The organism is Sphingomonas cavernae (assembly GCF_003590775.1).
Taxonomy (GTDB): domain Bacteria; phylum Pseudomonadota; class Alphaproteobacteria; order Sphingomonadales; family Sphingomonadaceae; genus Sphingobium_A; species Sphingobium_A cavernae.
This window is the reverse complement of sequence record NZ_QYUM01000004.1, coordinates 792439-850109: the sequence shown is the minus strand read 5'-3', so window position 1 is coordinate 850109 and position 57671 is coordinate 792439. Positions and strand designations below refer to the sequence as shown.

The 57671-nt window shown below is 64.7% G+C and carries 46 protein-coding genes and 1 pseudogene (2 of these 47 only partly in view); 14 read left to right on the top strand and 33 right to left on the bottom strand.

Features of this window, described 5'->3' with window-relative positions:
* The 3 genes in view from obgE to D3876_RS19300 are tightly spaced (at most 52 nt apart) and all read right to left on the bottom strand, a layout consistent with a single transcriptional unit that may run on beyond the window.
* Positions 1–744: the 5' portion of a GTPase ObgE gene (gene obgE / locus D3876_RS19310; RefSeq protein WP_119765271.1), read on the bottom strand. 309 nt of this gene lie to the left of the window's left edge; the window shows 744 of its 1053 coding nt (coding positions 1–744); its start codon is at positions 742–744; the stop codon falls past the left edge of the window.
* Between the two features lie 37 nt (positions 745–781).
* Entirely contained in the window at positions 782–2071 is a 1290-nt protein-coding gene (locus D3876_RS19305; RefSeq protein WP_182912077.1) for an alpha/beta hydrolase family protein, read from the bottom strand.
* 52 nt (positions 2072–2123) lie between these two features.
* Complete coding sequence (locus D3876_RS19300) at positions 2124–2714, bottom strand: TetR/AcrR family transcriptional regulator (protein WP_119765267.1); 591 nt, start codon at positions 2712–2714, stop codon at positions 2124–2126.
* A gap of 42 nt (positions 2715–2756) precedes the next feature.
* Here D3876_RS19300 and D3876_RS19295 point away from each other — a divergent pair, with 42 nt between their 5' ends.
* Both D3876_RS19295 and D3876_RS19290 read left to right on the top strand, forming a co-directional pair.
* Positions 2757–3617 (top strand): metal-dependent hydrolase, encoded by an 861-nt coding sequence (locus D3876_RS19295; RefSeq protein ID WP_119765265.1) that lies wholly within the window; start codon positions 2757–2759, stop codon positions 3615–3617.
* A 106-nt stretch (positions 3618–3723) separates the two neighbouring features.
* Positions 3724–4260, top strand: coding sequence for a GNAT family N-acetyltransferase (locus tag D3876_RS19290; RefSeq protein WP_119765743.1), 537 nt, complete (start codon positions 3724–3726; stop codon positions 4258–4260).
* Positions 4261–4299: 39 nt separating this feature from the next.
* Here D3876_RS19290 and D3876_RS19285 read toward each other — a convergent pair whose 3' ends face one another.
* The 6 genes from D3876_RS19285 to D3876_RS19260 all read right to left on the bottom strand — a co-directional run bounded on the left by D3876_RS19285 (position 4300) and on the right by D3876_RS19260 (position 8902).
* On the bottom strand, positions 4300–4860 hold the full coding sequence (locus tag D3876_RS19285; protein WP_119765263.1) for a GNAT family N-acetyltransferase: 561 nt from the start codon (positions 4858–4860) through the stop codon (positions 4300–4302).
* A 225-nt stretch (positions 4861–5085) separates the two neighbouring features.
* Positions 5086–5355, bottom strand: coding sequence for a 50S ribosomal protein L27 (gene rpmA / locus D3876_RS19280; RefSeq protein WP_119765261.1), 270 nt, complete (start codon positions 5353–5355; stop codon positions 5086–5088).
* Between the two features lie 29 nt (positions 5356–5384).
* Complete coding sequence (rplU, locus tag D3876_RS19275; RefSeq protein WP_119765259.1) at positions 5385–5810, bottom strand: 50S ribosomal protein L21; 426 nt, start codon at positions 5808–5810, stop codon at positions 5385–5387.
* 175 nt (positions 5811–5985) lie between these two features.
* On the bottom strand, positions 5986–7128 hold the full coding sequence (gene nagA, locus D3876_RS19270) for an N-acetylglucosamine-6-phosphate deacetylase (protein WP_119765257.1): 1143 nt from the start codon (positions 7126–7128) through the stop codon (positions 5986–5988).
* Positions 7128–8165: an SIS domain-containing protein gene (locus D3876_RS19265; protein WP_220475491.1), complete on the bottom strand. Its 1038-nt coding sequence runs from the start codon at positions 8163–8165 to the stop codon at positions 7128–7130. The genes nagA and D3876_RS19265 overlap by 1 nt, the downstream gene beginning before the upstream one ends.
* A complete protein-coding gene (locus tag D3876_RS19260) occupies positions 8162–8902 on the bottom strand; it encodes a GntR family transcriptional regulator (protein WP_119765255.1) in 741 nt (246 codons plus the stop codon). Before D3876_RS19260 ends, D3876_RS19265 begins: the two co-directional genes overlap by 4 nt.
* Positions 8903–9135: 233 nt before the next feature.
* Here D3876_RS19260 and D3876_RS19255 point away from each other — a divergent pair, with 233 nt between their 5' ends.
* Genes D3876_RS19255 through nagE form a run of 4 tightly spaced genes read left to right on the top strand, consistent with a single transcriptional unit; the run spans position 9136 to position 18333 of the window.
* Positions 9136–11802 (top strand): TonB-dependent receptor, encoded by a 2667-nt coding sequence (locus tag D3876_RS19255; protein WP_119765253.1) that lies wholly within the window; start codon positions 9136–9138, stop codon positions 11800–11802.
* Positions 11803–11858: 56 nt separating this feature from the next.
* Positions 11859–14147, top strand: coding sequence for a family 20 glycosylhydrolase (locus D3876_RS19250; RefSeq protein ID WP_238475455.1), 2289 nt, complete (start codon positions 11859–11861; stop codon positions 14145–14147).
* Positions 14144–16621 carry a phosphoenolpyruvate--protein phosphotransferase gene (gene ptsP, locus D3876_RS19245; protein ID WP_119765251.1) on the top strand — a complete coding sequence of 826 codons (2478 nt, stop codon included), beginning with the start codon at positions 14144–14146 and terminating at the stop codon, positions 16619–16621. Before D3876_RS19250 ends, ptsP begins: the two co-directional genes overlap by 4 nt.
* On the top strand, positions 16621–18333 hold the full coding sequence (nagE, locus tag D3876_RS19240) for an N-acetylglucosamine-specific PTS transporter subunit IIBC (RefSeq protein WP_119765249.1): 1713 nt from the start codon (positions 16621–16623) through the stop codon (positions 18331–18333). Before ptsP ends, nagE begins: the two co-directional genes overlap by 1 nt.
* A 33-nt stretch (positions 18334–18366) precedes the next feature.
* On the opposite strand, the gene D3876_RS20965 is transcribed toward nagE, so the two are convergent.
* Positions 18367–18606: a hypothetical protein gene (locus D3876_RS20965; RefSeq protein WP_238475454.1), complete on the bottom strand. Its 240-nt coding sequence runs from the start codon at positions 18604–18606 to the stop codon at positions 18367–18369.
* Between the two features lie 58 nt (positions 18607–18664).
* Between D3876_RS20965 and D3876_RS19235 the strand changes: the two genes are divergently transcribed.
* On the top strand, positions 18665–19618 hold the full coding sequence (locus tag D3876_RS19235; protein WP_238475453.1) for a serine hydrolase: 954 nt from the start codon (positions 18665–18667) through the stop codon (positions 19616–19618).
* Between the two features lie 127 nt (positions 19619–19745).
* Here the strand turns inward: D3876_RS19235 and hutU are convergent, their stop codons facing one another.
* The 4 genes from hutU to hutI all read right to left on the bottom strand — a co-directional run bounded on the left by hutU (position 19746) and on the right by hutI (position 25255).
* A complete protein-coding gene (gene hutU / locus D3876_RS19230; protein ID WP_119765245.1) occupies positions 19746–21410 on the bottom strand; it encodes a urocanate hydratase in 1665 nt (554 codons plus the stop codon).
* 182 nt (positions 21411–21592) lie between these two features.
* On the bottom strand, positions 21593–22405 hold the full coding sequence (hutG, locus tag D3876_RS19225) for an N-formylglutamate deformylase (RefSeq protein ID WP_119765243.1): 813 nt from the start codon (positions 22403–22405) through the stop codon (positions 21593–21595).
* 121 nt (positions 22406–22526) lie between these two features.
* Positions 22527–24053 (bottom strand): histidine ammonia-lyase, encoded by a 1527-nt coding sequence (gene hutH / locus D3876_RS19220; RefSeq protein WP_119765241.1) that lies wholly within the window; start codon positions 24051–24053, stop codon positions 22527–22529.
* Complete coding sequence (gene hutI, locus D3876_RS19215; protein ID WP_119765738.1) at positions 24050–25255, bottom strand: imidazolonepropionase; 1206 nt, start codon at positions 25253–25255, stop codon at positions 24050–24052. The genes hutH and hutI overlap by 4 nt, the downstream gene beginning before the upstream one ends.
* Positions 25256–25322: 67 nt before the next feature.
* Between hutI and D3876_RS19210 the strand changes: the two genes are divergently transcribed.
* The 3 genes from D3876_RS19210 (at position 25323) to D3876_RS19200 (ending at position 28660) form a co-directional block, all read left to right on the top strand.
* A complete protein-coding gene (locus tag D3876_RS19210; RefSeq protein ID WP_119765736.1) occupies positions 25323–26678 on the top strand; it encodes a formimidoylglutamate deiminase in 1356 nt (451 codons plus the stop codon).
* Positions 26675–27379, top strand: a complete 705-nt coding sequence (gene hutC / locus D3876_RS19205; protein ID WP_119765239.1) for a histidine utilization repressor — start codon at positions 26675–26677, stop codon at positions 27377–27379. The genes D3876_RS19210 and hutC overlap by 4 nt, the downstream gene beginning before the upstream one ends.
* 117 nt (positions 27380–27496) lie before the next feature.
* Positions 27497–28660 carry an aminotransferase gene (locus tag D3876_RS19200; RefSeq protein ID WP_119765237.1) on the top strand — a complete coding sequence of 388 codons (1164 nt, stop codon included), beginning with the start codon at positions 27497–27499 and terminating at the stop codon, positions 28658–28660.
* 490 nt (positions 28661–29150) lie between these two features.
* Here D3876_RS19200 and D3876_RS19195 read toward each other — a convergent pair whose 3' ends face one another.
* The 12 genes from D3876_RS19195 to D3876_RS19135 all read right to left on the bottom strand — a co-directional run bounded on the left by D3876_RS19195 (position 29151) and on the right by D3876_RS19135 (position 43795).
* A complete protein-coding gene (locus D3876_RS19195) occupies positions 29151–29945 on the bottom strand; it encodes a MetQ/NlpA family ABC transporter substrate-binding protein (protein ID WP_119765235.1) in 795 nt (264 codons plus the stop codon).
* A 130-nt stretch (positions 29946–30075) separates the two neighbouring features.
* On the bottom strand, positions 30076–30735 hold the full coding sequence (locus D3876_RS19185) for a methionine ABC transporter permease (RefSeq protein WP_119765233.1): 660 nt from the start codon (positions 30733–30735) through the stop codon (positions 30076–30078).
* Positions 30732–31490, bottom strand: coding sequence for a methionine ABC transporter ATP-binding protein (locus D3876_RS19180; RefSeq protein ID WP_119765231.1), 759 nt, complete (start codon positions 31488–31490; stop codon positions 30732–30734). Before D3876_RS19180 ends, D3876_RS19185 begins: the two co-directional genes overlap by 4 nt.
* Before the next feature lie 82 nt (positions 31491–31572).
* On the bottom strand, positions 31573–32583 hold the full coding sequence (locus tag D3876_RS19175; protein WP_119765229.1) for a LacI family DNA-binding transcriptional regulator: 1011 nt from the start codon (positions 32581–32583) through the stop codon (positions 31573–31575).
* Between the two features lie 47 nt (positions 32584–32630).
* Positions 32631–33482 (bottom strand): formyltetrahydrofolate deformylase, encoded by an 852-nt coding sequence (gene purU / locus D3876_RS19170; protein WP_338014353.1) that lies wholly within the window; start codon positions 33480–33482, stop codon positions 32631–32633.
* A gap of 11 nt (positions 33483–33493) precedes the next feature.
* On the bottom strand, positions 33494–35500 hold the full coding sequence (locus D3876_RS19165) for a GMC family oxidoreductase N-terminal domain-containing protein (RefSeq protein ID WP_119765227.1): 2007 nt from the start codon (positions 35498–35500) through the stop codon (positions 33494–33496).
* A gap of 117 nt (positions 35501–35617) precedes the next feature.
* Positions 35618–37600, bottom strand: a complete 1983-nt coding sequence (locus tag D3876_RS19160; RefSeq protein ID WP_119765225.1) for a S9 family peptidase — start codon at positions 37598–37600, stop codon at positions 35618–35620.
* Positions 37601–37686: 86 nt separating this feature from the next.
* Positions 37687–38133, bottom strand: a complete 447-nt coding sequence (locus tag D3876_RS21320; RefSeq protein WP_476661963.1) for a hypothetical protein — start codon at positions 38131–38133, stop codon at positions 37687–37689.
* A 70-nt stretch (positions 38134–38203) separates the two neighbouring features.
* Complete coding sequence (locus D3876_RS19150) at positions 38204–38830, bottom strand: DNA-3-methyladenine glycosylase family protein (protein ID WP_119765221.1); 627 nt, start codon at positions 38828–38830, stop codon at positions 38204–38206.
* Positions 38831–39007: 177 nt separating this feature from the next.
* Positions 39008–41002, bottom strand: coding sequence for a serine hydrolase domain-containing protein (locus tag D3876_RS19145; protein ID WP_119765732.1), 1995 nt, complete (start codon positions 41000–41002; stop codon positions 39008–39010).
* A gap of 170 nt (positions 41003–41172) precedes the next feature.
* The gene (locus tag D3876_RS19140; protein WP_182912075.1) at positions 41173–42594 is read right to left on the bottom strand and encodes a serine hydrolase domain-containing protein; all 1422 of its coding nucleotides are present in this window, start codon (positions 42592–42594) and stop codon (positions 41173–41175) included.
* Between the two features lie 109 nt (positions 42595–42703).
* Complete coding sequence (locus D3876_RS19135) at positions 42704–43795, bottom strand: alpha/beta fold hydrolase (RefSeq protein ID WP_182912074.1); 1092 nt, start codon at positions 43793–43795, stop codon at positions 42704–42706.
* Between the two features lie 210 nt (positions 43796–44005).
* On the opposite strand from D3876_RS19135, the gene D3876_RS19130 reads away from it, so the two are divergent.
* Complete coding sequence (locus tag D3876_RS19130) at positions 44006–46723, top strand: TonB-dependent receptor plug domain-containing protein (protein WP_119765216.1); 2718 nt, start codon at positions 44006–44008, stop codon at positions 46721–46723.
* A gap of 362 nt (positions 46724–47085) precedes the next feature.
* Here the strand turns inward: D3876_RS19130 and D3876_RS19125 are convergent, their stop codons facing one another.
* The 4 genes and pseudogenes from D3876_RS19125 to D3876_RS19115 all read right to left on the bottom strand — a co-directional run bounded on the left by D3876_RS19125 (position 47086) and on the right by D3876_RS19115 (position 49960).
* On the bottom strand, positions 47086–47658 hold the full coding sequence (locus D3876_RS19125; protein WP_238475452.1) for an IS5 family transposase: 573 nt from the start codon (positions 47656–47658) through the stop codon (positions 47086–47088).
* Between the two features lie 29 nt (positions 47659–47687).
* A pseudogene (locus D3876_RS20960) lies at positions 47688–47867 on the bottom strand (transposase); the annotation flags it as partial.
* Positions 47868–47980: 113 nt separating this feature from the next.
* Positions 47981–49273, bottom strand: a complete 1293-nt coding sequence (locus tag D3876_RS19120; protein ID WP_119765214.1) for a type III PLP-dependent enzyme domain-containing protein — start codon at positions 49271–49273, stop codon at positions 47981–47983.
* Between the two features lie 90 nt (positions 49274–49363).
* Complete coding sequence (locus D3876_RS19115; protein ID WP_238475451.1) at positions 49364–49960, bottom strand: helix-turn-helix domain-containing protein; 597 nt, start codon at positions 49958–49960, stop codon at positions 49364–49366.
* Between the two features lie 338 nt (positions 49961–50298).
* On the opposite strand from D3876_RS19115, the gene D3876_RS19110 reads away from it, so the two are divergent.
* Together D3876_RS19110 and D3876_RS19105 are read left to right on the top strand one after the other, a co-directional pair.
* Positions 50299–52623, top strand: coding sequence for a serine hydrolase (locus D3876_RS19110; protein WP_182912073.1), 2325 nt, complete (start codon positions 50299–50301; stop codon positions 52621–52623).
* A 71-nt stretch (positions 52624–52694) separates the two neighbouring features.
* A complete protein-coding gene (locus D3876_RS19105) occupies positions 52695–54062 on the top strand; it encodes a serine hydrolase domain-containing protein (protein ID WP_119765210.1) in 1368 nt (455 codons plus the stop codon).
* 152 nt (positions 54063–54214) lie between these two features.
* Here D3876_RS19105 and D3876_RS19100 read toward each other — a convergent pair whose 3' ends face one another.
* Together D3876_RS19100 and D3876_RS19095 are read right to left on the bottom strand one after the other, a co-directional pair.
* The gene (locus D3876_RS19100; protein WP_220475490.1) at positions 54215–54964 is read right to left on the bottom strand and encodes an SDR family NAD(P)-dependent oxidoreductase; all 750 of its coding nucleotides are present in this window, start codon (positions 54962–54964) and stop codon (positions 54215–54217) included.
* 72 nt (positions 54965–55036) lie between these two features.
* Positions 55037–56308, bottom strand: a complete 1272-nt coding sequence (locus tag D3876_RS19095; RefSeq protein ID WP_119765208.1) for a cytochrome P450 — start codon at positions 56306–56308, stop codon at positions 55037–55039.
* Between the two features lie 331 nt (positions 56309–56639).
* Between D3876_RS19095 and D3876_RS19090 the strand changes: the two genes are divergently transcribed.
* Entirely contained in the window at positions 56640–56915 is a 276-nt protein-coding gene (locus D3876_RS19090; protein WP_119765206.1) for an HU family DNA-binding protein, read from the top strand.
* A gap of 86 nt (positions 56916–57001) precedes the next feature.
* Here D3876_RS19090 and D3876_RS19085 read toward each other — a convergent pair whose 3' ends face one another.
* Positions 57002–57671, bottom strand: the 3' portion of a protein-coding gene (locus D3876_RS19085) for a hypothetical protein (protein WP_238475450.1). Its footprint extends 497 nt past the window's final position; the window shows 670 of its 1167 coding nt (coding positions 498–1167); its start codon lies beyond the right edge, outside the window — the gene reads right to left on this strand; it ends in the stop codon at positions 57002–57004.

Sequence of the window (57671 nt, the reverse complement as noted above, 5' to 3'; positions counted from 1 at the left end):
GCCATTGGCGTCGACGAGGTGGAGCAGCACCTTGCAGCGCTCGATATGGCCGAGGAAGCGGTCGCCGATGCCCGCGCCCTCCGCCGCGCCCTCGATCAGTCCGGGAATGTCTGCGACCACGAATTCGCGGTCGCGGTGGCGCACGACACCGAGCTGGGGCCGCGTGGTGGTGAAGGGATAGTCGCCCACCTTGGCCTTGGCGTTGGTGACGGCGTTGATGAAGGTCGACTTTCCCGCATTGGGCAGGCCGACGAGCCCGGCATCGGCGAGCAGCTTGAGGCGCAGCCACACCCACATTTCCTCGCCCGGCCAACCCGTGCCGTGCTGGCGCGGCGCGCGGTTGGTCGACGTCTTGTAGCTGGCATTGCCGCGCCCGCCATCGCCGCCGCGCAGGAACATGACCTGCTCGCCCGGCCTGGTGAAGTCGGCGAGGACGTGCTCCTTGTCCTCGGAGAGCACCTGGGTGCCGATGGGAACACGGATGACGAGGTTCTTGCCGCCAGCGCCTGTGCGGTTGGAACCAGCCCCGCCCTTGCCGCGCGGCGCCTTGAAATGCTGGGTATAGCGGAAGTCGATGAGCGTATTGAGGCCGGGTATGGCCTCGAACACGATATCGCCGCCCTTGCCGCCGTCGCCGCCGTCGGGTCCGCCATATTCGATGTATTTTTCACGCCGGAAGCTGACGGCCCCAGGGCCGCCGGTGCCCGAACGTACGTAAATCTTGGCTTGATCGAGAAAATGCATCCGCGCCGCTTAGTGCAAAGCCGCGCGAATTTGAACCTTATTCGGGCGTCAGCATCTCGGCAGTGCCATAGGGCGAATGCGTCTCGCGCTTGATCCAGTCGGCGAGCAGCCGGAAATAGCCATCGGTGATGCGCGTGTCGCGTCGCGTTCCGTCCGCGGCCTGCTCGAATTCGTACATGCCATGATCGGTGCGCGGGAAGCGGACGATGCTGATGGGCTTGCCCTCGCGGCGCAACGCCTGAAGCCGCTCGATCGTCACGATAGGCGGCGCCTCGCGGTCTTCGCCCGCAACGATCCATAGCTGGGGCGCCCTTACGCGGCGCAGATGGCCGATCGCGTCATAGCGCCAGTCAAGGTCGAGATTGTCGTATTTGGCGGGTCCCTCGCGCCTGAGCGTGGGCTCGTCGGACGCGAGCAGCGCACCCGTGAATTCGCCCGTTATCGCGGTGAACCACGGCTGGGCGCCGTATCTTGCCTTGACCGCTGCCAACTGGTCAAAGCCGCTTGTGAAGTGGCTGGCGATCACCGCGCCGGTCGCGTCGGTGATCTCGCGAGCCTCGGCAATCACCGTGTCGCCATAGCCCTTTTCCCGCAACTCGGAGAAGACCTGCTCCGAATCTTCCTCGAGGGGATTGATGAGCAAGCCGAAGCCGATCGCGACGAACTCAGCCCCCGCGTCATTGGCGGCGCGGGGCGCGACCCAGCCGCCCTGGCTGCCACCGAACAGCCCGAAGCGCGAGAAGCGCCCCTTGGCAAGGCGTTTCGCTTCGGTTGAGGCGGCAACGACATCGGCCGCCAGCCGGTGGAAATTCTGGTGATAGCGCCCTTCGGACGCGCCGGCGCCATGTTTGTCATAGACAAAGGCGGCGATGCCCTGCGCCGCGAAAACGAAGGGATAGGGATTGCGGTTGATCGAGGCGCTGCTTTCCGACCCATGCACCATGACGGCCAGCGGCGGCTTCTTGCCCGCTTTCACGTCAGGTTCGACGAGCATGCCGGCAAGCATCGCGTCGCCGCTTTTGAAGCGCGTCGGCGTCATGCGCAGCGCCATGCGCGGCCAGCGTTCGACCGCGCCGGACGGTCCGGTCACCATGAGCGCATCAGCCGAGCACTGGACAGCCCCCCCTTTGGTGCTGCCATAGCGACCGTCGCGAAAGGTGTAGCGCCATTCGCCGTCCTCGGCCGATTTGGCCCGTTCGGTGATGACGATGAAATCACCGTCGGCGCCGCGATACGCGCCTGGCGTGCATTGGGGAGCAGCGGGCGCAGCAGCCGATGATGTGGAAACGGCGAATATGCCGAGCAGAAGCGGAACTGAAAATCTCATCATACCAATGAGATATAGAAGAATCGCATTCCTGCGCAACGTTACTTTTGGCTTATTCGCCCTCAGCGCGGCGGTGTGCGACCGAGTGGCGGAGCTGTTCCGCGGCGATCTCGCGCGCCGTGTCGCGCGGCAGGCCGAGCGCGCTCGCCATCGGTCCGCCAAGCAGCGAATCGCCCAATGCGGCGAGCACGAGTGAAAGCGTTTCCTGCCGGATCAGCCCGTCCTCGTTATCAACCGCGAGGTCCTCGACCAGATCGTGGATCGCGTTGAGGATCGGGTCGAGCGCGTCATCATTGCCCGACAGGATCATCCAGCTCGCGAGCGCGCCCGCGCCCTCGGTGTCGAAAGCGTCGAAGGTGAGATCGACCACCACGCGCGGATCGCCGTGTTCGGCGCGCGTCTTCATCACCGCCGCCCCGATCTTGGCGGTAATCGTTTCCGCCATCAGCTCCGCGAGCGCCTTTTGCAGCCCCAAGGCCGAACCGAAATGATGCAGCAGATTGGCATGCGTCCGGCCGATTCGTCCCGCCACCGCCTTGAGCGTCACGGCTTGCGGCCCGGCCTCGATCAGAAGCTCGCGCGCGGCCTGCAATGCGGCTGCCCGGCTCAGTTCCGGGCTCAATCTCTTCTTCACTATTGACATCTATGTAAGCAACATTCATTCCTGATGTGGAGGAGCAATGGCATGACCCAGGACAAGACCCCCACCAACCTTACCATTACCCCGCGCGACCGCCGCTTCGGCAGGGGCAGCGCGCAGACACGGTGGTGGCTTGGCGGCGATCCCATTGCAACGGCTTTTTACAATGCGCTTTCGGTGACGTTTCCGCGCGGCGAGGCGTTCTTCGTCGAGAGCGTACGCGCGCACCGCGACGGCGTGCCCCCCAAGCTGGAGAAGGAGATCAACGCCTTCATCAAGCAGGAGGTGAACCACAGCCGCGAGCACGTGTCGTTCAACAAGCGCGTGACGGAGGCGGGCTACCAGATCAAGCATCTCGAGCAGGTGGTGATCGATTCGCTCGAGATGACCAAGGGTCGCCCACAGATTCTGAACCTCGCTGTGACAATGGCGCTCGAGCACTACACCGCGATCATGGCGCAGCAGATGCTTGCGGACGATCGTGTCTTCAAGGGCGCCGATCCCGAACTGGTGCGCATGTGGCGCTGGCATGCGATGGAAGAGATCGAACATAAGGGCGTCGCCTATGACACCTGGCTCCACGCGACCAAGGGCTGGTCGCGCTGGAAGCGGTGGAAGGTGAAAAGCCTGATGATGCTGCTGGTCAGCAAAAACTTCTGGATCAACAGGTTAAAGGGCATGGCCTATCTGCTCAAGCAGGACGGCATCGAGGGTACAGGCATGTGGCTGCGCATCGCCTGGTTCTTGCTTGGCAAGCCCGGTGCGCTTCGCCGGCTGCTGCCGGCATGGTCGGCATTTTTCCTGCCGGGCTTCCATCCGTGGAACCATGACGACCGCAAGCTGATCGCGCTCGCCGAAAGCGACTATCAGGCGGCGATCATGCCCAAGGCAGCGGTGGCGGCCTGAACCTAGCGTCATTCCGGCGAAAGCTGAAATCTCTCTTTTCTTTCAGCGCATAAGGCCGAAAAGATTCCAGCTTTCGCTGGCATGACGAATGTGGTTGGTGTGGCGGATGCCCTACCCCTTTCCCGCCGCGCCCGTCATCGAAACGCCCCGCGTGATCCTGCGCGCCGATCGCGCCGAGGATTTCGACGCCTTCGCGCATCTCTGGGCTGATTCCGGCGTGACGCAATTCATCGGCGGCAAGCCCTTTACGCGCGCCGAGAGCTGGACGCGATTCCTGCGCAATGCGGGACTGTGGCCCGTGCTTGGCTATGGCTATTGGGCGATCGAGGACAAGGCGACAGGCGCCTATTGGGGCAATACCGGCTTTGCCGATTTCGGGCGCGGCATCGAGTCGATCCGCGGCCTGCCCGAGGCGGGGTGGGTGCTTGCTCCGGAGGCGCATGGTCAGGGGCTCGCCACCGAGATCGTTGCCGCGATCACGCGCTGGGCCGACGCCATGCTACCCCACGCCGAGACCGCATGCATCATCGATCCGGACAACACGCCGTCGATCCGCGTGGCCGAGAAAAATGGCTATGTCGCCGAAGGGCTGGTCGATTTCGCGGGCAGCCAGACGCGCGTATTCAAGCGCGCGCGGCGCTGACGCCGCCCCGGCGCGTGACCGGAGCGGCGGTTCAGAGGCTTACGCCGCGAGCGGTACGGGCGGGGTAGGGCAGGGCATCGAGCCGTCCTCGGCGTCGCGGACATAGAGCGCGCACGGCGCCTCCTCGCCGCGCCCCTCGCTGCCGCGAGGCACGACGCGCCCCGTCGGACGGAAGCCGAGCTTGCGGAGCACGCGGCCCGAAGCGGGATTGTCGACGAAATGGCCTGCCGTCAGCGTGCGGATGCCGAGCGCATGGGCGAGTTCGACCAGCGCGCGGCCGGCCTCGGTCGCGTAACCCAGCCCCCAGTGCGGACGGCCGATCCAATAGCCCAGCTCGACGGCCTTGCCGTCGGGCGTGTGGCCAAGACCGCAGCCGCCGACCAGTCGCGGCGCGCCGTGGGTGCGCGCGAAGATCAGAAAGCTCGGCAGCCTGGCATCGCGCTCCTGCGACAGGAAGGCGCGCGCCTTGGCGACATCATAGGGCCAGGGCGCAGTGGCCAGGTTGCGCACGATCGCCTCCTCGCCGATCGCGCGGGCAAGCGCGGGCGCGTCTTCGACCCAGCCGGGCCGCAGCAGCAATCTTTCGGTACGCACGAACATCGGTCTCTCCTCTTTTTTCGCGTGCCCATTGCCGCATCAAAATTACGGCACCGAGACAAAACGATTGAAAATCCGTTGCCATGCGTCAGGCCGCGAAGGGCCTGCGACGGGACGGTTTGAGGGAGACAACAAAAAAGGGAGCGGGGGCTATCCCGTCTCCCTCTGTGCCTGCCGCAGCAGGACTTCGGGTCGCCCCCAGGGCGACCCGTTAACAGGTTCGCCCGATTATTCGGCCGCTTCCGCCATAATATCTACCGAGCAGAATTTTCGGCCGAGCTTGCCATCGTGGAAGGTCACGCGGCCCGCGACGAGCGCGAAAAGCGTGTGATCCTTGCCGATGCCGACATTGCGGCCCGGGTAGAATTTGGTGCCGCGCTGACGCACGAGAATGTTGCCGGGAATGACTTCCTGGCCACCGAACTTCTTCACACCGAGGCGGCGACCGGCTGAGTCGCGACCGTTGCGGGAGGAACCGCCTGCTTTCTTATGTGCCATCTCTCAAACTCCTTGGGCGCTCAGGCGACTTATTCGGCGGACTTGGCGGCGGCCTTCTTGGCCGGTGCCTTCTTCTCGGCGGCGGGCTTTTCAGCCGCGGCGGCTTCGGCCTTGGGGGCCTCGGCTTCCGCCTTCTTGGGAGCGGCCTTCGCCTTCTCGGCGCCGATCGCGGTGATCTTCAGGATCGTGTGCTGCTGGCGGTGACCGTTCTTGCGACGGTAGTTGTGCCGGCGGCGCTTCTTGAAGACGATAACCTTCTCGCCCTTCGCCTGCGCGATGATCTCTGCCGAGACGGTCAGGCCCTTGGTGGCCTTGAGTTCGCTGCCCTCGCCGGCCAGCAGGACGTCGTCCAGCGCGATGCTGTCACCGGCGTTGCCCGCCAGCTTCTCGACTACGATCTTGTCTCCTGCGGCAACGCGATACTGCTTGCCGCCCGTGCGCACGATAGCGAACATGGCTTTATCTCTTCATCTATTCGGTTCACGCGAGCAATCGACCACGGTCAAGCCCCCGCGCGGGAAAGTGGCCCGTTACCCGTCGAACGCTGCGCTGTCAACGCAAAAACCCCGCGGATAGCCGCCGATTTCGAACATTCCTGCGGTTGGCGGGCCCGTCGTTCGGCGACTCGGCTCACCTAGCCGATACGACGCCTGCAATCCAGCTTTGTGTCACATTGCCCGCGGCGTCGAGCGCGACGAGATCGGCGCGCAGTCCAGGCGCAATGCGGCCGGTCATGTCGCCAAGCCCCAGGAACTCGGCGGGATTGCGGCTCGCCATGCGCACGGCCGCCTCGAGCGATATGCCCAGCATCGCGACCGAATTGCGCACCGCGCCCGCCATGTCGAGGTCGGAGCCGGCCAGCGTGCCATCGGCATTGACGCAGACGCCGTCGACGACCTTCACTCTCTGCCCCTGGAGCATGAATGTCTTGTCGATCATGCCGACGCTGGGCATCGCATCGGTCACGAGCATGAAACGGTCAGCCGGCTTGCAGCGCAGGGCGAGGCGCATCGTCACGGGATCGAGATGCCGCCCGTCGACGATCAGCCCGCACCAGCTTCCCAGATCCTCCAGCGCTGCGCCGACAGCGCCCGGCTCGCGCGAGGTGAGCGGGGACATGGCGTTGAACAGGTGCGTGAACCCGCGCAGACCGTTGTCGAGCGCCGAGCGGATCTCGGTGTAGCTGCCATTGGTATGGCCCGCGGCGACGATCACGCCCGCGCCATCGAGCCGCCGGATCATTTCGGGCGTCGTCTGCTCGGGGGCGAGGGTCACCAGCGTCTTGCCGCGCTTCAGCGCGGTGACTGCGGCAAAACCTTCGTCGTCGAGCCGGCGGATCTTGGACCGGTCGTGGATGCCCTTGCGCGCGACGTTGAGGAAGGGCCCCTCTATATGAATGCCGATCACACCGGGGACACCGGCTTCGATCGCCGCATCGACCGCAGCGACGCCGCGGCGGACGACATCGAGATCATCGCTGATCAGCGTCGGCAGGAAACCCGTGGTGCCATAGGCGCGATGCGCCTCTCCGATGGCCGCGATCGCCTCGACCGTCGGCGAATCGTTGAACAGCACGCCGCCGCCACCATTGACCTGCGAATCGATGAAGCCGGGGACGAGCGCCTGACCGCCGAGATCAACTGTCTCGGTCCCCGCGGGAGTTTCGGCTGGCGGCACGAGGGCGGCGATGCGCGTCCCATCGACCAGCACCGCGCAGTCTTCGGAAAAGCCCGCATCGGTAAGCACGCGGGCATTGACGAGGGCAAACACCATCAGACGGTTTCCGTGACCTTGGCGAGATGCGGCGGCGTATCGGGATTGAAGCCGCGCGCGATCGAGAGCGCGTTGGCCGCGCGGTAGAAGGACTGGATCTGGAGCATCGGCTCGATCGCGGGGTGCGCCGGGACGGAGGGGAGCGAGATCGCGCCCTTTGTGGTCGGGCCCGCGACGAGCACCTCCCCGCCGCGCGCGACCACTTCCGAAACCAGATCGTCGATGCTGCTTTCGGTCTCGTCCGACTGGCGGAAGACGAGCAGCGGGAAGCCGGGGCCGACCAGCGCCATCGGGCCGTGTCTGACCTCGGCGGCGCTGAACGCCTCGGCGTGGAGCCCGCAGGTTTCCTTGAACTTGAGCGCGGCTTCCTGCGCGATGCCGAGCCCCAGCCCGCGGCCGATGACATAAAGACCGCGCACGTCTTTCAGACGCTCGACCAGCGGCGACCAGTCGGCGGACCAGGCCGATTGGAGCTGGGCGGGTGCGGCGGCGAGCGCGTCGGAAAGCTCGGCATCGTCGCTCCACGCCGCGACGAGATCGACCAGCGCGGCAAGCGCGGCGATATAGCTCTTGGTAGCCGCCACGCTGATCTCGGGTCCGGCATGCAATGGGAGAACGCTGTCAGCGAGTCCTGCAAGCGGCGAATCGGCGACATTGACGAGCGCCGCGACATGCGCGCCCGCGCCCTTGGCTGCCTCGACGGTTGCGAGCAGATCGGGGCTCTTGCCCGATTGTGAAATGGTGAGGCACAGCGAATCGGCGGCGCGCGTGGCAACGCCATAGACCGATGCGATCGAAGGCGCCTGCGACGAGGTGACGACGCCCAGCCGCGTCTCGATCAGATATTTGGCGAAGGTCGCGGCGTGATCCGAACTGCCGCGAGCGCAGGTGAGAACGGCTGCCGGGGGGCGACTGCGCAGCCGCGCGGCAAGTGCAGCGATCGCCTCCGCATTGGCCGCGCGCTGCGCGGCGACGACCGCGCCGGCTTCACCCGCCTCGGCAAACATCTTTGTGGATTCAGGTGAGGGGACGGTCATGCGAGTGCGTTCAGTTCTGCCACGAAGTCATAGGCGTCGCCGCGGTACCAGCTATGCGTCATCTCGACGGGGCGCCCGTCCTCGAGATAACCGCGTCGTTCGATGAAAAGGCCGGGCGCGCCGGGTTCGATCTGGAGCAACTCGGCCTGCTCGGCGTTGAACAGCACCGCGCGCAGGCGCTGGAGCGCGCGGACAGGGCGGTTCCCCGCAGCCTCGAGTGCGGTGTAGAGCGAGGCGTCGACTGCATCGACCGAGGGCAGCGCGCTGCCCAGGATCGTCGAATATTCGAGCGCCATCGGCATGTCGTCCGCATAGCGGATGCGGTTGAAGCGGAAGACGCGCGTGCCCGGGCTGAGGCCCAGCGTCAGCGATTCGTCGGGGGTGACCGCGCCCACGGATTTGCTCAGCCACTCGCTGCGTGCGCTGCGGCCGCGCGTCGCCATATCCTCGGAGAAGCTGGTGAGCTTCGAGAACTGCTTTTCGACGCGTCCCGCGACGAAAGTGCCCGCGCCCTGGCGCCGCGTGAGCAGCCCTTCCTGAACGAGCCCGTCGAGCGCCTTGCGCACGGTGATTCGCGACACTTCGAAATCGGTCGCGAGGTCGCGCTCGGGGGGCAGCGCCTCTTCGGGCTTGATCAATTGCGTTTCGATCGCGCGGCGCAGCGCCTGCTGCAATCGCTGATAGAGCGGTGCGTGGCCGTTGGTGTCCAGCGATCCGATCTGCGCGGCCAGGCTCATCGCCTCCGGTCTCCCAGTGTGTTGTCGTTTCCGGGCGGAAGCGCCCCCTGCCGCTTCATATAAGACCAATTGATTACCTCTTGCCAACAGATAATTTCGAAAAATGCAAAAAAATTGTCATGGAACCACTTGACGGCTGTAATGGTCTGGTTGATGGTCTTGTCATTGGTCTGTTATTGGTTACAGATTGGCATGAAGTCCAAAAGGACGTGCCAGGGAAGGGGAGACGTTTGATGACATTGCACAAATTCCTTGCGGGATCGGCGAGCGTGCTTGCCTTCATGGCCTGTGCCACGGGCGCGTCCGCGCAGGAGGCCGCTCCCGCCGACGCGGGCGACGAGATCATTGTCACCGGCGTCCGCGCGTCGCAGGCTGCCGCCATCGACGTTAAGCGCAACTCCGACGTCATTGCTGACGTCGTCTCGGCCGAGGACATCGGCAAATTTCCCGACAAGAACGTCGCAGAGGCGCTCCAGCGCGTCCCCGGCGTCGTCGTCAATCGCGTGTTCGGTGAAGGTGAGCGCGTTTCGTTGCGCGGCACCGCGCCCAACCTGACCAAGACGCTGCTCAACGGCCATTCGGTCGCCACCGCAGACTGGTTCATCCTCGATCAGGTCGCCTCGACGCGCAGCTTCAACTATCTGACGTTGCCCTCCGAAATCGTCGGTCGCCTCGAGGTCTACAAGAGCCCTCAGGCGGATGTCGAGGAAGGTGGCATCGGCGGCACCATCAACGTGCTGACGCGCAATCCGCTCGATCTTGATCCCATGTCGATTTCGGCGTCGGTGCAGGGTGTTTATTCGGATCTGTCCGGCAAGTTCGACCCGCAGGTTTCGGGTCTGTTCAGTTGGAAGAATGCCGATGAGACCTTCGGCGTCCTCGTGGGTGCGATCTATCAAAAGCGCCAGACGCGTCGTGATGGCCTCGAGATCTTCGGCTATCGCTCCTTTGCAGTGGGCGGCGGGCAAAATGCGCTCGTCCCGACGCTGATCGGTTCCACGATGTTCACGCAGGATCGCGAGCGCTACGGCGGCAATATCGGAATCCAGTTCCGTCCTTCGGACGAGCTGGAGATCAATGTCACCGGCCTCTATTCGCGCTTTGGCGCGGACAACTTCAACCAGAACTATATCGCCTGGGGCGAGCAGGCGCTGGCTGGCGGCGGCACGATCACCAATGCCGTGGTCGAGAACGGCGTCGCGGTCGCGGGCAATGTCGCCTCGCGCACCGGCGGCACCGCGGGCTTCGGCGTCGTCTATGACGCGATCGACCGCAAGGCCGTCGCGGAGACCTATTCTGCCGATTTCGACCTGAACTATCAGCCCACCGACACGCTCAACATCCACTTCAAGGCGGGCTGGACCAAGGCGACCGGCGACACCAGCAACGAGAACTTCATGGAGTTCGCGGGTCCGGGCGCATTCAGCTATGACCTGCGCAGCGGCGTGCCCGAGGTGAGCTTCGTCAATCCCGATCCGCTCAACCCCGCAGGCGTGCGCCCCGACTTCGCGCGCATGCAGTCGGTGACCAATGACGACGAAGAGAAATATGTCTATCTCGACGCCGAGCAAGAGGTCGACTGGGGACCGATGGAGGCGCTGAAAATCGGCTTCAAGTTCACCGATCACGACCGCGCGGCCGAGCGCTTCGCAACCAATGGCGGTGTGTTCACGCCGGGCCTGCGTTGCAACGGCGTGCCGTGCGTCTCGGCCGACTTCGCCACGGGCGGCGGCATGCCCAAGGACTTCCTCGACAATATCTCGGCGCCGGGGACGCTGGACGATTACTGGCGCGTCGATCCCGCCAAGCTGCGCGCGATCTATGGCGCGCAGGCCGACGCGATCACCACGCGCTTCCTCGTTCCGGGCAACACCTATTCGATCAACGAGAAGACCTATGGCGGCTATGCCATGGCGAAGTTCAAGGGCGAAGGCTGGCGCGGCAATGTCGGGCTGCGTGTCGTGAAGACCGACCAGACCTCGGAAGGCTTCATCATCGGCGGCGCCAATCCCGAGTTCACCAACCCGTTTGGCGGCTTCACCCCGACGACGGCGGAACGTTCCTATACTGACGTCCTGCCGAGCGCGAACCTCGCGGTCGACCTGTCGGACCAGATCGTGCTGCGCTTCGCGGCGGGCAAGACCGTCACGCGCCCCGACTTCGTCGACATCACGCCGGGCGTCGACCTCAACGGCACCTTGCTGACCGGCCGCGGCGGTGATCCCGATCTGAAGCCGTATCGCGCCAATCAGTACGACCTGTCGATCGAATGGTATCCCGATCGTGAGACGATCGTCGCGCTGGCCGCCTTCTACAAGGATATCCAGTCGTACATCGTGAACACGACCTCGACCGAGATCCTGCCGAGCGTATTCGTGCCCGGCTCGGAGCCCGCGGGCTGCGTGCCGGCGGCGGGGACCAACCCCAATCTGTTCGACTGTCCGTACCAGATCAACCGCCGGTCGAACGGCCCGGGCGGCCGCAATCAGGGCTTCGAGCTTCAGGTCTCGCGTCCGATCTGGGGCGGGTTCGGTGCGATCGCGAACTATACCTACTCCGATGCGAAGGCGGACAACGGCGATCCGATCCCGGGCAACAGCAAGCACACGCTCAACCTGACGGGTTATTTCGAGAACGACCTGCTGAGCGCACGGCTTTCCTATACCTATCGTTCGAAGTTCTTCATCGACATCGATCGTTCGGCACCGCTCAATCAGAAGGCGCTGTCGTCGCTCGACGCATCGTTCAGCTTCAACGTGACCGAGAATGTCGCGCTGACAGCGGACGCGGTGAACCTGACCAACGAGAAGATCGAGCAATATTCGGGCACGACCGACAAGCCGCGCGCCATCTATGACAATGGCCGCCAGTTCTATGTTGGCGCACGCCTGAAGTTCTGATCAGGATGGGGCGGGCCGTGTGAACGGGCCGCCCCGTTTTTGACCAGGAACACCAGATGACTTCCGGCGCGAGCGTCATGAACCAGCGTTTCACCCTCCTCGCGGCCGGCATCCTGCTTGCAACCAGCGCCTCGGCGGCGGTTGCGGCATCGGCGGCCGCGCCGCCCCTGCTTCCTCTTCCTCAATCGATCGCACCGTCAAAGGGCAGCTTCCGTCTGACGGGCCAGAGCGTGATCGTAGTTCCCCCCGGAGATGCAGGCGCGCGCGCGGCCGCTGAAAGGCTGGCCGGGCTGCTCGCGGTCAATCGCGGCATCAGTCCCGCCATCACTGAAACGCAGCGCAACGGCGCGATCCGTTTCGTGCGCACCGACGGCATCACGAAGGAAGGCTATCGCCTCGACGTGACTCCGCGCGGTGCCACGATCACGGCGAGTGACGACGCGGGTCTTTTCTATGGGGCAGTGACGCTCTGGCAGCTCGCGACCAGTGGCAGCGATGCGATCCCCGCCACGCGCATTGCCGACGCGCCGCGTTTCCGCTGGCGCGGGCTGATGCTCGACAGCGCACGCCACTTCCAGTCGCCCGAATTCATCAAGCGCTTCATCGACTGGATGGCGGTCCACAAGCTCAACACCTTCCACTGGCATCTGGTTGACGACCAGGGCTGGCGGATCGAGATCAAAAAATATCCGAAGCTCGTCGAGGCGGGGGCATGGCGGACGCCTGCGTCGGCGCCGGGTGCGCCGACATTGCCGCGCACCGGCGGCTATTACACGCAGGAGCAGATCCGCGAGATCGTCGCCTATGCCGCGGCGCGCCACATCACGATCGTGCCCGAGATCGAGATGCCAGGCCACGCGCTCGCGCCGATCCGCGCCTATGCCGGGCTCGGCACGGGCGTGATCCCGCCGCCGGGCATCGAATCCGATTGGGGCGTTTTCCCCTATCTGTTCAATATCGAGGACGGCACCTTCACATTCCTGCAGGACGTGCTGACCGAGGTGATGGCGCTTTTCCCGTCCGAATATATCCATGTCGGCGGCGACGAGGCGGTGAAGGATCAGTGGAAGGCGAGCCCACGCATCCAGGCGCAGATGAAGGCGCTGGGGATCAGGGACGAGCATGCGCTGCAAAGCTGGTTCATCCAGCGCATGGAAAAGTTTCTCAGCAGCAAGGGCCGCCGTCTCATCGGCTGGGACGAGATATTGGAGGGCGGGCTCGCGCCCAACGCCACCGTCATGTCGTGGACCGGGGTAGAGGGGGCGGTCGCGGCAGCGAAAGCGGGGCACGACGCGGTGCTTTCGCCGCAGCCCGTACTCTATCTCAATCACCGCCAGGGCGGGACCTCCGCCGAGCCTCCGGGGCGTGGCGAGCAGGTGACGCTCCGGCGCGTCTACGATTTCGATCCCGCGCCCGATACGCTGACCGACGACCAGCAGCGTCATATCCTCGGGCTTCAGGCCAATCTGTGGACCGAGCATATGCGCACCGAGGAGCGCGTCGCATACAGCGCCTTTCCGCGCGCTTCAGCGGTTGCCGAGCTTGGCTGGTCTGCGGCGGACAAGCGCGACTTTGACGGCTTTGTCGACCGGCTGGTGCCGCAGTTGGCACGGTTGAAACCGATGGGGCTCGAGGCGTCGTCGAGCGCCTTTGCGCCCTTCGCGACCCTCGGCCCGGCAGGGGGCGATAAGGCCACGATCACACTCGCGAACCAGATCGGCGCGGAAATCCGCTACACCACCGACGGCAGTGCGCCTGATGCGAATTCGCCGGTCTATGCGCGGCCGCTGTCGCTCGTCATGCCGACGCGGGTGCGTGCTGCGTCCTTCAGGCACGGCATGGCGCTTCCCGGAAACCTCGATCAGACGGTCGATGCCATGACCATCCGTCGCCGCGACGATACCCAGTTGAAGCTCTGCACGGAAACGATCGCGCTCCAGCTCGAAGATGATGCGCCGGCCGAGGGCAAGCGCGCCGCCTTCCTGACCGACATCATGAATCCCTGCTGGGTCTATGAGGCCGCGCCGCTTGACGGCGTCAACGAAATCGCGGTGGATGTCGGGCAGATTCCGTTCAACTTCCAGATCGGCAAGGACATCGAGAAGATCGTCTTCCGGCCACCTGCGACGCCTGAGGGCGAGATCGAGGTCCGCATCGATAGCTGCGAGGGCGAGCGCATAGCGGTGCTGCCGCTTGCCCCCGCTGCATCCAATCCCGCGCTGACCACGCTCAAGGCGAAGATCGCGCCGCGCTCAGGGAGCCATGACCTTTGCTTCACCTACACCGCGAAGGGACCGAGCCCGATGTGGGCGATCGACGCGGTCCAGTTGATCCCGCGGCCATGAGCAGCGTTCGCGTCGCAGCGCCTTTTGCCGGCTGGGCAGCTCCGCTCGACGAGGTGCCCGATCCCGTCTTCGCCGAGCGAATGATGGGCGACGGCGTCGCGATCGACCCGCTCGACGCTGTGCTGCGCGCGCCCGCCGATGCCGAGGTGATCGCGGTCGCGCCCACGGGACATTCGGTGACGCTTCGCCTTGCCAATGGCGCCGAGTTGCTGATCCATATCGGGCTTGAGACCGTTGGGCTGGGCGGCGAGGGTTTCACCGCGCATGTCGCCGATGGCGCGCGCGTGAAGACCGGCGATCCGCTGATCGCTTTTGACCTCGACAGCGTCGCGGCGCGGGCCAAGAGCCTGATCACGCCAATCGTGATTGCCAATGAAGGCTATCGCGTCGTGCTGATCGCCTGCGACCGGAGCGTGGTTGCGGGCGAGGCGCTGATGGAGGTGATTGCCGAGGGCGTCGCCGCGCCGAGCACGGCCGCGGTCGGCGACGACAGCGCGGTGCTGGAAATTGGTATCCCCATGGCCAATGGCGTCCATGCGCGACCGGCGGCGAAGATCGTGGCTGCACTCAAGCCCTTCTCCGCGCAGGTCAGCTTTGCCGCGCATGGGCGTGAGGCCAATGCGCGCAGTGCGGTCGGACTGATGACGCTGGGGCTCAAACATGGCGACGGCGTGCGGATCACCGGCAAGGGCGCAGATGCGCGCGCTGCGGTCACCGCGGTCGCCGCGCTGATCGAGACGGGGATGGGTGAGGCGCATGAGGCGCCCGCACCGATGGCTGCCGTCGACGTCGCGACGCTGGCGACGGGTCCCCTGTTCAGGGGCGTCCGCGCCGCCCCGGGACTCGCGATCGGACCCGTGGTCCAGTTCCGCCCCGCCGATGCCGAGGTGCCCGAGGCTGGGCAGGGTCTGGTTCACGAGGCGACCGCGCTCGAACATGCGATGCACGCACTTTCCGCCGAGCTTGACGGCGCGGGAACGGGGCCCGCCGCAGAGATCGCGGCGGCGCACCGCGCGCTGCTGGAGGATCCGGAGCTGCTCGAAGGCGCGCAGAGCTGGTTGGGCCTTGGCAAGAGCGCGGGTCACGCCTGGCGGATGGCGACGCGCGCGCAGGCCGATGCCATCCGTGCGACGGGCGATCCGTTGCTGATCGAGCGCATCGCCGATTTGATCGACATCGAGCGGCGGCTGATCGCCAAATTGCTCGGCGATACTGCACCGGCAATGCCGCGGCTGCCCGATCGCGCGATCCTGATCGCCGATGAGCTGTTGCCCTCGCAATTCATGGCGCTCGATGCGACGCGGCTCGGCGGCGTTGCCACGGCACGCGGGGGCCCGACCTCGCACGTCGCGATCCTCGCGGCCGCCGCCGGAGTGCCGATGCTGGTTGCGACGGGCGCGGGAGTATTTGCCGTGCCCGAGGGGCGCACCGTGGTTCTTGACGCCGATGCGCGCACGCTCGATTCGGATCCCGTACCCGCCCGGTTGCAGGACATGGCTGAAAGGCTGCTGGCGAACAGCGCGCGCCACGCGACCGAGGTTGCTGCGGCGGCGGACGATTGCGTCATGGCCGACGGCACGCGGATTGAGGTCTTCGCCAATCTCTGCTCGGCGGAGGAAGCTACACGCGCGGTGCGGTTGGGTGCCGAGGGCTGCGGGCTGCTGCGCACCGAATTCATCTTCCTCGATCGCGCCGATGCGCCTTCGGAGGAAGAACAGCGCGAAAGCTATGCCGCGATCGCGGCGGCGCTCAAGGGGCGACCGCTCATCATACGCACGCTCGACATCGGCGGCGACAAGCCCGTGCCCTATCTGCCTTTCCCGCATGAGGACAATCCCGCGCTCGGCAATCGCGGCGTGCGGCTGGGGCTGCAAAAACCCGAATTGCTCGCGACACAGCTCCGCGCGATCTTCGCCGGCGTGCCCGCGGCGCAGTGCCGCGTGATGGTGCCGATGATCGTCGACGTCGAGGAACTGCGCGCGGTTCGGGCAATCTTTGACGAAGCGGCGAAAGCCGTGGGCCTGACCGAGCGTGTGGCTTTGGGGGTGATGATAGAGACACCATCCGCAGCGATCCTCGCTGACAACATAGCTGCCGAGGCCGATTTCCTGTCGATCGGGTCCAACGATTTGACCCAGTACGCTCTGGCCGCCGATCGCGGAAACCCGGCGGTGGCCGACAAGATAGACGCGCTGCACCCGGCGGTGCTCCGTCTGATCGCCGAGGCGGCAAAAGGCGGCGCGAAACACGGGCGCTGGACGGGCGTGTGCGGTGGCGTCGCTTCCGAACCGCGTGCCGCCGCGATCCTGATCGGGCTGGGCATTACCGAATTGTCCGCGACCGCCGCTGCGATCCCTGCGCTGAAGGCTGCGGTGCGCGGGTTGTTGCTGGAAGATTGCAAGGCGTTGGCTGCGCGTGCGCTCGCGGCAGGATCCGCCGCCGAGGTTCGCGCACTGATCGAAGGAGAGGGCTGATGCGCCTGTCACTGGACCGTCTGCAACCGCTTGGGCGCGCGCTGATGCTGCCCATCGCGGTGCTGCCCGTCGCCGCGCTGCTGCTGCGCATCGGCCAGCCCGACCTGCTGGGCATTCCCTTCATTGCGGCCGCGGGCGACGCGATCTTCTCCAATCTCGGCATATTGTTTGCGATTGGCGTTGCGGTGGGCCTTGCGCGCGAGAATCACGGCGCGGCGGGACTGGCGGGCGCTGTGTGCTTCCTTGTCACGATCGAAGGGGCAAAGGCGCTGATGGTCGTGCCGCCCGATGCCGCGCATTTCGCCGATGATGCCGCCAATGCGCTTGCCGTCACCGCGTGGAAGGCAAAGGAACTCGCCAAGCTGAGCGTGCCTGCGGGAATATTGTCGGGGCTTGCCGCCGGCATACTCTACAACCGCTATTCCAACATCCGGATGCCCGAATATCTCGCATTCTTCGGCGGTCGGCGCTTCGTGCCGATCGCGGCGGGGCTTGCGGGCGTCGTGGGCGCGCTGGCCTTCGGGCTGGGCTTCCCCGCGATCGAGACGGCATTCGACGCGCTCAGCCGCTGGGTGGTGGGCGCCGGGAGCTTTGGGCTCTTCATATACGGCGTGCTCAACCGGCTGCTGATCATCACCGGGCTGCACCACATCATCAACAATATCGCGTGGTTCCTGCTCGGCGATTTCGGCGGTGCGACGGGCGATATCAAGCGCTTCTTCGCGGGCGATCCGACCGCGGGGCAGTTCATGTCGGGCTTCTTCCCCGTGATGATGTTCGGCCTGCCCGCTGCGTGCCTTGCCATGTATCATGCGGCGCTCCCCGAACGGCGCAAGGCGGTGGGCGGCATGCTGCTCAGCCTTGGCCTCACCTCGTTCCTGACCGGCGTCACCGAGCCGATTGAGTTCACCTTCATGTTCCTGGCGCCCATGCTTTATGCGGTGCATGCGGTGCTGACGGGTGTCGCGATGGCGTTGATGGATCTGCTCGGCGTGCGGCTTGGCTTCGGCTTCTCCGCAGGGCTGTTCGACTATGTCCTGAATTTCGGGCTGGCGACCAGGCCGTGGATGCTGTTGCCGATCGGCGCGGTCTATGCGGTCGTTTATTATTCGGCATTCCGTTTCGTGATCGCACGTTTCGACCTGAAGACGCCGGGGCGCGAGGTGGTAGGCCACGAGGTGACGACCAATCCGGCGCTTGGCGGCGATCGTGCGCAGGGCTTCATCGTTGCGCTTGGCGGCGCGGACAATCTGGTCACCGTCGATGCCTGCACGACGCGGCTGAGGCTCGTGCTCACCGACTCCGACGCCGTCGACGAGGCGGCGCTCAAGGCGCTTGGCGCGCGCGGCGTCGTGCGTCCGGGGGCGGGTGGGCTCCAGGTCGTGCTCGGCCCCGTCGCCGATCAGGTCGCGGGCGAGATCCGCGCTGGGCTTCGCCATGCGCCCGCACCCACCGCGACTCGGCCTGTGCCTGCAACCGACGCGGTGCTGGCGGCATTGGGCGGCGCTGCGAACGTCACCGCGCTGGCGCAGCAGGCAGGACGGCTGCGCTTTGCCGTTGCCAATGCAGCGCTTGTCGACGTCCCTGCGCTGGCCGGTTTTGGCCGCGGCGCGACATTTGCTTCGCCACAGAGCGTCCACCTCCTCGCGGGCGCCGGAGCCGAGGTGCTTGCGCAGGATTTGCGCACCCGGATCGAACCGCGACGGGGTTAACCGTGCCGCACCTGCGGTCAGCGGGGATTCATTTCAGTGTGATAAGCTGTCAGAATCGCGGCCGGGCAAGGCAAGGTGGAGTTCGAGCGGGTTTATGACGGCTTTTGGCGCCGGGCGTTCCGGATTGGTGTTGCAATTGAGACGGGCGTTCGCGCTGATCGCGCTTACAGGATTGTCGGCTTGTGCGACGGTGGTGCCCGCTACACCCGCGCCAACACGCCCCGCAGCGCAGGCGCCGCGCCCTGCGCCCCGTCCGATGCAGCCGCGGCCCATGCAACCTCGTCCCGCGCAACCTCGGCCAGTTCAGCCGCTTCCGGTAGTCCAGCGACCGATGCCGACCGAAGCGCCGGCGGCGTTGCAGAGCGCGATACGGTCGCTCGGCGCAAGTTTTGACGGCAGCGTCGGTATTGCGGTGCGCGACGTGCATACGGGTTGGGTCGTCGACTATAACGGCCGCCAGCCCATGCCGCAGCAGAGCGTCAGCAAGCTGTGGGTCGCCGCCACGCTGCTCGAAGGCGTCGATCAGGGACGCATATCGCTTTCGGAAATGGTGATGATCCGTCCTTCGGATTTGACGCTGTTCCACCAGCCGATCCGCCAGCTCGTCGGCAAAAACGGCTATCAGGAATCGGTGTCGGGGCTGCTCGCGCGCGCAATGACGCAAAGCGACAACACCGCCAATGATTCGCTGTTGCGCCGCGCGGGAGGCCCCGCCGCGGTGCGTTCTTTCCTGACGAGCCACGGCATCACCGATATCCGCTTCGGTCCTGGCGAGCGATTGCTCCAGAGCGGGACCGCCGGACTCACCTGGAAGCAGGAATATTCGGTCGGCCACGCCTTCTACACCGCGCGCGCCAACCTGCCGATGAACGTGCGGCAGAATGCGCTCGACCGTTATCTTGCCGATCCGCCCGACGGCGCGACTGCGATCGGCATGGTCGATGCGCTGGCCAAGCTGAAGCGCGGCGAACTGCTGTCGCCGCGTTCCACCGACTATCTGATCACGACGATGCGTGCCTCGCGCACCGGCCCCAAGCGGCTGCGCGGCGGTATTTCGGACGGCTGGCTGTTCGGACACAAGACGGGCACGGGCCAGCAGCTCGGCGGCACCTCGACGGGCTATAACGATGTCGGCCTGCTCACCGCGCCCGATGGCCGCACCTATGCGGTGGCGGTGATGATCGGATCGACGCGTCGTTCGATCCCCGAGCGAATGAGCCTGATGCAGGCCGTCACCCGCGCGGTGATCTCAAGCCATTGGAGCCGACCAGCGCAGACGGATTGATTGAAGTTCCTCCCCGGTGCGGGGAGGTGGCGCGCTTCAGCGCGACGGAGGGGCTGGCACGAGGTTCAGCGCAGCCCCTCCACCATGCTTCGCATGGTCCCCCTCCCCGTATCGGGGAGGAAGCTGGTTACAATATCCCCGGCAGGTCGAGCTGGTTTTCGCGCGCGCAGGCTTGCGCGATGTCATAGCCCGCATCGGCATGGCGCATCACACCCGTCGCGGGATCATTCCACAGCACGCGCTCGATCCGGCGATCGGCGTCCTCGGTGCCGTCGCACGCGATGACCATCCCCGAATGCTGCGAATAGCCCATGCCGACGCCGCCGCCATGGTGGAGCGAGACCCAGGTCGCGCCTGATGCGGTGTTGAGCAGCGCATTGAGGAGCGGCCAGTCCGACACCGCATCCGATCCGTCCATCATCGCTTCGGTCTCGCGGTTGGGTGAAGCGACCGAACCTGAATCGAGATGATCGCGGCCGATCACGATCGGCGCCTTCAGCTCGCCATTGCGCACCATCTCGTTGAAGGCGAGGCCGAGCCTGTGGCGATCGCCCAGACCCACCCAGCAGATACGCGCGGGCAGGCCCTGAAACTGGATCCGCTCGCGCGCCATGTCGAGCCAGTTGTGGAGATGTGCGTTGTCGGGGAGCAGCTCCTTCACCTTGGCGTCGGTCTTGTAGATGTCCTCGGGATCGCCCGAAAGCGCCGCCCAGCGGAAGGGCCCGACGCCCTTGCAGAAGAGCGGGCGGATATAGGCGGGAACGAAGCCCGGGAAGTCGAAGGCATTTTCGACGCCCTCGTCCTTGGCGACCTGCCGGATATTATTGCCATAATCGACCGTGGGCACGCCCGCCGCCTGGAAGTCGAGCATTGCCTGGACATGCTCGGCCATCGAGGCCTTGGCAGCCCTGGCAACGCCCTGCGGATCGCGATCGCGGCCCTCGAACCATTGGTCGAGCGTCCAGCCCTTGGGGAGATAGCCGTTGACCGGATCGTGCGCCGAGGTCTGGTCGGTGAGCAGATCGGGGCGGACGCCGCGGCGGTAGAGTTCGGGCAGGATATCGGCGGCGTTGCCGAGCAGGCCCACCGAGATCGCGCGTTTTTCGGCGCACGCCTTTTCGATCAGCGCCAGCGCCTCGTCGATCGTGTCTGCGGCGTGATCGAGATAGCGTGTCTTCAGCCGCATCTCGATCCGGCTCGGCTGGCATTCGATCGCAAGGCACGATGCGCCCGCCATGACGGCGGCGAGCGGCTGCGCGCCACCCATGCCGCCAAGGCCAGCGGTCAGCAGCCACTTGCCCGAGAGGTCGCCATTGTAATGCTGGCGGCCCATCTCGACGAAGGTCTCATAGGTGCCCTGAACGATGCCCTGCGTGCCGATATAGATCCACGAGCCCGCGGTCATCTGGCCGTACATGGCGAGACCCTTGCGATCGAGCTCGTTGAAATGCTCCCAGTTCGCCCAGTGGGGCACGAGGTTCGAATTGGCGATGAGCACGCGCGGCGCATCCCTGTGCGTCTGGAACACGCCGACGGGCTTGCCCGACTGGACGAGCAGCGTCTGGTCGTCTTCGAGCCGCTTCAACGTGTCGACGATCTTGTCGAAGCTTTGCCAGTCGCGCGCCGCGCGGCCGATGCCGCCATAGACGACGAGCTCGTGCGGGTTCTCCGCCACTTCGGCGTCGAGGTTGTTCATCAGCATCCGCAAGGGCGCTTCGGTCAGCCAGCTCTTGGCGTTGAGTTCGGTGCCGCGGGGGGCGGTGATCGAACGGCTGTTGTCGATACGGGTCATGGTTGGTCTTTCATCCTCCAGCCCTCCCCCTTGATGGGGGAGGGATACAGAGCCTTGGCGCCGGTAGGTGCCTAGGCGGCGTTGGGTGGGGGTGTTGCCCGGCGCAATGCTCGCTGCCGAACATCACCCCCACCGCTGCGACTAACCCCGGCTGCGCCGGGCCAAGTCTCGCACCTCCCCCATCAAGGGGGAGGGTTGTGGGTTGCGAAATCCATGCAGGCGCCGAGCACCTGCTCCAGGATATGTTGCATGGGCTGGGCGCGTATTGCGTCCCAGGCGGGCGGCCACGGGGCCGCCTCGTCGAGATAGCCGCGCATCGCGAGCTCCATCTGGATCGCATGCACGCCGCTTTCGGGCTGGCCGTAATGCCGCGTGATCCAGCCGCCCTTGAAGCGGCCATTGGTCACTCGACTATGCCCGGAAATGTCGCACACCGCTTCGACTGCAGCAGCCAGAGCGGGATCGCAGCTTATGCCGCTGTTGGTGCCGATATTGAACTGCGGCAGTTCGCCGTCGAACAGGCGCGACACATGGCTGCGTATCGAATGCGCGTCGTAGAGCACGATGCGCGGATGATGTGAGCGCAGTCGTTCGATCTCGCCGGCAATCGCAGCATGGTAGGGCGCGAAATAGCGATCGTGGCGGCGTGCGATTTCGGCGTCATCCGGTTCGTGGCCGGGCTTGTAGAGCGCTTCGCCGTCAAAGGTCTCGATCGGGCAGAACCCCGTCGTCGCCTGCCCGGGATAGAGCGAGGCGCCCGAGGGATCGCGGTTCATGTCGATCGCGGTGCGAGAGATCGCAGTGCGGATCACGGTCGCGCCAAGATCGGTCGCAAAGGCGTAGAGCCGATCGACGTACAGGTCGGCGTCATGCTCGCCGAGCGCGGTCGAGACGAGCCCGGCTGCAATGTCGGCAGGGATATGCGTGCCCGCGTGCGGTACGCTGACGATCAGCGGCGCATCGCCGCGCACGACGGTGAGCCAGTCGGTGCTCACTTTCCCCTCCCTGGCAAGGGAGGGGTCAGGGGTGGGTAGGATCGTAGGATGCGGAGGCTCGCTTCGCTCGCCACCCACCCCCAACCCCTCCCTAAAAGGGAGGGGAGAAAGTTAGCGCGCCTCACGCCGCCAACCCCGGAAGCTCCGCCAGCGCCGCGACCTTGCCCTCGGCGATCAGCGCGGTCGCAGCAAGAATGTCGGGGTGAAAGTGGCGGTCGTCGGCGAGCGTCGGCACCTGGTGGCGGAGCAACGCGCGGCCGGCCTCGAGCGTCTTGCTTGACGCAAGCGGCCCGTGGAAGTCGCAGCCCTGCGCCGCCGCCAGATACTCGATGCCGAGCACCGCCGCCAGATTGTCGGCCATGCCGAGCAGGCGGCGGGCGCCGTGCGCGGCCATCGAGACATGGTCTTCCTGATTGGCCGAGGTCGGGATCGAATCGACGCTCGCGGGATAGGCTTTCTGCTTGTTCTCGGAGACCAGCGCCGCGGCGGTCACCTGCGGGATCATGAAACCCGAGTTGAGACCCGGCTTGGGAGTGAGGAAGGCGGGTAGCCCCGACAACGCGGGGTCGACGAGCATTGCGGTGCGGCGCTCCGAGATCGATCCGATTTCGCAGAGCGCGAGCGCGATCATGTCGGCGGCGAAGGCGACGGGCTCGGCGTGGAAATTGCCGCCCGAAAGCGCCTCGTCGGTATCGGGGAAGATCAGCGGATTGTCCGAAACGCCGTTGGCTTCGGTCTCCAGCGTGGTTGCAGCCTGACGCAGCAGATCGAGCACGGCGCCCATCACCTGTGGCTGGCAACGCAGGCAATAGGGATCCTGTACGCGCGGATCGTCGGTCTGGTGCGAAGCGCGAATCGCTGAGCCCGCCATGAGCGCGCGCAGCGCCGCCGCGGTCTCGATCTGGCCCTTGTGGCGGCGCAGATCGTGGATGCGCGGATCGAAGGGGGTGTCCGAGCCCTTGGCGGCCTCGACCGAAAGCGCGCCGGTGACGAGCGCGGACTGGAACAGCCGCTCGGCCTCGAACAGCCCAGCGAGCGCATTGGCGCACGAGAATTGCGTGCCGTTGAGCAGCGCGAGCCCTTCCTTGGGGCCAAGCGTCAGCGGGTCGAGGCCAGCCTCTGCGAGCGCCGCATTGGCTTGCAGCCGCTCGCCGTCGACGAAGATCTCGCCCACACCGATCATCGCAGCGGCAAGGTGCGAGAGGGGAGCCAGATCGCCCGATGCGCCTACCGATCCCTGACACGGGATCACGGGCGTCAGCCCCTTGGCGAGCATCGTTTCGAGCAAAGCGATGGTTGCGGGACGGATGCCCGAGGCGCCCTGCGAAAGGCTCGCGAGCTTTAGCACCATCATCAGCCGCGCGATGGGAACGGGCATCGGCTCGCCCACGCCCGCGGCGTGGCTCAGCACGATATTGCGCTGGAGCGTTTCCAGATCCTCGTCGCCGATGCGGACGCTGGCGAGTTTTCCGAAGCCGGTGTTGATGCCGTAGACGGGCTCGCCCTTGGACAGAATGCGTTCGACCGCTGCCGCGCTCTCGGCGATCAGCGGATGCGCCGCTGCATCGAGCACGGGCGTTGCGCCCCGATAAACGGCGCGCCAATCGGCAAGCGGGACATGGCCCGGCTTGATCGTAATTTCTGTCATAAACCCTTCCACACACGCGCATGGAGCGGGTTCGCGCCCATGCGATAAACCAGTTCGGCGGGACGCTCGACGTCCCAGATAGCAAGATCGCAGCTCTTGCCGGGCTCCAGCGTGCCCGTCTCACCAAGCAGTCCAAGCGCGCGCGCTGCCTCTCGCGTGACGCCCGCGAGACATTCCTCGACGGTCAGGCGGAACAGCGTCGCTCCCATATTCATGGTGAGCAGGAGCGAGGTGAGCGGCGAGGTGCCGGGATTGCAGTCGGTCGCCAACGCGATCGGCACGCCGGCTTCGCGAAGCCCCGCCACGGGCGGCAATTGCGTCTCACGCGTGAAATAATAGGCGCCGGGCAGCAGCACCGCGACGCTGCCGGCCTTCGCCATTGCATCGATACCGACCGCATCGAGATGTTCCAGATGGTCCGCCGAAAGCGCATCGAAACTCGCCGCAAGCGTGGCGCCGTGGAGGTTCGAAAGCTGCTCAGCGTGGAGCTTGACGGGAAGGCCGTGCATCCGGGCGGCCTCGAAAACCCGCGAAACCTGCCCCGGCGTAAATCCGATTCCCTCGCAAAAGGCGTCGACCGCATCCGCCAGTCCTTCCGCGGCAACCGCGGGGATCATGTCATTGCAGACGAGGTCGATATAGCCGTCGGCATTGCCGCTGAATTCGGGAGGCAGTGCATGTGCTCCCAGAAAGGTCGTGACCACGCGGACATTGCGTTCGCTGCCCAGTCGACGCGCGGCGCGGAGCATCTTCACCTCGGCCTCGGTCGAAAGCCCATAGCCCGACTTGACCTCGATCGTGGTCATCCCTTCGGCGATCAGCGTGTCGAGCCGTTCGAGCGCATAGGCGACAAGCGTATCCTCGTCCGCGATGCGCGTCGCCGCCATGGTCGAGACGATGCCGCCGCCCCCCCGCGCAATATCTTCGTAGCTCGCGCCTTCCAGGCGCAATTCAAATTCGTGCGCGCGGTTGCCCGCATGGACGAGATGGCTGTGGCAGTCGATCAGCCCAGGCGTGATCCAGCGGCCGTCGCAGTCGATCAGCTCTGGTGCGTCATAGCGCGTGTCGACAGGGCCTGCATGGACGATCCGGCCGTCCTTTGCGGCGATCATGCCCCGCTCGACGCTACCCGCCGCAGCCATCGTCGCCAGCCGGGCGTTGGTCCAGATGCGATCGCAGCGATGCGCGGAGTCGGTTGCCATGCGCATAGACTTGCTCAATCGACCGTATTATGTCTAGTCATAATATTTGTGGCTGCAGGATGATCCGATGACGACGCTCTGGTTCGAAACCGCTCTTCTTTCCCACGGGTGGGCCGATCGTGTCCGTGTCACGATGGTGGACGGGCGTATCGCTTCGGTCGTGGCGGGCGCAGAACCGGGGCTCGATGACGAGCGGCATTCGATCGCGATTCCGGGGCAGTGCAACGTCCACAGCCACGCCTTTCAGCGCGGCATGGCGGGGCTTTCGGAGCATCGCGGCGACGGCAGCAGGGATGATAATTTCTGGAGCTGGCGCGAGGTGATGTACCGCTTCCTCGACCGGCTGACCCCTGAGGATATCGAGGCGATTACAGCGCAGGCCTATGTCGAGATGCTTGAGAGCGGCTACACCCGCGTCGGCGAGTTCCATTATCTCCACAATGATCCCGCGGGCGCGCGCTATGCCGATCCGGCAGAGACCGCGGGGCGGATCGCGGCGGCGGCGGACGCCACAGGGATCGGGCTGACCTTGCTGCCCGTCTTCTACGCGCACAGCGATTTCGGTGGACAGCCGCCCAAACAGGGGCAGCGGCGCTTCCTCAGCGATCTCGACGGTTTTGCGACGCTGCTCGACGCGAGCCGCGCGAAACTCAAAGGCGACGCCAATATGGGCGTTGCGCCGCACAGCCTGCGTGCGGTCACCGGCGAGGAACTTGCCGTGCTGCTTGAGATGAGCCCGACCGGACCCTTCCATATCCACGCTGCGGAGCAGGTGAAGGAGGTTGAGGCAAGTATCGCCTTTTCGGGGCTGCGCCCGGTCGAATGGCTGCTCGCCAACGCCGACGTCGATGCGCGCTGGTGCCTTGTCCACGCGACGCATCTCACCGAGGCGGAGACCGATGCGCTGGCGCGTAGCGGTGCGGTCGCTGGTCTCTGCCCGATCACCGAGGCCAATCTGGGTGACGGCATCTTTCCCGCAGCGCGCTTCCTCGATGCGGGCGGCGCGATCGGCACGGGCACCGATTCCAATATCCTGATCGATGTGGCAGGGGAGCTGCGCATGATCGAATACAGCCAGCGCCTGCGCGACCGGGGCCGCAACATCCTTGCCGTGGAAGGCGTTTCGACCGGCGCGCGGCTGTTCGGTCAGACGCTTGCGGGCGGCGCGCAGGCGCTGGGGATCACGGGTGGCATTGTCGAGGGGGCGTCGGCAGACATCGTGTCGCTCGACGCGACACATCCCGCGCTTTGCGGCCGCAAGGGTGACCTGTTGCTCGATGGCTGGATCTTCTCGGGGCGGGCGGGCTGCGTCGACGGCGTGTGGCGGCACGGAGTGAAGGTCGTGACCGGCGGCCGGCATCATGCCGCGGAGGCGATCTCCGCGCGCTATCGCGAGACGGTGAGGGCGCTACTCTCAGAATGAGCGTCGCGCAGACCCTCGACCAGCGCATCCGCGAGGATATCGAGCGCAACATCCGATCGGGGGCCTGGCGTCCCGGTGACCGGATCCCGTTCGAGCATGAACTGGTCGCCGAATATGGCTGCGCGCGCGCGACGGTGAGCAAGGCGCTGACCGCGCTCAGCCGCGCCGGGCTGATCGAGCGGCGGCGCAAGGCGGGGTCGTTCGTCGCGCATCCGCATGTCCAGTCGGCGGTGCTCGACGTGCCCGATATCGGATCGGTGATCGCGGCGCGCGGCGATGCCTATCGCTTCGAGTTGCTGAAACGCGGTGAGCGCAAGCACGCGGCCGGCGATCCACTCGAAGCGGCGGGAGCGATGCTCACGATCGAGGGGGTGCATCATGCCGCGGGTGAACCCTTCGGGCATGAGCAGCGCCTGATCAGCCTCGCCATGGTTCCGCAAGCGCGCGACGTCGATTTCACCGCGGAGGCGCCGGGGTCCTGGCTGCTCGGCCATGTGCCGTGGAGCGAGGCGCGACACCGGATCGCAGCGGTGCCCGCGGACGCGCGGCTGGCCAGGCTGCTGGGCATCGCGCCGGGGACTGCGTGCCTCCAGCTCGAGCGCTGGACGTGGCAGCTTGGCAAGGAGGTGACCTGGGTGCGCCAGACCTTCCCGGGCGACCGCTATGATCTGGTTGCCCAATTCACGCCGCAGAGCCGGTAGCAATGTCGTGCCCCGGCGAAAGCCGGGGTCCAGACCGGTGCACGTCGCGCAACGCTGGACCCCGGCTTTCGCCGGGGTACAAGGAACGGAACCGCCAGCCCGGAAATACCCGATACGATGAACCCGCTCTACGCCCAGATGCCCACTACGATCTTCGAGAAGATGTCCGGCCTCGCGCGCGAGACGGGCGCAATCAATCTGGGGCAGGGCTTTCCCGACTCCAACGGCCCGGCCGACGTGATCGAAGCCGCGCAGCGCGCGCTGGTCGAGCAATCCAACCAGTATCCGCCGATGGCGGGGCTGCACGTGTTGCGGCAGGCGGTCGCGGATCACTATCGCCGCCATCAGGGCATCGACCTCGACTGGCAGAGCGAGGTGACGGTCACCTCGGGCGCGACCGAGGCGCTGGCGGCGGCGATCCTCGCGCTGGTGACGCCGGGCAACGAGGTGGTGCTGATCCAGCCGATGTACGACGCCTATCTGCCGCTGGTGCTGCGCGCGGGCGGGGTGCCGAAGCTGGTGCGGCTGGAGCCGCCCGAATGGCGGCTGACCGAAGAGGCGCTCGCGGCGGCATTCAGCGACCGAACGACGGTTGCGATCCTGAACAATCCACTCAACCCCACGGCGACGATGTTCGCCGATACCGAGCTTGCGCTGCTCGCGCGCTTCGCAGTGAAGCACGATGCGGTCGTGATCAGCGACGAGGTGTGGGAGCATGTCGTCTTCGACGGCCGCGCACATAATCCGATCATGGCGTTTCCGGGGATGCGCGAGCGGACGGTGAAGATCGGATCGGGGGGCAAGATCTTCTCGCTGACCGGCTGGAAGGTCGGATGGATGTGCGCCGCGCCAGAACTCACCCATGCGCTGGCGCGCGCGCACCAGTATCTGACCTTCACCACGCCGCCCAATCTTCAGGCCGCGGTCGCGCACGGGCTGGGCAAGGACGACGCCTATTTCACCGCGATGTGTGCGGATTTCGCGCGCTCGCGCGATCGGCTGGCGGCGGGTCTCGAGGCGGCGGGATGGGCGATGTTGCCCAGCGCGGGCACCTATTTCCTGTCGATCGACCTCGCAGCGTCGGGCATCCCGATCGACGACGTGAGTTTCTGCGGCCGGCTGGTCCGCGAGGCCGGCGTCGCCGCCATCCCGGTTTCGGCCTTCTACGCCGAGGCGCCCGTCACCTCGGTCGTGCGCCTCTGCTTCGCCAAGATCGATGCGACGATCGACGCGGGAATCGAGCGCATGGCGCGCGCGCGTGCGCTTTTCGGCGGCCGCTGAGTCCCGCCTCACTTCGCCCCTCGACGGTGCTCGGGACAGACTTAACTTCGCAAACTTCCCACAAACGCGCATGTTGATTCGGCTTCCTCGCGATGGGCGCTTTGAGCGCCTCCGGTAAGGAACGTAACAAGAACATTTTGTGTAGGACAGGCGGAAACGATCTGCGCGTTGGATGACGAGGCTACGTGCCGGTGAGCATGGATCCTGACAGAAATTGGCAGAAAAGCAGGCGCAATGGCAGATTCCCCAAAGCGGACATTCCCGTGGAAACACGCGCAATGCCTGCTTTCGAACCCGGTTGCGGGCGCCAGTTCCTCCCCGATACGGGGAGGTGGCAGCCCGGAGGGCTGACGGAGGGGCGGCGCCGAATTGTCAGGTTTCGCGCCAGCCCCTCCACCACGCTTCGCGTGGTTCCCCTCCCCGTACCGGGGAGGAGCCGAACGGCAGAAACCCACCGCTTAACGGAGGCCAGTACCTCACCGCACGTTCCTCAGAACGCCGGCAGCACTGCACCTGCATAGTTCTTCTCGATGAACGCCCTGGCGTCCGCGCTCTTCAGCGCAGCGATCAGTTTCACGACCTTGGGGTCGTTTCGCCTCTCCTCAAGCCCAACGACATAGTTGAGATAGGGCGAGTCCTTGCCCTCGATGATCAGCGCGTCCTTGACCGGATTGAGTTTCGCGTCGAGCGCGTAGTTGGTGTTGATGAGCGCGAGGTCGAGCTGGTCGAGCACGCGCGGCATCGCGGCGGCTTCGAGTTCCTTGAATTGCAGGTTCTTCGGGTTGCTCGTGATGTCGCCAAGCGTCGAGAGCGCATGGCCCGGTTGCCTGAGTTTCAGCAGCCCTGCCTTTTCGAGCAGGACGAGCGCGCGGCCCGTACTGCTCGGATCGTTGGGGATGGCGACCTGGGCGCCATTGGGAAGCTGGTCGAGCGACTTCCATTTGCGTGAATAGCCGCCCATCGGCTCGACATGGATGCCTGCGAAGGTCACCAGTTTTGTCCCGCGATTGGCGTTGAAATCGTCGAGATAGGGCTTGGTCTGGAAATAGTTCACGTCGATCTGCTTCTGCGCGACCTGCATATTGGGCTGGACGTAATCGTTGAACACGCGGATCTGCAGATCGACGCCGTCTTTGGCGAGCGCGGGCTTGATGTGTTCGAGGATCTCGGCGTGCGGCACCGCGGTGGCGGCGACTGTGAGCGTGTCGCCATCGGCCTTGTTGCCGCCCGAACAGGCGGCGAGCGCGAGCAGGGCGGTTGCGATCAGCAGGGTGCGGCGGTTCATGTGTTGTGCCTCGGTTTCTTGCGATTTGCGTTTCGATCTATCCGTTCGTGTCGAGCGAAGTCGAGACACGTCGGCGCGGTGCCGGGCGTCCCTCGACTTCGCTCGGGACGAACGGGACGGGGAAGGCCCATCACCGCCGCGTGTAATGCTGGGCGAGGCGGTCTCCGGCGAACTGGATCACCTGGACCATGAGGATGAGGATGACGACGGTCACGATCATGACATCGGTCTGGAAACGCTGATAGCCGAAGCGGATCGCGAGATCGCCGAGGCCGCCCGCACCGACGACGCCCGCCATTGCGGTGAAGGAGACGAGCGCGACGGCAGTGACGGTGGCGGCCGAGATTATGCCGGGCATCGCCTCGGGAATGAGCGCGCGCCACACGGCCTGGCTGGTGGTGGCGCCCATCGACTGGACAGCCTCGATCGTATTGCGATCGACCTCGCGCAGCGCGCTTTCGACGAGCCGCGCGAAGAAGGGCGCGGCGCCGATCACGAGCGGCGGGATCGCGCCGACCACGCCGAGCGACGTGCCTACCAGCGCCACGGTCAGCGGGATCATCACGATCAGCAGGATGACGAAGGGGACCGACCGCAGCACGTTGACGATGAAGCCGACCACGGCATTGGCGGTCCGGTTCTGCAGAAGCTGGCGGCCCGATGTGAGGAACAGCAGCACGCCGAGCGGAAGCCCGAGAAGGATCGTCAGCACGAGCGAACCGCCGAGCATCGCGAGCGTGTCCAGGCAGGCCTGGCCGATATCGGACCAGTCGATATTGGCAAAGCTCATGCCGCGTGCTCCGCCATCGCGCCGAGCATGCGGCGGGTAGCCTCATGCGCGGTGTTGCTGAAGATGTCGCCCACCGTGCCAGTCTCGACGACACGCCCCGTCTCAAGCACCGCGACGCGGTCGCAGACCCTGCGGACCACCTCCATCTCGTGCGTGATGAGCACGATGGTGAGGCCGAGTTCGGCGTTGAGTTCCTTGAGCAAGGTGAGCACCGAGCGCGTGGTCTCGGGATCCAGCGCGCTCGTTGCCTCGTCGCAGAGCAGGACTTCGGGCCGCGTCGCGAGCGCGCGTGCGATTCCGACGCGCTGCTTCTGGCCGCCCGAGAGCTGTGCGGGATATTTATGCGCGTGCTCGGTGAGGCCTACCCGCGCGAGCAATTCATCGACGCGCGTGTCGATCTCCGAACGCCCGGTGCCGGCGAGCCTGAGCGGAAAGGCGACGTTCTGCGCGACGGTGCGAGAGGAGAGCAGCCCGAAATTCTGGAAGATCATCCCGATGCGGCGTCGGAGCCGGCGGAGCCCGTCGGCGTCGAGCGATGCGACGTCGATGCCGTCGACCGAGACCGTTCCGGCGCCCGGGCGTTCGAGCGCGTTGATGAGGCGGACGAGCGTGGACTTGCCCGCACCCGACTGACCGATAACGCCGAAGATCTCGCCGCGCATGACCGAGAGCGTAACGCCTGCGAGCGCCGGTTCGGCGTTGCTGGCGAAGCGCTTCTGAACGTCGCGAAATTCTATGACGGCTGGTTCGGACATGGTCGCCAAGCTTTTAGGTCAGGATCGCGTGCGCGCCAAATCCCCGACGGCGCAATATTTGTTCGCGATCGCGAAAGAAAAGCTAAGCGGCGCTGCCGCCCGGAGGGGCCGTCGAGCCGCGCTCTATTACCGTGAAATCGAGCTTTCTGCGGCGGATTTCGGCCTGACCGTCGATGAGCAGGGCGGTCGCCACATAGGCAAATTGTTGTGTCGGCTGATGAACGGTGGTGAGCGGGGGCCAGACGAGCCGGCAGAGCGTGGTATCGTCGAATCCCGCGATAGAGAGCTGTTCGGGCACCGCGATATCGCGCTCGTGCGCGACTGCGAGCACGCCCGCCGCCATCTCGTCATTGCTTGCGAATATCGCGCTCGGCGGTTCAGGCAGATCCAGTAGCGCGGCGCCGGCGGCGCGGCCCGATTCGAAGTCATAACGGCCCGGCTGAATGATCGCGGGATCCTCGGCGATGCCATGCGCGGCGAGCGCGCGGCGATAGCCGTCGAGGCGATCGCTGGTCGAGGCGTGATCGGGGTGGCCAAGCACCAAGCCGATGCGGCGGTGCCCCAGTGCGATCAGGGCCGTGGTCATCGCCTCGGCGGCGGCGCAGTCGTCGATATGAACCGAGGACGACGCTTCGGGCTCGGTGCCGGGCGAGATGCGCACAAAGGCGACGTCGCGACGGTGCAGTTCCTCGATGAGCGCCGCGACATCGGCAAGCGGCGGGGGCAGGATGATGCCGTCGACATGCGTCTCGTCGATCAGCGCGCGGATATCGTCGATCAGCCGCGGCGAATGGATGTCGCAAGGCTGAAAGATCAGGCGGAAGCCATTTTCGAGGCAGCATTTGCGCGCGCCCGCGAGCAGATCGAAGACGTAATAGGCATTCTCATTGTCGTAGAGCAGCGCGATCTGGAAGGAGCGCTTGCCCGCGAGAGCGCGCGCCGCCGCGCTCGGGCGAAATCCCAGGGCCTCGATCGCGGACTCCACCTTCAGCCGGGTTTCGTCGCGGACGTAGCGCTCCTTGTTGAGCACGCGCGAGACCGTCTTGATCGATACCCCCGCCGCCTCGGAGACGTCGCGAATGGTGAGCCGCATCCTTTTCCAATCACCCTGACAGCATTGTCACTGACCTATGCCCTGGCTCAGCGAAACACAACGGTGCGGTTGCCGTTGAGGAGAATACGCCGCTCGGCATGCCATGTGATCGCCCGGGCGAGCACGACGGTTTCAACATCGCGGCCGGCGGCGACCATCTCTTCGGCGCTTGTCGCGTGATCGACGCGGATCACCTCCTGCTCGATGATCGGGCCTTCATCGAGATCCGAGGTGACGTAATGCGCGGTGGCGCCGATCAGCTTTACCCCGCGCGCATGCGCCTGGTGATAGGGTTTCGCGCCCTTGAACCCGGGCAGGAAGCTGTGGTGGATGTTGATCGCGCGCCCGGCGAGCTGCGCGCAGAGATCGTCGGAGAGCACCTGCATATAGCGCGCGAGCACGAGCAACTCACCGCCTTCGCGCGTGAAGAGCTCGATCAGCCGCGCCTCGGCCTCGGGCTTGGTCGAGGCGGTGACCGGGATGTGGTGGAAGCGGATGCCGCGCGCGGCGGCGAGCCCCGCGAAATCCTGATGATTGGAGACGATCGCGGCGATGTCGACGGGGAGCGCGCCGATCTCGTGGCGATAGAGCAGATCGTTGAGGCAATGGCCAAAGCGCGAGACCATGATGATCGTGCGCGGGCGATAGGCGGCGTCGCTGATCTGCCAGTCCATCGCATAGCGCGCGGCGATCGCTGCGAAGCGCGCGCGCAGCGTATCGCCCGAAACCCCGCCCTCGCTCGCGAAGAGCATGCGCAGGAAGAAGCGGCCGCTGTCCAGGTCGTCGAACTGCGCGGATTCGAGGATGTTGCAATCCTGTTCGGCGACGAAGCCCGCGACCGCGGCGACGATGCCGCGTGCGTCGGGGCAGGAAAGCGTCAGGATATGGCGGTCGTCCACGGAAATTCCCGTCAGAAGGGAGAAGCGTCCGCGGTCGCGTAATGCGCCATCGCCATCGTGGTCAACTGCGCGTTGACGCGGATGCAGCTCGGAAAGACGCTCGCGTCGGTGACCATGACATTGGTGGTGCCGTGGACGCGGAAGTCCATGCCGATGACGCTGTTGTCGCGATTCTTGCCGATCGCATTGCCGCCCTGCGGGTGCGAGCTTGAGAGCGTGACGTCGTCGGCCTCGCGAATATTGTCTTCGAAGAATTGATCGATATCGCCCCAGTGCGTTCCGGCACCGAGCGCCTGGCCGCGCGCGAGCGCCGGATAGACTTCTTCGGCGCCCGCGGCGAAATGGACCTTGGACAGCGTCGCCAGAGCGCGGCGCAGCAGCGGCAGCTCGACATCGTCGCGGAGCTTGAAGCTCAGCTTGCCCCCCTTCATCTGGCCGCAACGATCGGCGGGGAAGAGGATGCCCGCCGATGCAAGGCGGTTGTAATTGTGCATGCGACCGAAATGATCGCCGAACCAGCCGGGGACGAGCGTCGCCATGCTCATCGGTGGCTGGAAATGCGATTCGAGCAGGAAATCGCCCTGATCGACATAGCTGGTCATCTGATCCTCGTTCCAGGCGTCGACCCGCGTGCCTTGCGGCATCAGCGCGACGACGGGGCAGGCGATGTTGAGCGACATGCCTTTGCCGCTGTTCGCGACACCGCTGGACTTGAGCAGCCGGCTCGACGCGAGTGCGCCCGCGGCCACGACGACGCCGCGGCGCGCGCGGACGAAATGGCGGCGCCCGTCGGCGAGCAGAAGCTCCACGCCGTCGGCGACGCGCTTGTCGTTGACGAGGTCGGCCTTCCAGCGGATTCGCGTGACCTGTGCATCAGCGAGGATGCGTGCGTCATGCCCGACCGCTTCGCGCAGCCGCGACTGGGGCATCGCGTTCTTGCGGCCATAGGCGCAGCCGGTGTTGCAATAGCCGCAATAGACGCAGGCATTGCCCGGATCGCCCCAGTTCTTGCGGAACCAGTCGGCGGGCGCGATGCGATCGCGTTCGAGCCCGGTCGCCTCGGCATAGGCGGCCCAGCCCTTCATCAGATGCGGGCCGTTATTGCGCCCCGATAGCGGCGCGGCGGGCGAGACCTTGAGCGCCTTTTCGACCGCCTGATAGGATGCATCGAGCCGCGCTTCGTTGATCGGCGCGCCCAGCGCGTGCCAGGTGGCGAGCACGTCGTCGGCAAGCGGGTGGCTGCGGCCTTCCTCCTTCACGCGCAGGCAGATGCCGTTGTTGATGACGGTCGATCCGCCGACGCAGCGCCCCTGGAAGACCACAATATCGCGGTCGCGCGTGGTCTGGATCGCGCCATCGACGAAGAGCCGCGCGGCCATCCGCTTTTCTTCATGCGTGATGCGCGACGTGGGATAATGCGGCCCAGCCTCCACGATGAGTACGCGGTAACCCTGTTTGGCGAGTTCGGCTGCGGCGGTGCCGCCGCCCGCGCCAGACCCGATCACGATCACCTCTTCCTCGTCGGGCAGCGCGTCGTGCCCGACAAAGGCCTCATGCGTCAGGTCGTGACCCGTGCGGATTTCCAGCTTTTGCTCGCCCGCCATGCTGCGGTTGCGGTGCGCGGGCAGCGTGTAGCCGATCGCCTGGAAGACAGGATTGTCAACATTGTCTTCCTGCGTATTGCCCTGCCAATGGCCGTAATAGCCCGCATAGATGATGCCGCGCAGCCGCGCGAAATCCTGCATCAGATCGTTCTTCGAGCGTTCGAGCCGGTTGCGCATCCGGCGCACGCGCGTGTCCACGCTGCCCCAGATGAAGAAGGGGCCGCCGAGCAGCAGACCGAGCAGCAGCACGGTCAGCCCGATTTCGCGCGGTTTGTTGCCCGTGATGTTGCCGAACAGGTCCTGAAGATTATCGACCACCTGTCGCGAACTGATCGCCATCGGCTGGCCGTGGAACAGCGCCTCGGCCATCTTGCGCAGGATCAGCGCCTGGATACGGTTGAACGGACGTCGCATGCATTTCCCCTGCCGCTGCGACCCAGGGTTATTTTTCTATTGTTATGTGCGACCTAGCACGGATCTCCCTGCGTGCCAAAGGCGCATGGTTACCCCCGCATCAATATGCCTCATCGATTATTCGAGCGCGGCCTCGAGCCCAGGCGCAAAGCCCGCGCCTTCGGGGACTGTTGCGCTCGACGCCTTGAGCGTGTCGCCGATCGGCTCGGCGCGGCCGCCCAGCCACGACTCAAGGAAGTTCTCGGCCACCGCATTGAAGGCGATATTGTTCTCGGGGCGCGCAAAGCCGTGCCCCTCATCGGGAAAAAGGACATAAGTGACGGGTATGTCCCTGGCCTTCATCGCCGTCACAATCTGATCCGATTCGGACTGGTTGACGCGGGGATCGTTGGCGCCTTGCCCGATTAGCAGCGGCTTCGTGATCCGCTCCGCCTTGTGCAGCGGCGAGCGCGCCTTCAGCAACGCGAGACCGTCGGGCGTACCAGGATTGCCCATGCGCTGATGGAATTGCTCGCGCGCGGCTTCCCAATAGGGCGGGATCGTCTCGAGCAGCGTCTCGAGATTGGACGGGCCGACGATATCGACCCCGCAGGCGAAGATTTCGGGGGTGAAGGCGAGGCCGGCGAGCGTCGCATAGCCGCCGTAAGAGCCGCCCATGATCGCGATCCGGTCCTTCTGTGCGATCCCTTCGGCTACCGCCCAGTCGACGGCGTCGATCAGGTCGTCGTGCATCCTGGCGCCCCATTCGAGGTCGGCGGCCGAAATGAAGCGTTTGCCGAAGCCCGTCGAGCCGCGGAAGTTGACCGAGAGCACCGCATAGCCGCGATTGGCGAGCCACTGGTGATAGGGGTTGAAGGCGAAGGTATCGCGCGCCCACGGGCCGCCATGGACGAGCAGCACCATCGGCACAGGCGCGACGGGGCGGCCGGTGGCGTCGGCGTCGCTGCCGGGGGGAAGCGAGAGATAGGCGGTGAGGGTGAGGCCGTCACGCGCCGTGACCTCGAGCGGGTGCATCGGCACCAGCGGCACATCGGCAAGCTCGGGGCGCGAGACGTAGAACTCGGTCAGCGTCCGCGTCGTCCGGTCAAACAGATAGACAACGGGAACCGACGCCACCGGATCGTGCGCGACGGTCCATTTGTCGTCGGCCTCGGTCCGCGAGGTGACCGCGATCTCGCCGGGCAGGCGTTCGCTCAGCAATGCGAGATCTTTGCCGATCGCGGGGTCGATCGCGGTCCATTCGGTGGTGAGGTAGTTGGCGGCCCATGCTTCGACCACGCCCGTCTTCGGATTGGTCAGCACCGCGCCGATATCGGCCTTGTCATGCTCGGCGATCACGCGTGTCTCGCTGGTGGCGACATTCTGCGCGATCAGTGCGGCGGTGTCGCGCCCGCGGCTGTCGATCCAGTAGAGCGTCGCGCCGTCGGCGGTGAAACCCGCGGGCTGGGTGGTGAGCGCGTCGTCGAGCGTCGTCGCGGTGAAGGGCTCGGGTTCGATCGCGTTGTTGCTAACGCGGAAAAAGTCATAGCCCCCCGCGGCGTTGGGGGTGAGCGCCATGCGCAAGGTCAGCGCGTCATCGGCAAGGAAGCCTGCAACGCCGTCGCCGCGCATGATCTCGGTCAGCGCGCCCGAATTCAGGTCGAGGCTGTAGACGTCGTGCCAGTGGGGATCGCGGTTGTTGAGCCCGATCAGGATGCGGTCCTTGATCGTGTGCGAGGTGCCGACAATCGTGACGCGCGTGTTTTCGAAGGGGGTGAGGCAGGTCTCGGCGCCGCTCTCGACGTCCACGCCATAAAGCAGGAAATTCTCGTCGCCGCCCTTGTCCTGGATATAGAGCACCGAGCGGCTGTCGGGCGCCCAGAAATGCTCGCGGATCGGGCGCTCCGTCTCGCGGGTGATCGCGCGCGCATGATCAAGTGCCGCGGCGGGCGCGATCCAGATGTTGAGCACGCCGCCGAGTGGCGCGATCCAGCTCAGCCATTTCCCGTCGGGGCTGAGCGTGCCCGCCATGCGGCTGGGATTGCCGAACAGGCGACTGCGTTCGATGAGCGGGGCAGCGGCCTGTGCGGCGGCAGCGGCGGGCGTGGTGATCGTTGCCATAGATGAGGCAGATAGGCGCACGCGCGACGGGAGCAAGTGGTGCGCGCCGGCCAATGTGGGAATGGCGGGGAAGTCGTGGGATCCGGTCATTGGCTTGAGCCCTCTCCCGCCTTCGCGGGAGAGGGTTGGGTGAGGGTCTTCTTTCTTTTACCTTGCGGTGCATGCATCCGGTCCGACGCCAGATCAGTCCACACGCTGCGCGCCTGAGGCGCGACATGACCGATGTCGAGCGCCGCGCGTGGCATGCGGTGCGCGATCGCCGGCTCGAGGGTTTCAAGTTTCGTCGCCAGGCCAGCATTGGGCCGTTCGTCGTTGATTTCCTGTGCATCGAGGCGGAATTGATCGTGGAACTCGATGGCGGACAGCACAGCGTGGAGGCCGACGCCCGGCGTACGGCATACCTTGAAGAACGGGGTTATCGCTTGCTTCGATTCTGGAACAGCGAGGTAATCGAAACTTTCGAAGGCGTTCTCGAAACTATCGCCCGCGCGCTCCACAACGCTTGAGCAAGAAAGAAGAAGACCCTCACCCAACCCTCTCCCGCGAAAGCGGGAGAGGGTTCAAGGCATGTCTGAAATTGGGTCGAAAGCAGCCGCGCCCGACCTATACCGGCACGCCCATATCGGTGTTGTAATGGTGCCAGGTCATGATCGCCGCGGCGCCGCGGTGCGGACGCCATTTTTCGGCGAGGTCGCGCGTCACTTTCTCGCTCGGGCGTTCGGGGAGCCCAAGGATGCGGCCGATCTCGATCTGTACCGCAAGGTCGCCGGCGGGCCAGATATCGGGACGGCCTTCGGCGAAGAGCAGATAGATTTCGGCGGACCAGCGGCCGATCCCCTTGATGTTCACGAGCGCGCCGATCGCGTCCTCATCACCTTCAGGCAGCGCGTGAAGGTCGAGCGCGCCCGACAGCACCAGTTCGGCCAGGCTGCGCGCATAGCCCTGTTTCTGCCGCGAGAGCCCGCAGGCGCGCAGCGCGTCGTGGTCGCGCGCCAGCAGCGCCGAGGGATCGCAGCCCGTACCCAGTTCGGCCTCGAGCTTGTCCCACACCGCCTGCGCGGCCTTCACGCTGACCTGCTGGCCCACGATGGTGCGCAACAGCGTCTGATAGCCGCGCGGGCGAATACGCGGTTCGGGATAGCCGATGCGCCCAAGGGCGGCGGCGAAACCCGGCTCGATCGCGGCAACCGCGTCGATCGAGGCGATGATCTGTTCCTGCGATAGTCCCATTTTGTTCTCATGCCGCAAGCGGGACGGCTTGGCCAGCCCCCGCGAGCATCATGATCGTTCCGACCTCGGGTCGGCCGATCCGAATCAGGGATCATGCCACCGAGCTATGACCCAGGATCCGAAACGGGGCGGCAAGCCGACGCGTTTCGACGGCCACGCTGAACCTCAACCGCGGCATCAGTAGTTCACGGTCATCGCGAGCAGACTGAACATCCACGCGGTGTAGAGCACCACCAGCATGGAAAGCAGGATGAGCACGGCCCAGAGCCTGCCGAACCAGCCGCGCTTTTCCTTCACCGCAAGCGCGAGATTCCAGCCGGCGATCGCGACGCCCCCGACGAGAATGAATACGCCGAGGATCTGCAGCGTCCACAGCAACGGATCGGATCGGGGCGTGAAATTGTTGATATCAGCCGTCATCCTGACGAAAGCGATCGCCCAGCCACCGAGCAGCGCAAGCACCAGCCCGGAGCCGAGCCGGACGCCGCGATAGGCAAGGAGTGAACGGCGCCCCAGCGCGAGCGGCGCCTTGTAGTGGCGGCGGATCAATGCCGACACCGGCCAGTGGAGCAGCGTCAGCAGGAGCACCGCGAGACTCACATAGAGCGCAGGGAGCAGCCAGGCCGAGGATTGCGACACGGGCACGCGATCGAAGACGAGATAGGGCGATGCGCCGTCGATGCTCCAGCGCACGACCTTCCCGTCGACCACCTGCGCGGCAAGCCGCTCGTGACTGCCAACAGCGCGCCAGACAAAAGGCGCGGTTTCCACCCATTGCAGCGGCTGTCCGTTCAGGCCGCGCGCCACGGGCACCACGAGCCCGCCCCTGGCGTCCACGCTGACCGAGACCTGCCCGGGAAGTTGGAGGATCGCCATGAAATTGGTGACCGACCGGCGGCTCTTGAAATAGTTGCCGGCCATCATCCTGGCATGTTCGGCGGCGGTTGCCGCATCGATCTTGCCATCGGCTGGCCGGGTATCGGGCAGATAGCGGTCGGCGAAATCCTCGAACAGCGCGCGGCGCAGCGGCCCCACCGCGGCGTCCTTTCCCATGCTGTTGAACGATACATAGAAGCCGACATTGTCGTTCATGAACAGGTGAAGCGCCGTGTGAAACGCCAGCGTATCGCCGAGATGCGCGATCACCTGGCGCCCGTTGATGTTGGTTTCGAAGAAGCCGAGCTCCATCCGGTTGAGCGGCGGAAGGATGGGAAGCGGCGTATCGTGCATCATGCGCGCGGTTTCGGGCTTCATCAGCCCCGCGCCCTGATTGAGGTTCGCGAGCATGAACCGGGCCATGTCCGCACCCGAGGAGGCCGAAGCTCCCGCCGGAACCGGCGTCAGGATCTCGTATTTGCTGGGCTCGGCGGCGGACGCCACCGAATAGCCCTGCGCCATTTGCCGCTGCAAGCGCTTGGGCAGCGGCTGGCGGAAGGTCGTGCTCGTCATGCCGAGCGGCTTGAAGATGCGCTGCTCGACATAATCGTCGAAGGGCGTCTGCGAAACGCGCTCAACGATGTAACCCGCCAACGCGGTGCCGTAATTGGAATAGGATGGCGTGGTTCCCGGCTTGAAGACTCGCGTGGGAAGCGAACGCTTCAGATAGGCGCCGAGCGGGACGAGATTGGCGGGATCATAATACATGGTCTCCTTGCCATGTTCCTCGAACCCGGCGGTGTGCGTCATGAGCTGGCGCATCGTGACGGGCATGCCGTCCTTCAGCGGAATCCTGAAATCGAGATATTTGTTCACATCGGCATCGAGGTCGATTTTCCCGGCCTCGACCTGCTGCATCACCGCGGTCCAGGTGAAGAGCTTGGACACCGACCCCTGACGGAAAAGCGTGCTGTCGGGATCGATCGGCGTGCGTTTGGCGACGTCGGCATAGCCGAATCCCCGCTGCGTCAGAATCTGGCCATCCTTGACCACGACAACCACCGCGCCTGCGATATCACCCTTGCCGAGGGCGAAGGGCAGGTAACCGTCGAGCCATGTGTCGACATCCTGCTTGGTCAACGATTTCGCATCCGGCATCGTGGCGGGATTGGGGGAGGCCGTTCCTGCTGTTTTGGGCGCGACCATGGGCGCTGGCGTTGGAGCCAGTTGCTGCGCGGCCGTGGCTCCGCCTATCAGCATCAACGCCGCTGCGGCGAAAAGCCCGATCGATCGCATATCCAACATCCTCTTTTGTAGCTTGAGCGGCCCGAACCGCCGCGTCGCGCGCAAAGCATTATCACTATTGCGACACAATATTCTGATTTGGATAATTTGTCTCAATCAGAAAAGTGTCAACCTGATTTGCGCGCGTAACGCGATGGCATCCGCCATAGTTTGTCTTGAGCTCATGGCTGGGTCGTGGGCGGCGCGAGGGCCGCCAGTATCCGGGAGAGATACTTGTTGAAATCGAAGGTCTGCCCTTCCGGGGTCCAGCCGAGCCTGACGATCACGGCATCGCGCGAGGGGACCACTGCGACGATCTGGTGGTTGTGCCCCATCGCCATGAAAGTATCGCGTGGAAGATCGCGGAATATGCGGCGCTTGTCGCCCTCGTCATCGCCGAGGTTGAGCCAGAACTGTCCGCCATAGACCGGCCGCGGCGCCGCCTTGGTGGGCGTCCGCACGAAATCGACCCAGCTCCGGGAAAGCACCCGCTTCTTCCCCGTCACGCCATTGTTGAGATACAGCAGCCCGAAGCGAGCCCAGTCGCGCGCGGTGGCATAGGCATAGGAACTGCCCACCGGCACGCCGGCCTCGTCGGGTTCCACGACGATGCTCGTCATGCCCGCAGGTTCGAACAGGCGCTTGCGGGCGAAGCGCGTGACTTCATCGAGCGACCCGCCCGTCGCACGCGTCACGATCGCGGACAATATGTTGGTCGTCCCCGACGAGTAGCTCCAGGCCGAGCCCGGCGCCTTGTCGAGCGGAAGCGAAGCCGCCAGCGCCGCCATGTCGGGCGCCGAGAACAGCATCCTGATCGAATCATTGCCGGGCTCATAGCTCTCGACGAAGCGCAGACCGCTCGACATCGTCAGCAACTGGCGCAGCGTGATTGCGCGGCGGGGATCGCCCTTTGCCTGCCATTCGGGCACCGGCGCGGGCGCATCGAGCTTGAGCACGCCGTCGTCGACCAGCAGGCCGACGAGCGTGCCTGCGATGCTCTTGCTCGCGGACCAGCCCAGCAGCCTGCTGTTCTGGTCGAAGCCCGGCGCATATTGCTCGGCGACGATCCGGCCGCCCTGAACCACGACGATGGCGCGGGTGTCGGGATAGCCGTCCTTGTTCTGCTCGACAAAGGCATCGTTTACCGCCTTTTCCAGTGCGGCCGCGTCGATCTTGGGTCCGGGGCTTGTCGCCCGCGCATCGCCCATCGGCCAGGGCGTCGACGGCCGCATCTTCATCGGCTTGAGCTTCGCGGTCTGGCTTTCGAGCACCTCGCGTCGAACCGTGTCGGTCAGCAAGGTGCATCCCGCGCCGGATCGGTAGAGCGCGGTGCGCGTCGCCGCGCCGGGCGCAGAGGCGGTGACGATGCGATCCTTGCGATCGACCGAAAGCGTGACCGCCTTGGTGAACGGCGCAAGCGCGTGGACGTCGTCGCGCAGCACATCCGCTTCGGCGCGCCCTGTCACGAATATTCCGGCGCACGCGATCTGCGCGGAAACCGCGGTGCCAAGATCGGCCGGACCGGAGATCGTGCCGGCCTGTGCGGGAGTCGAAAGCGACAATGTCAAACCGATAAGACTGACGCCGGAAATCTGCCGGATCATGCGGAACTCCTTCGCGATCATGTGGGGCCGGACTGATGATCTCCGGTTGAAGAACAGAGTTTCAGGAAAGGGGCGCCAGAGCCTCGTCCTCTTGCGCCTTCATCGTCGATTAGCTGCCGCCCTTCGCGTCGGCGCGCACCGTATCGACAACCTCTCGCACCGCGCCGATCACGACATCGGGCCGGTCGATCTGGATATAATGGGTCGCATCGGGCACGATCTGCTGGCGGCCCCGGGTCGAAAAGCCGGCCTGCTCGCCATGAAGGACCTGCCACGTCTGCTTGAAGCGAACGGCATCCTGCGCCGTTATATCCAGAGCTTTCAGTTGCTCGGGTTTGAAGGGCGCCATTGCGGTCAGCACGATCAGGGGCCGGTTCCCGAAACTATCAACCGCGCGTGCCTGGGCCATGGTTCGATCGAAACCGTCAAGTTCCGCAGTCGCGGCTTTGATCGATTTGCTCGAATAGGCGAACGCCTTGGGCATCGCTTCAGCGGCCATCCTGGTATCCGCTTCCGTCTGAAGCTTCGGCAATTCGTTGCCCGTCATCATGAAACGTACGATTCCCGTCCAAGACAACGCCGAAGCGGCGTGCATCAGACGCGACGACCGCCCCGGATGAACATTGACGCTCACCACCTGGCCAAGCCGGGCGACCTGATCGGGGTGCGACGGATCGACCATGACCAGCCCGGCAACCTGATCGCCATATTTCCCGACATAGGTCCTTGTATAGGGTCCACCGATCGAATGGCCGACGAGCACCAGCGGATCGGATATCCCCGCGGCCTTCAGCGTTGCATGAAGATCCTCTGTAACAGCGGCAGCGTCCTGCGGGGTGGACTTGGGATCACTCCACATGATGCCCGCCCGGTCATAAGCGCATGCGCGGGTGAACCCGGCAATCTTGTCATGAACCAGCGTCCAGTCGATCGTTCCGCCCGTGCCCAGCCCGGATTCGAAAATGACGGTCGGTGATCCCGTGCCACGGCAATCGATATGCATGCGCCGCCCGCCGATATCGACCAGCTTGCCGGGAGGCGGATATTGCTCCTTCGCGTTCAGACGCCCCAGCATCTCATAGCCCGTGCCAACGGCGACCACGAGTACGAGCAGGACCAGAATGCCCAGCCCGATCCGTTTCAGCCAGCGCTTTGCTCGCGAGATCGACGGTCTCGAAGCGCTTTCGTTCAACATGCCCATGAGTGCCCTCCTGCCATCGGGGTTCAATGGCATGGCGAAACTTAATTTTCAATATTAGATAATTATTTTCTAATCGGCATTGCATTATCTAAAATGCCATGCTCATATCCTCATCGGCAATTTTGGAGATCGTTGACGGCTTCCGGCAATAACAAACACCGCGCCGGGCGCATCAGCCAACTTTCTGCATCTATATAAAGGGGGATATGCATGAAGCCCAGGCGCTTGCTTTGGTGCGCGGGTACCGCGCTCTCGATGATCGTGAGCCTCACTCCGGCGTTGGCGCAGACCACAGCGGAGGCCGCTGAGGCCGCTGAGGCCGATCCGAACGATATCGTGGTTACGGGGTCACGTATTCAGCGCTCGGGCTTCGACGCGCCGACGCCGACCACCGTCATCGGCGAGGCCGAACTCGCGCTGGGCAACCGCCCGAGCGTCGCCCAGGTTCTGAACGACACCCCGCAGTTCCGCCCAACATCGACCCCGACGACGACGACCGGCAACACGGCTAGCGGCGTTTCGACCGCCGACATGCGCGGGCTTGGCTCGGTGCGCACGCTCACGCTGCTCAACGGACACCGTTTTTCGGGCGCCGCCGACCTCAACACCGTACCGCAGAGCCTGGTCAAACGCATCGACGTCGTGACCGGCGGCGCGTCCGCTGCCTGGGGCTCGGGCGCGGTCGCGGGCGTCGTCAACATCATTCTCGACGATGATTTCACCGGCTGGCGCATGGGCGCCCAGACCGGCATATCGTCGCGCGGCGATACGGCGCGCTATGGCGCCGACATCGCATGGGGCACGGACTTCGCAGGCGGTCGCGGCCACTTCATGGTCGCAGCCGACTATATGAACGAACGCGGTGCGCTCAGCCGCAAAGACCGCCCCAAGCTCGAATCGGGTGTGTTTCTGCGCCCCGATGGCCGGCTGGAACTCGTCGAAGACCCCAACTCGACGCAGCTTTACAACGGCGGTTCGATCCTCCGTCTCACCGGCGCTCCCTATAATCTGGTCTTCAATCCCGATGGCAACATCGGCCGGTTCCCCTTCGGTGACGTGACGCAGGGCGTGACGACCGTCGGCGGCGGCGGCCAGAACATCTTCGATTATGTTGCGGTCAGCACGCCGTATGAACGCATCAACGGCTTCGCCCGTGCCAGCTATGACGTGACCGACTCGCTCAAGATCTGGGCCAATTTCAGCTACCACCGCATGACGGGCAATTACGGCTTCTTCCCAGAAACCCCGACCGCCGTCATCATGCCCGATAACGCCTTCCTGACGCCGGCGAACCGCGCTCAGCTCGCCGCCGGCGGCGTCACCGGTCCGTTCATCCTCGGCCGCGTCCTCGATGATGTCGGCGCCGACAGGATTATGACGTTCGACTATAATCGCCGCAACCTCGAAGGCGCGATCGGCCTCGAAGGCACGTTTGGCGAAGGCTGGAGCTATCAGCTTTACTACGATCATGGCGAAGTCCGGCTCAATCAGCGGCTCAACAACCAGCGGATCAAATCGCGCTTCAACAACGGCGTCGATTCGGTGTTGGTCAACAACCGGCCAGTGTGCCGCATCAATGCTGACGCGACGACGGCCAACGACGATCCCAATTGCGTGCCGATCAACCTCTTTGGCAATGGCAATATCTCGGACGCGGCGACCGACTGGGCCTTTGGCGGATCGCAGTTGATCGCCACCATCAAGCTCGACGCGGCGGGCGCCAGCCTGTCGGGCCAGCCCTTCGCGACCTGGGCGGGGCCGGTGGACATCGCCATCGGCACCGACGCGCGCTGGGAAAAGCAGGTCACCAACTATGTAGACCCGCTGTCGCTGGCGAATGCGCTGGGCACGCTCAACTCGTCGGCAACCAACGGCGCCTTCAACGTCAAGGAAGCCTTCGCCGAAGTGAACGTCCCGCTGCTCGACATCGCGGACATGGCGAAGCTCGAAATCAACGGCGCCGCCCGCTATTCGGATTACAGCACGAGCGGCGGCATCTGGTCGTGGAAGACCGGCGGCACCTTGCGCCTCGCCAACGACCTGTTGCTGCGCGCCGTCTATTCGCGCGACATCCGTTCGCCCAGCATCACCGAATATTTCCTCACCCGTTCGACCGGTATCGGCAACGTCATCGATCCCTATCCCAATGCCGCCGGGGTCGTTAACCGGCCGCAGGCCAATGTCGTGGTCTATGGTGGCGGCAATCGCAACCTGACCCCCGAAATCGCGCATACGCTGACGCTCGGCGGCTCCTATTCGCCGCATTACATCCCGGGCTTCCGCCTGTCGGTCGACTATTACGACATCGACATCGACAATGTCATTACGACGGTGACCGCGCAGGATCTGCTCAACCAGTGCCGCGCCAACTTGCCGAACGATCCGACCTGCGGCGGCATCGTGACCCGCAGGGCGAACGGTGACATCGAGACGATGACGAATACTTTCCAGAACCTGGCCAACTACCAGACGCAGGGGCTCGACATCGAAGCCTCGTACCGGATGGCGCTGGGTGACGGCAACCTGACCGTCCGTGCACTCGCCAACCACGTCTTCAATCTGAAGATCAACGGGACGGACGTTTCGGGGATCGTCGGGGGCGAAACCGCTTTCTCCACTCCGAAATGGCGCGGGACGGCGACCGTGGCTTTTGACAACGACGATTTCGGTGCGAACCTGCGCGTCCGCTACGTCGATGGCGGCCTCTACAGCACGCAGAAGGGCCCAACCGGCGAGATGATCGTGAACAACCAGTTCGGCAGCCGCACCTATGTCGACCTTGGACTCCAGTTCAAGGCGGGATCGTTCACCCTGTTCGGCAACCTCAACAATCTCTTCGACGTCGATCCGCCGTACACGCCCTATATCAGCCCGAACTACGACGTGATCGGCCGCTATATGTCGGCGGGCGTCAAGCTGACGTTCTGATCCTCGCGCCATCCCCACGCGCGAGGCAGCAACCGGCCGCCGCAGATGCGGCCACGGGGCAGCGGTGCTTTCGAGACCGCTGCCCCGACTTTTTTTGAATGGACGCACGCCTGAACTGGCAAGAGGCGCGCCAAAGAATTGGTCTCGCCTGGCGCTGATCGCGGGCAATGCGGGCAACGCGTCAGAGCCGTGGACAATTACCGTCATTCCAGAAGCCGATTTTCTCCAAATCTTTCGATTTGGATAGAAAATCGAGCTGTCTGGAATCCACGAACACTGCACCCTGACAGCATGGTTGCTGCGTTCATGGATTCCGGGTTCCAAGTCGAACCAGCGTAAAACCTTCGGTTTTCCGGGTTCGCCTAGGCGGCGTGGACGAATTTGATCCAAAGCCGGATGGCAGCGAGATGGACCATGCCGAGGAAACTTGAGGGCGTTTGATCGTAGCGGGTGGCGACGGCACGATTGATTTTCAGCTTGCCGAACATTCGCTCAATGCCGTTTCGCTGCCTGTAGAGCTGCCGATCGTGCTCGATCCTTTCTCGGCGATTGGAGCGCGCCGGGATGACAGCCTGTATGCTGCGGCTCGCGAGATCGGCGCGAATGGCGTTGGTGTCGTAGCCTTTGTCGGCCAGCAGAGCCGCCGGAGCGCGGTCCGGCAGGCGGATCAGCGTGTCATAGGCCGTGCAGTCGGCGGCTTCACCACCAGTCAGGTGGAAGGCGACGGGGCGTCCTCGGGCATCAGCCAGACAGTGAAGCTTACTGGTGAACCCGCCCCGCGAGCGGCCAAGAACGCGTCGACAAGTCCCCCTTTTCCGCCCGCTGCCGAGACATGGGCGCGAAGGGTGGTGCTGTCGATGCTGTAGTGTCCGGTGTCGGCCATGATCTCGGCAAGCGTCACCGACACGGCCTCCCAGACCCCGGCCTCGCTCCAACGACGGAACCGCCGGTAGATCGTGTTCCAATTGCCGTATTTTGGCGGGACATCGCGCCAAGCAGTCCCACAGCGCAGCCGCCAGAGTATGCCGTTGACTATCGAGAGATTCTGCTCAGGCCTGCGGCCGCGCCCTCGGTTCTCTGGCTCGATCGGCAGCAGACCCTTCAGAACGCGCCATTCTGCTTCGCTCAGATCGCCCCGGCTCAAACCTGCCTCCAAAAGGCAGCCTTGAATCAACCCACACCGTCCACGTCAACCAATTCGTCCACGCCGCCTAGGCCCCGGAATGACGACTTGTTAAGGACAATTGTCCACGCGCCTTAGAAGAAGGTTCGGATCGCGCCAATGATCGCGCGTGCTTCATCAACCAGATAGAGCGCTGGCCAGCGATCGAATGTCGTGCAGGGATGCGAGATTCCGAACGCGATGAGATCGCCCACCTGCAAGGGCGAATCCTCGGGCACGTCGAGATAGGCATGCTGATCGTCGAGCCGCATCGTGGCATGGCCGGGGCCGAGCGACGAAGGCTGCGCGTCGCCCGGCCGCGCGTAAAGCAATGGCTTCGGCATGCGCGTATCGTCCGAAATGTCGCGCCTGCCCAACCCGGCGATCACGCGGCCCCGCTCGGGGCGCGAATGGACATAGGCCCAGACCTCAAGCGCGGGCCTGAGCCCCTCGCCAAGCTCGGCGGCCTCGGGCGACCGCGCGATCAGTCGCTCCACGAGGTCTGCGTAATAGCCGCTGTCATGCACAAGATAGCAGCCGCTGCGCAACACTACCTCGCAGGACAAAGGCTCTGCGGCGCTCAGGGTCTTTGTCACCACGTCGAAGAACGAGGACCCACCCGCAGACAGGATCGGCACGCCGTCGAACAGATTCTCTGCCCTGCATGCGGCCGCAACCACCACCATCCGGTCGAGCACATTGCGCATGCCGGGTTCGCCCGCGACGCCTTGCCCCTGCAGAATGCCCTCAAAGGCTTCGACGCCGCGCAGTGACAGGCGGGGCGAGGCTGAAACCGCTCGTGCCACCGCAATCGCGGTCGCATCGTCGCGAGCGCCGCTTCGGCCTCCGGTAATGCCCAGCTCGACGAGCAACTGCATCGGTCGCCCGGGCTGGCAAGCCACGAGCGCGGCGTCGAGCGCGTCCACTGCAGCGATCGAATCGACAAGGCAGTAGAAATCGAAGTCAGGGTCGCGCGCCATCTCTGCCGCAACATAAGCCACGCCCTGCCTGCCGATCAGTTGGTTGGCCAGCAGGATGCGTCGTACGCCATGCTGCCGATAAATGCGGACATGCGCGGGGGTGGCCGCGGTGATTCCCCAGGCGCCATCGGCCAGTTGCAAGTCGAACAGCGCAGGGCTCATGGTCGTCTTGCCGTGCGGCGCGAGCCGGACCCCGGCGAGTTCGGTGAAGCGCCGCATCCAGCGGCTGTTGTGGTGGAGCGCTTCGGTGCGCAGCACGGCCGCAGGCAGCATCACGTCCTCACGCAATATGGACCAGCCGTGCGCGCCCACGGCATCGAGCGCGACGGGCTCGCCAATCGCCGGCAACGCCTTGAATTGCCAGTCAAGTGCGGCGTGCTGTGCGGCCCACTGATCTCCCAAATTCATGCAGCACTCCCACCGTCCGTTTCAACCTCCCCGGTGACACGACTGGCAGGAATTTTCAATATCAGAAAATTTTACCGGAAGGCGCGCGGGTCACGCGTCGCCGTTAACCGGGCGGAGGGTCGATTTGAGCTCATGGCTGTCGGCCGAGCATACCGAAAGAATTCGGCACGGATCAGGGCCGATCGCGACATAGGCGTGCCCCATTGCCGCGTCGAAGTAGATCGAATCCCCTGTCTCGAGGATCGCTGGCGCGTAGAGATCGCAATGAAATTCGCACCGCCCTTCAAGAACGAGCGCATATTCCTCGCCGGGGTGGCGCATCAGATCGTCAAACTCGTCGATCGAGCGCGCCTCAACCTCGATGAACATCGGGTTGAGCACCTTTTTGAGCAGATCGGCCGCAGGATAGACATAGCTGTAGGTGGAGGTGCGGATCGACGACCCTTCCTGAGCGCGGGTGATGCTACGGCGGCCACTCAGCTTCACGGATGTCGCGCCCGCCGGACTCGGCGTCGCGAATAGCTGCGTGATATCGATATCCAGCCCAGCCGAGATGCGCAGCAGCTTTTCATAGCTGAGCGACATCTTTCCGGTTTCCACCTTGGAGAGCGTCGAAACGGGGAGGCCCGTGCGCTTGCTGACATCGGTCAGCGTCCAGCCTCTCTCGTTTCGTAATTGGCGGAGCACTGCTCCGGGATCCGTCGAGATCGTTGTCGCTGCGGCTTTCCGGGACGGTGAAAGGCCGGACTTTTTTGCTCTCACAAATTTTCAACCTTGATGCGGGTTTTCAACATAGCAGGCGGACCCTGGCCTGTCATGAGCCGTGCATAAATAGTCGATCCATTGCGATGTTTTCAAGGATTGCGCAGGATAGGCGCATCGTTGCGCGTCTGGACCAGGAAAGAAATTGTCGGTGCAGATTGACACAACGGAAAATTATTGTCTTAAATTGAAAAAACAAGAGCAAAGCCGAAGATTTGGGCGAGACAAGAGAGGACGGGATGGGTTTGCGTTGCGGATTGCTGATGGCAGCTTTCGCCCTGGTGCCGTCGTCCCTTGCGGCGCAGCAGGTGACGGCGGTGAATCCGGCCGCGTCCGAAACGCTTGTCGAGGTGATCGCAGCCGCCGCACAGAGCGAAGTCGCCGACAAGGCGCTGCCCTCTGTCGCAATCGCGCTGGTGGACCGGACGGGCGTGATATGGTCGAACGCATGGGGCTCTGCTGATGCTGGGCGAAAGCGGCGTGCCACTGCCGACACCGTCTATCGCGCGGGATCGGTGAGCAAGCTCTTCACCGATATCGCGGTGATGAAGCTCGTCGAACAGGGCAAGCTCGATCTCGACGCGCCGGTGACGCGCTATCTCCCCGATTTCCGTCCGCACAATCCCTTTGGCGGTGCGATCACGCTGCGTCAGTTGATGACGCACCGCAGCGGGCTGATCCGTGAAGCGCCGCGCGGACATTATTTCGATATGCACGCAAAGGACGAGGCCGACGCGGTCGCGAGCCTCAACGAAACGACGCTCGTGGCGGCCCCGGGCGGCATCACCAAATATTCCAATGCCGGGATCGCGGTGGTGGGCGAAGTTGTCGCGCACGTGACGGGCCAATCGTTCGAAAAGGCGGTCGAAGCACTCGTGCTCGCGCCGCTGGGCATGCGCTCGAGCGGATTTGCCGCCACGCCTTTTCGCGACCGCATCGCGCACGCAGAAATGGCGTCGTTCGACGGCAGCCGCTTCGCCGCGCCCGCGCTCGAACTGGGAACCCCCGCTGCGGGCAGCCTCTACACCACCGCGAACGATCTCGGCCGCTTCGCTGCGGCGCTGCTCGATCGCGCGGTACTGGGCAAGCCCGCGACGCAGGAAGAAATGTGGCGCGAGCAGTTTCCCGGCACCGCCGGGCGCCGTTTCGGCCTTGGTTTCGCGCTCGGCGCGCTCGAAGGCCAGCGCGTCGTCGGTCATGGCGGCGCGGTTTACGGCTTTGCCACCGACCTCAAGCTGATGCCCGATGCCGGCATCGGCGTTGTCGTGTTCAGCACAGTCGATGCGGGCCCCTCGGCACAGCGGCTCGGCAGCTTCGCACTGCGTGCATTGCTCGCGACCCGCACGGGCAAGCCGTTGCCGCAATGGCTGAAGAGCGAAGCGGTATCGCCCGACGAGGCGAAGCGGCTCTCGGGGCGGTTCAGCGACGGCACGTCCAGCGTCTGGACGCGCACATTTGACGGCCAGCTCGTTCTCGACGCACCTGAGCTCGCGGGCACGGTACGCAAGGCGGGCGGGCGCTTTTATCTCGACGATGCGCAACTCTTTTCAGACAAGCTCGCCTTCGCCGCCGACGGTCAGTGGGTCGAGCTCGCAGGCCGTCGCTATACGCGTACGGACTGGCCCGAGCCGCCCGCGCCCTCTTCGGAATTTGCGCCGCTGATCGGGGAATATGGATGGCCGCACAACATACTGCGGATCTACGAGCGCGACGGAAAACCCTTTGTCCGGATCGAGTGGACCGACTGGCTGCCGCTCACGCGCGTCTCGACGGACGTTTACGCTTTCCCGAGCGATCGCGGGCTCTACCCGCTCGAACAATTGCGCTTCGAACGCGATTCGCAGGGCAATGCGGTAGCAGTCAGCCTCGGCGCGATCCGCTTCCCGCGTCGCGACTTCGGCGCCGAGGCCGAAGCCGCCATCCGCGCCGCGGTGCAGTCGAACATGACCGCGCTGCGGCACGAGGCGCGGCGCGCGTCTCCCCCTGTCGAACCCGCGACGCGCAAGGCCGCCGATCTCGTCTCGCTGACCAGCGTCGATCCGCGGGTACGGCTCGACGTCCGCTATGCGGGCACGAACAACTTCATGGGGCAACCGATCTACGAAAGCGCCGCCGCCTATCTGCAGCGACCCGCGGCTGAATCGATCGGACGCATCCAGCGCGCGCTCGCTGCGCAAGGATACGGCCTCCTCATCCACGACGCCTATCGTCCCTGGTACGTGACGAAGATATTCTGGGACGCGACGCCGCCCGAAAACCGCGTCTTCGTCGCCGATCCCGCACGGGGCTCGCGGCACAATCGCGGCGCGGCGGTGGATCTCACCATGTACGATCTGACGACCGGTCAGCCGATCGTCACCACCGGCCGCTATGACGAGTTCTCGAGCCGCTCCTTCACCAACTATGTCGGCGGCAGCGACCACGAGCGCTGGCTCCGCGAACAGCTCCGCAGCGCGATGGAAGGCGAGGGCTTCACCGTCTATCCGCAGGAATGGTGGCATTTCGATCTGGTCGGTTGGGGCGACTATCCGATCGGCAACGCGTCCTTCGAGCAACTCGCCTCGCAACGCGGGCAACCACGCAAATAGGAACCGAGACCGGTTGCTGCGTCCGCTCCGGCGCTGCCCGCTCATAGTCATAAAGGCCCAGGAGTGCCGCAATGCTCAAGGTCAAACCTCTTCACATCCTTTTTGCCGCGACCCTGATTGCAGCGCCTGTCCAGGCGGCGACGGTCGGCAAGGTAAAGGAGATCATCTCGGACCCGAAAGCGCTGGCCGCCCCTGGCTGCGCGGTCGGAGCATTTCGCGACGGCAAGACGATCTTCACCGCCGTCGCCGGCGCAGCCGACATAGCCAGCGGCAAGCCGATCAACGGCGATACGCTGTTCTACGCAGCCTCGATTTCCAAGCAGTTCACCGCGCTGGCTGCAGCGAAACTTGTGGAACAGGGCAAGCTCGGGCTCGATGATGATGTCCGCAAATATCTGCCCGAGCTGCCGCAATATGAGGCGCCGGTCACCGTCCGCATGCTGATGCTGCACACCGCGGGTATCCGGGATTCGCTCGAGCTGATCCGCCTCTCGGGCATCGAGAGCGCAGCCGACACCGACAAGGACACTGCGCTCCGGCTCCTCTTCGGTCAGAAGAGCACCAACTACGCGTCGGGCACTGCCTACACCTATTCGAACGGCGGCTATCTCCTGCTCGCCGAGATCGTCGAGCGCGTCGCCGGCATGCCCTTTGCGGATTATGCCCGCAAAGCGATCCTGCAACCGCTCGGCATGAAGCGCAGCTTCTTCATGAACGATGCCGGGCCGACGGGTGCCAACATCGCGCATGGCTATGTGCCCGTCGGCGACGGCTTCGAGATCCGCGACACCTATCCCAGGTTCAGCGGCTCGGGCGGGCTGATGATCACGATCAACGATCTTGCGCGGTACGAGCGCGACCTCGCCGCCGGCCACAAGGTTTGGACGGCGTCCGTGCGGAAGATCATGCTGACGCCGGGCACGCTCACAAATGGCAGGCCCGTGCTCGTGGAGCCGACCAAGCTCGCCTATGGCGGCGGGCTGCTGATCGGCCCGCGCAACGGCCAGAATTTCGTGATGCACACCGGCGGCGCTGAAGGCTTCAGGAACATATACGCGCGTCTGCCCGACCGGCAGCTTGCCGTTGCGGTTTTCTGCAATCGTGGCGACTGGGCGTCGGAAAAGAAGGCGGACGCGATCATCGAAGCGATCGAGGGGGACATCCTGATTGACGAACCCAAGGCGGCCGCCATGGATCTCGAAGGCCGTTACGTCTCGGACGAGTTGCAGGCGACTTATGACCTGTCGCTCGCGGGTGATGAACTGACCGCGAAAATGTCGTCGCCTTACGCCGCCGAGAAATCCATATTGGCGTTCAAGCGCAATGCCGATGGTTCGTTCGGCACAACCGGCATGCGGCTGTTGTTCGACGAGGACCGCCAGGGCTTCACGATCAAAACCGCCCGCGTTCACGCTCTCCATTTTCGCCGCGTCGGCTGACCTTGCCGCCAAGCATTGTGGGTGCCTCCGCGCGGAATCGAATGTAACTGAAAAGACTAAGGGCAAGACCAGGTCGGCCGCGCGGTTGCGCGCCACGTCTGCAGTTCATGTGTTTCGCCCGAACCTTCATGCCCGAGGCGCTTGCCTCACAATTACATATAGATTCCGCCGTTCACGTTGATTTCCTGCCCCGTGATGTAGGATGCCTTGTCCGAGCAGAGGAATTCGCAGGCGTCGGCGATGTCGTCGGGCGTTCCGGCGCGCGCGATCGGGATGTGCTGGGCGATGACTTCGATGGGCGGAACTTCGCCTGCCGCCACGCCCTGGCGCGCAAGGGGCGTATCGACCAGCGAGGGCGGGATGGTGTTGGCGGTGATGCCGTGCCTCGCCAGTTCGCGCGCGAGCGCCTTGGTCAGCCCGATCACGCCGCCTTTCGAGGCCGCGTAATGCGCGCGGTCCGATGCGCCCCATTGCGCGGCATTTGAAGAGATCGTGACGATCCGGCCCCATTTCTGTTCGATCATGTCCGCAACGGCCGACTGGATCGTGTGGAAGACGCCCGTCAGGTTTACGTCGATCATGCGTTGCCACGTCGCGAGCGGCATTGAAGCGAAATCCTCCGCTCTGGAGATCCCGGCGTTGGCGATCACGATGCTGATCGGGCCAAGCTCCCCCCTCACCGCGGCATAGGCGGCGTCGACTTCCTCCCGGCGAGAAACGTCGACCTTTCGCGTGAATATCCGTGCACCGCTCGCCCGAAGCGCAGCACCTTCCCGCTCCAGCGCGTCTTCCTGCACATCGAGCATCGCGACGGGATGACCGTTCTCCGCGAAGCGCTTGCTGATGCCGAGACCCATTCCCGACGCTCCGCCCGTCACGACGACCACATGTTCCACGCCCATCCGACCCTCCAGCCCTTGTGCAAAATGAAGCGCTCGTCGCGCCAGGTTAAGCCGAACGGCGCCGGCGGTCGTTCAGTTCGGTTTCAGCTTCAGATGCATCCCGGAAAGCCCGCGGATGATGAAGCTGGGTTCATAATCCAAATTCCTGCTGCCGGGCGGCCCGTGCACCGCCGCGTTCAGATCGATCTCCGACGTGTGCTCGATGAATTTTTCGAGGATGACGCGGACCTCGACGCGCGCCAGCGGCGCGCCCGCGCAGACATGCGCGCCGCGACCAAAGGCAAGATGCTCCCTGATTTTTGGACGATCGAGTACGAGCGCTTGCGGATCCTCCCAGCGGCGCGGGTCACGATTTGCCGCAGCGAGCGCCAGCATCACCTTGGTGCCGACCGGAATCTCCATGTCCCCGATACGCGTGTCCCTCCGCGCCAGACGCGCCGTCATCTTCGTCGATCCCTCGAGGCGGAGAACCTCTTCGAGCAATTGGGGGATCAGCGTGGGGTCGGCGCGCAATTGCTGCTGCAGGCCGGGCTGATCGACGATGAAGCGCATCGTGTTGCCGAGCAACTTGGCGCTGGTGTCCTGCCCCGCGGCGAACAGGAAGGTCGCGAGCCGAACGATTTCCAGAAGATCGGGCGTCGAACCATCGGGGTAGGTCGCGTTGGCCAGTTCCGAAAGGACGTCGTCGCGCGGATTGACGCGACGTTCCTGCACATATCGGAAGAAATAGGTGCCCATGATGACGAGCGGCTGGTTCTGCTGCGCGAGGTCGTCGGGATTGAGGCTGCCAGCGCCCACGCCGGCCTCGATTGCGTCCATGAAGAGCTGGCGGTCATCGGCGGGGACGCCGAGCAGATCGGCGATCACGAGCGTTACGAAGGGGGTGGCGATGTCCTTGATAAGCTCGCACCCGCCCTTCGCGACCGCGTCCCTGACGAGCTGGTCGGCGTAGTCGGCGATGAATTGCTCATTGGCCTTGAGCCGGGACGGCGTGAACAGCCGATTGAGCATCGAACGCGACATGGTGTGCTGTTTGTCGTCATAGGCGACCAGCAGGTCGCCGCCGATGAAGCTGGTACGGTGCGCCTCGATATCGGCGGTGATGTCGGCATTGCCCAGCTCGAAAGGCAGCGCCGCCGCCGGACCCTGCGGAGCGATGGCCGAGGAAAAATCACTGGTGTTCTTCAGAACCTCAAGCGTTTCCTCGAAGCCAGTGACGACCACGATGTCGCGGTCGGGCAGCCGATAGATCGGGCCTTTGGCGCGGATGGCTTCGAAATACTGATAGGGATCCTTCAACACCTCGTAGTCGGTAAAATAGTCACGCTCTGCCATGGTTTGCATTGCTGGTCTCCGCGTTCAGCGACTGGGTTGGGCTCAACCCGAAAAAGGCCTTGAGCTGGTTGGGGATATCCGAACCCGGCGCTGAGATGTTTTATGATACACAGTGGATCGTAACGCGCGCGACCTTCCTGCGTCAAGCCCCGGGCGACCAGTCGCATTCCCGCCGCAATGCCTGATTCACCGCTCCGAACCGCCGCGCTGCCCCCTGTCCGCGAACGGCGCCAATGCGACATAGGCCCGTTCTGCATCGTCGAATGACGATTGACGACCGAAGCGCGCATTTCTAGGCCGCGGCACGGCGCCAGCTTTTTGGCGCGAAACGGAGAAACTCATGAACAACAGCGATCTTGCCGAGATCATTGGCAACGCAAACGGCCTCACCAAGGCGGATGCCAAGAAAATCGTCGACGGTGTATTCGGCGCGATCGCCGAGGCAGCGGCCAAGGGCGAAGAAATCTCGCTGCCCGGCTTTGGCAAGTTCAAGGTCAAGGACAGCCCGGCGCGCGAAGGCCGCAACCCTGCAACGGGCGAAGCCATGCAGATTGCAGCATCGCGCAAGCTTGGCTTCTCTGCGGCCAAGGCGCTGAAGGACAAGCTCAACGGCTGATCCTGGAAGGGGGCTTGACGGCCCCCTTCTTCACACCGCTTTCGTGCTCCGCAGCCAAGGTGCCTGCGCGATGATCCGCGCCACAATCAGAGCAGCAATCCCTTCAGCTCCGCCAACACAACATCGATCGGCATCGAGAGAAACATGGCCGGAACGAACGGCGCCAATGTCATGCCAAGAAGGATAAGCACGCTGCGGACATCGATCGGCACAAAGCGCATGGCATAGACATTGCCGACGACCTGATAAAGGTCGGCCGCGGCGGAGAAGTCGGGCGCGGACAACATCTCGTGATGGTCGGCTGCCTCGCTTTTCAGCCATTGGCGCTCGAACTGCTTGCCCAGTTCCGTCCCCAGCGCGCCATAGGCCATCGAACCAAGTCGCCAAGTCTGCATCAGGCGCGCGCTGAAGACGAGCAACGGCCCTGCGCACAGGATCATGACGAGCAACGCCACGCCGCCAATAAGCAGCCCATCCGTGTAGCGGGTCGCGAGGCCGTTGAGATGGACATAGGTGAAGCGCCCCGCAGCGATCGCTCCAAGTGCGGTGCCGAGGATCGCGAAAGCTCGTACCGATTGCGTGAGAAATCCCACGCCGCCCGCCTGATCCGGGTGGGCAGCGATCAGGCGCAGATCAAGGCGTGCGGTTCGATCGAGGAAATGCACCCAAAGTATGATGCGCCATGCCCAGCCCAGCAGCAGCGCGAGCAGCAAGGGTACGCTGACCAGCACGTTCCACCAGCCAGCCACCGAGAGT

Excerpts from the sequence above, each read along its gene's own strand:
- D3876_RS19145 (WP_119765732.1), bottom strand. The coding sequence starts at position 41,002 with ATGCGATCGATCGGGCTTTTCGCCGCAGCGGCGTTGATGCTGATAGGC.
- D3876_RS19235 (WP_238475453.1), top strand. The coding sequence starts at position 18,665 with ATGCCGACCGAAGCGCCGGCGGCGTTGCAGAGCGCGATACGGTCGCTC.
- D3876_RS19140 (WP_182912075.1), bottom strand. The coding sequence starts at position 42,594 with ATGATCCGGCAGATTTCCGGCGTCAGTCTTATCGGTTTGACATTGTCG.
- D3876_RS19200 (WP_119765237.1), top strand. The coding sequence starts at position 27,497 with ATGAACCCGCTCTACGCCCAGATGCCCACTACGATCTTCGAGAAGATG.
- nagE (WP_119765249.1), top strand. The coding sequence starts at position 16,621 with ATGCGCCTGTCACTGGACCGTCTGCAACCGCTTGGGCGCGCGCTGATG.
- D3876_RS19165 (WP_119765227.1), bottom strand. The coding sequence starts at position 35,500 with ATGCGACGTCCGTTCAACCGTATCCAGGCGCTGATCCTGCGCAAGATG.
- D3876_RS19295 (WP_119765265.1), top strand. The coding sequence starts at position 2,757 with ATGACCCAGGACAAGACCCCCACCAACCTTACCATTACCCCGCGCGAC.
- D3876_RS19180 (WP_119765231.1), bottom strand. The coding sequence starts at position 31,490 with ATGTCCGAACCAGCCGTCATAGAATTTCGCGACGTTCAGAAGCGCTTC.
- hutH (WP_119765241.1), bottom strand. The coding sequence starts at position 24,053 with ATGACAGAAATTACGATCAAGCCGGGCCATGTCCCGCTTGCCGATTGG.
- hutI (WP_119765738.1), bottom strand. The coding sequence starts at position 25,255 with ATGGCAACCGACTCCGCGCATCGCTGCGATCGCATCTGGACCAACGCC.
- D3876_RS19185 (WP_119765233.1), bottom strand. The coding sequence starts at position 30,735 with ATGAGCTTTGCCAATATCGACTGGTCCGATATCGGCCAGGCCTGCCTG.
- D3876_RS19195 (WP_119765235.1), bottom strand. The coding sequence starts at position 29,945 with ATGAACCGCCGCACCCTGCTGATCGCAACCGCCCTGCTCGCGCTCGCC.
- D3876_RS19110 (WP_182912073.1), top strand. The coding sequence starts at position 50,299 with ATGGCAGCTTTCGCCCTGGTGCCGTCGTCCCTTGCGGCGCAGCAGGTG.
- D3876_RS19090 (WP_119765206.1), top strand. The coding sequence starts at position 56,640 with ATGAACAACAGCGATCTTGCCGAGATCATTGGCAACGCAAACGGCCTC.
- D3876_RS19130 (WP_119765216.1), top strand. The coding sequence starts at position 44,006 with ATGAAGCCCAGGCGCTTGCTTTGGTGCGCGGGTACCGCGCTCTCGATG.
- D3876_RS19290 (WP_119765743.1), top strand. The coding sequence starts at position 3,724 with ATGCCCTACCCCTTTCCCGCCGCGCCCGTCATCGAAACGCCCCGCGTG.
- D3876_RS19150 (WP_119765221.1), bottom strand. The coding sequence starts at position 38,830 with ATGGGACTATCGCAGGAACAGATCATCGCCTCGATCGACGCGGTTGCC.
- D3876_RS19160 (WP_119765225.1), bottom strand. The coding sequence starts at position 37,600 with ATGGCAACGATCACCACGCCCGCCGCTGCCGCCGCACAGGCCGCTGCC.
- D3876_RS19120 (WP_119765214.1), bottom strand. The coding sequence starts at position 49,273 with ATGAATTTGGGAGATCAGTGGGCCGCACAGCACGCCGCACTTGACTGG.
- D3876_RS19260 (WP_119765255.1), bottom strand. The coding sequence starts at position 8,902 with ATGAGCCTGGCCGCGCAGATCGGATCGCTGGACACCAACGGCCACGCA.
- D3876_RS19135 (WP_182912074.1), bottom strand. The coding sequence starts at position 43,795 with ATGGGCATGTTGAACGAAAGCGCTTCGAGACCGTCGATCTCGCGAGCA.
- D3876_RS20965 (WP_238475454.1), bottom strand. The coding sequence starts at position 18,606 with ATGGGCCGCGGCTGCATCGGACGGGGCGCAGGGCGCGGCGCCTGCGCT.
- D3876_RS19105 (WP_119765210.1), top strand. The coding sequence starts at position 52,695 with ATGCTCAAGGTCAAACCTCTTCACATCCTTTTTGCCGCGACCCTGATT.
- D3876_RS19250 (WP_238475455.1), top strand. The coding sequence starts at position 11,859 with ATGACTTCCGGCGCGAGCGTCATGAACCAGCGTTTCACCCTCCTCGCG.
- rpmA (WP_119765261.1), bottom strand. The coding sequence starts at position 5,355 with ATGGCACATAAGAAAGCAGGCGGTTCCTCCCGCAACGGTCGCGACTCA.
- D3876_RS19255 (WP_119765253.1), top strand. The coding sequence starts at position 9,136 with ATGACATTGCACAAATTCCTTGCGGGATCGGCGAGCGTGCTTGCCTTC.
- D3876_RS19210 (WP_119765736.1), top strand. The coding sequence starts at position 25,323 with ATGACGACGCTCTGGTTCGAAACCGCTCTTCTTTCCCACGGGTGGGCC.
- D3876_RS19175 (WP_119765229.1), bottom strand. The coding sequence starts at position 32,583 with ATGCGGCTCACCATTCGCGACGTCTCCGAGGCGGCGGGGGTATCGATC.
- nagA (WP_119765257.1), bottom strand. The coding sequence starts at position 7,128 with ATGGTGTTTGCCCTCGTCAATGCCCGCGTGCTTACCGATGCGGGCTTT.
- hutU (WP_119765245.1), bottom strand. The coding sequence starts at position 21,410 with ATGACCCGTATCGACAACAGCCGTTCGATCACCGCCCCCCGCGGCACC.
- ptsP (WP_119765251.1), top strand. The coding sequence starts at position 14,144 with ATGAGCAGCGTTCGCGTCGCAGCGCCTTTTGCCGGCTGGGCAGCTCCG.
- rplU (WP_119765259.1), bottom strand. The coding sequence starts at position 5,810 with ATGTTCGCTATCGTGCGCACGGGCGGCAAGCAGTATCGCGTTGCCGCA.
- D3876_RS19305 (WP_182912077.1), bottom strand. The coding sequence starts at position 2,071 with ATGAGATTTTCAGTTCCGCTTCTGCTCGGCATATTCGCCGTTTCCACA.
- D3876_RS19100 (WP_220475490.1), bottom strand. The coding sequence starts at position 54,964 with ATGGGCGTGGAACATGTGGTCGTCGTGACGGGCGGAGCGTCGGGAATG.
- D3876_RS19265 (WP_220475491.1), bottom strand. The coding sequence starts at position 8,165 with ATGACCGTCCCCTCACCTGAATCCACAAAGATGTTTGCCGAGGCGGGT.
- D3876_RS19095 (WP_119765208.1), bottom strand. The coding sequence starts at position 56,308 with ATGCAAACCATGGCAGAGCGTGACTATTTTACCGACTACGAGGTGTTG.
- D3876_RS19300 (WP_119765267.1), bottom strand. The coding sequence starts at position 2,714 with ATGTCAATAGTGAAGAAGAGATTGAGCCCGGAACTGAGCCGGGCAGCC.
- D3876_RS19285 (WP_119765263.1), bottom strand. The coding sequence starts at position 4,860 with ATGTTCGTGCGTACCGAAAGATTGCTGCTGCGGCCCGGCTGGGTCGAA.
- hutC (WP_119765239.1), top strand. The coding sequence starts at position 26,675 with ATGAGCGTCGCGCAGACCCTCGACCAGCGCATCCGCGAGGATATCGAG.